This window comes from Salmonella sp. SAL04214 (genome assembly GCF_046550615.1).
Taxonomy (GTDB): domain Bacteria; phylum Pseudomonadota; class Gammaproteobacteria; order Enterobacterales; family Enterobacteriaceae; genus Salmonella; species Salmonella enterica.
Genome location: NZ_JBGDXT010000010.1, coordinates 57,672 through 115,342, shown reverse-complemented (window position 1 = coordinate 115,342; position 57,671 = coordinate 57,672). Strand labels below are relative to the sequence as shown.

At 52.9% G+C, this 57,671-nt stretch carries 53 protein-coding genes and 7 tRNA genes (2 of these 60 cut by a window edge); 17 read left to right on the top strand and 43 right to left on the bottom strand.

The features are described 5' to 3' along the window. Positions 1 to 1,139 carry the 5' portion of an anaerobic C4-dicarboxylate transporter DcuC gene (dcuC, locus tag ACLJQD_RS17150; protein ID WP_000958619.1) on the bottom strand. Its footprint begins 247 nt before the window's first position, so only the first 1,139 of its 1,386 coding nucleotides appear in the window; the start codon lies at positions 1,137 to 1,139; its stop codon lies beyond the left edge, outside the window. A 378-nt stretch (positions 1,140 to 1,517) separates the two neighbouring features. Here dcuC and pagP point away from each other — a divergent pair, with 378 nt between their 5' ends. Further along, positions 1,518 to 2,090 carry a lipid IV(A) palmitoyltransferase PagP gene (pagP, locus tag ACLJQD_RS17145; RefSeq protein WP_001623090.1) on the top strand — a complete coding sequence of 191 codons (573 nt, stop codon included), beginning with the start codon at positions 1,518 to 1,520 and terminating at the stop codon, positions 2,088 to 2,090. A 187-nt stretch (positions 2,091 to 2,277) separates the two neighbouring features. Continuing rightward, entirely contained in the window at positions 2,278 to 2,487 is a 210-nt protein-coding gene (cspE, locus tag ACLJQD_RS17140) for a transcription antiterminator/RNA stability regulator CspE (protein ID WP_000034826.1), read from the top strand. A gap of 57 nt (positions 2,488 to 2,544) precedes the next feature. Here the strand turns inward: cspE and crcB are convergent, their stop codons facing one another. After that, positions 2,545 to 2,928: a fluoride efflux transporter CrcB gene (gene crcB, locus ACLJQD_RS17135; RefSeq protein WP_000939753.1), complete on the bottom strand. Its 384-nt coding sequence runs from the start codon at positions 2,926 to 2,928 to the stop codon at positions 2,545 to 2,547. A 90-nt stretch (positions 2,929 to 3,018) separates the two neighbouring features. On the opposite strand from crcB, the gene ACLJQD_RS17130 reads away from it, so the two are divergent. Together ACLJQD_RS17130 and tatE are read left to right on the top strand one after the other, a co-directional pair. Next, entirely contained in the window at positions 3,019 to 3,807 is a 789-nt protein-coding gene (locus ACLJQD_RS17130; protein ID WP_017441658.1) for a deaminated glutathione amidase, read from the top strand. Between the two features lie 128 nt (positions 3,808 to 3,935). Continuing rightward, the gene (gene tatE, locus ACLJQD_RS17125) at positions 3,936 to 4,139 is read left to right on the top strand and encodes a twin-arginine translocase subunit TatE (RefSeq protein ID WP_000503938.1); all 204 of its coding nucleotides are present in this window, start codon (positions 3,936 to 3,938) and stop codon (positions 4,137 to 4,139) included. A gap of 85 nt (positions 4,140 to 4,224) precedes the next feature. Here tatE and lipA read toward each other — a convergent pair whose 3' ends face one another. The 11 genes from lipA to ACLJQD_RS17070 form a co-directional block, all read right to left on the bottom strand. Continuing rightward, positions 4,225 to 5,190: a lipoyl synthase gene (gene lipA / locus ACLJQD_RS17120; RefSeq protein ID WP_000042640.1), complete on the bottom strand. Its 966-nt coding sequence runs from the start codon at positions 5,188 to 5,190 to the stop codon at positions 4,225 to 4,227. A gap of 205 nt (positions 5,191 to 5,395) precedes the next feature. Further along, positions 5,396 to 6,349 (bottom strand): YbeF family transcriptional regulator, encoded by a 954-nt coding sequence (locus tag ACLJQD_RS17115; protein WP_017441659.1) that lies wholly within the window; start codon positions 6,347 to 6,349, stop codon positions 5,396 to 5,398. Between the two features lie 301 nt (positions 6,350 to 6,650). Then, the gene (lipB, locus tag ACLJQD_RS17110; RefSeq protein ID WP_000284009.1) at positions 6,651 to 7,292 is read right to left on the bottom strand and encodes a lipoyl(octanoyl) transferase LipB; all 642 of its coding nucleotides are present in this window, start codon (positions 7,290 to 7,292) and stop codon (positions 6,651 to 6,653) included. Between the two features lie 100 nt (positions 7,293 to 7,392). Further along, entirely contained in the window at positions 7,393 to 7,656 is a 264-nt protein-coding gene (gene ybeD / locus ACLJQD_RS17105) for a DUF493 family protein YbeD (protein WP_000850547.1), read from the bottom strand. 107 nt (positions 7,657 to 7,763) lie between these two features. Then, positions 7,764 to 8,975: a D-alanyl-D-alanine carboxypeptidase DacA gene (dacA, locus tag ACLJQD_RS17100; protein ID WP_000858711.1), complete on the bottom strand. Its 1,212-nt coding sequence runs from the start codon at positions 8,973 to 8,975 to the stop codon at positions 7,764 to 7,766. A 139-nt stretch (positions 8,976 to 9,114) separates the two neighbouring features. After that, a complete protein-coding gene (gene rlpA, locus ACLJQD_RS17095) occupies positions 9,115 to 10,248 on the bottom strand; it encodes an endolytic peptidoglycan transglycosylase RlpA (RefSeq protein ID WP_017441660.1) in 1,134 nt (377 codons plus the stop codon). Positions 10,249 to 10,258: 10 nt separating this feature from the next. Further along, positions 10,259 to 11,371, bottom strand: a complete 1,113-nt coding sequence (gene mrdB / locus ACLJQD_RS17090) for a peptidoglycan glycosyltransferase MrdB (RefSeq protein WP_000131713.1) — start codon at positions 11,369 to 11,371, stop codon at positions 10,259 to 10,261. A gap of 2 nt (positions 11,372 to 11,373) precedes the next feature. Then, positions 11,374 to 13,275, bottom strand: coding sequence for a peptidoglycan DD-transpeptidase MrdA (gene mrdA, locus ACLJQD_RS17085; protein WP_000828700.1), 1,902 nt, complete (start codon positions 13,273 to 13,275; stop codon positions 11,374 to 11,376). A gap of 30 nt (positions 13,276 to 13,305) precedes the next feature. Further along, entirely contained in the window at positions 13,306 to 13,773 is a 468-nt protein-coding gene (gene rlmH, locus ACLJQD_RS17080; protein WP_410967627.1) for a 23S rRNA (pseudouridine(1915)-N(3))-methyltransferase RlmH, read from the bottom strand. 3 nt (positions 13,774 to 13,776) lie between these two features. Next, the gene (gene rsfS, locus ACLJQD_RS17075; RefSeq protein WP_001161670.1) at positions 13,777 to 14,094 is read right to left on the bottom strand and encodes a ribosome silencing factor; all 318 of its coding nucleotides are present in this window, start codon (positions 14,092 to 14,094) and stop codon (positions 13,777 to 13,779) included. 328 nt (positions 14,095 to 14,422) lie between these two features. Continuing rightward, positions 14,423 to 15,031, bottom strand: a complete 609-nt coding sequence (locus ACLJQD_RS17070; protein WP_001241922.1) for an adenosylcobalamin/alpha-ribazole phosphatase — start codon at positions 15,029 to 15,031, stop codon at positions 14,423 to 14,425. A gap of 96 nt (positions 15,032 to 15,127) precedes the next feature. Between ACLJQD_RS17070 and cobD the strand changes: the two genes are divergently transcribed. Next, entirely contained in the window at positions 15,128 to 16,222 is a 1,095-nt protein-coding gene (gene cobD, locus ACLJQD_RS17065) for a threonine-phosphate decarboxylase CobD (RefSeq protein ID WP_017441661.1), read from the top strand. On the opposite strand, the gene nadD is transcribed toward cobD, so the two are convergent. Genes nadD through leuS form a run of 4 tightly spaced genes read right to left on the bottom strand, consistent with a single transcriptional unit; the run spans position 16,197 to position 21,058 of the window. Further along, positions 16,197 to 16,838, bottom strand: a complete 642-nt coding sequence (nadD, locus tag ACLJQD_RS17060) for a nicotinate-nucleotide adenylyltransferase (RefSeq protein ID WP_001518902.1) — start codon at positions 16,836 to 16,838, stop codon at positions 16,197 to 16,199. The genes cobD and nadD overlap by 26 nt on opposite strands. Before the next feature lies 1 nt (position 16,839). Further along, on the bottom strand, positions 16,840 to 17,871 hold the full coding sequence (gene holA, locus ACLJQD_RS17055) for a DNA polymerase III subunit delta (protein ID WP_000620491.1): 1,032 nt from the start codon (positions 17,869 to 17,871) through the stop codon (positions 16,840 to 16,842). Next, complete coding sequence (gene lptE, locus ACLJQD_RS17050; protein ID WP_017441662.1) at positions 17,871 to 18,461, bottom strand: LPS assembly lipoprotein LptE; 591 nt, start codon at positions 18,459 to 18,461, stop codon at positions 17,871 to 17,873. The genes holA and lptE overlap by 1 nt, the downstream gene beginning before the upstream one ends. A gap of 14 nt (positions 18,462 to 18,475) precedes the next feature. Beyond that, entirely contained in the window at positions 18,476 to 21,058 is a 2,583-nt protein-coding gene (leuS, locus tag ACLJQD_RS17045) for a leucine--tRNA ligase (RefSeq protein ID WP_001157917.1), read from the bottom strand. A gap of 236 nt (positions 21,059 to 21,294) precedes the next feature. Here leuS and ACLJQD_RS17040 point away from each other — a divergent pair, with 236 nt between their 5' ends. The 5 genes from ACLJQD_RS17040 to ACLJQD_RS17020 all read left to right on the top strand — a co-directional run bounded on the left by ACLJQD_RS17040 (position 21,295) and on the right by ACLJQD_RS17020 (position 26,390). After that, entirely contained in the window at positions 21,295 to 21,636 is a 342-nt protein-coding gene (locus ACLJQD_RS17040) for a UxaA family hydrolase (protein ID WP_001574029.1), read from the top strand. Between the two features lie 16 nt (positions 21,637 to 21,652). Continuing rightward, positions 21,653 to 22,825 carry a UxaA family hydrolase gene (locus ACLJQD_RS17035; protein WP_023242766.1) on the top strand — a complete coding sequence of 391 codons (1,173 nt, stop codon included), beginning with the start codon at positions 21,653 to 21,655 and terminating at the stop codon, positions 22,823 to 22,825. Between the two features lie 49 nt (positions 22,826 to 22,874). Next, positions 22,875 to 23,828, top strand: a complete 954-nt coding sequence (locus ACLJQD_RS17030; RefSeq protein WP_000694477.1) for a 2-keto-3-deoxygluconate permease — start codon at positions 22,875 to 22,877, stop codon at positions 23,826 to 23,828. A gap of 67 nt (positions 23,829 to 23,895) precedes the next feature. Then, positions 23,896 to 25,824, top strand: coding sequence for a sigma-54 interaction domain-containing protein (locus ACLJQD_RS17025; protein WP_017441664.1), 1,929 nt, complete (start codon positions 23,896 to 23,898; stop codon positions 25,822 to 25,824). 92 nt (positions 25,825 to 25,916) lie between these two features. Next, complete coding sequence (locus tag ACLJQD_RS17020; protein WP_001044885.1) at positions 25,917 to 26,390, top strand: zinc ribbon-containing protein; 474 nt, start codon at positions 25,917 to 25,919, stop codon at positions 26,388 to 26,390. Between the two features lie 38 nt (positions 26,391 to 26,428). On the opposite strand, the gene ACLJQD_RS17015 is transcribed toward ACLJQD_RS17020, so the two are convergent. Continuing rightward, positions 26,429 to 27,424 carry a tetratricopeptide repeat protein gene (locus ACLJQD_RS17015; protein WP_001016627.1) on the bottom strand — a complete coding sequence of 332 codons (996 nt, stop codon included), beginning with the start codon at positions 27,422 to 27,424 and terminating at the stop codon, positions 26,429 to 26,431. 124 nt (positions 27,425 to 27,548) lie between these two features. Between ACLJQD_RS17015 and ACLJQD_RS17010 the strand changes: the two genes are divergently transcribed. Genes ACLJQD_RS17010 through ACLJQD_RS16995 form a run of 4 tightly spaced genes read left to right on the top strand, consistent with a single transcriptional unit; the run spans position 27,549 to position 31,853 of the window. Continuing rightward, positions 27,549 to 28,256, top strand: a complete 708-nt coding sequence (locus ACLJQD_RS17010) for a DUF1266 domain-containing protein (RefSeq protein WP_001534204.1) — start codon at positions 27,549 to 27,551, stop codon at positions 28,254 to 28,256. Further along, complete coding sequence (locus ACLJQD_RS17005) at positions 28,253 to 29,686, top strand: J domain-containing protein (RefSeq protein ID WP_017441665.1); 1,434 nt, start codon at positions 28,253 to 28,255, stop codon at positions 29,684 to 29,686. Before ACLJQD_RS17010 ends, ACLJQD_RS17005 begins: the two co-directional genes overlap by 4 nt. Before the next feature lie 11 nt (positions 29,687 to 29,697). After that, positions 29,698 to 30,393: a DUF1266 domain-containing protein gene (locus ACLJQD_RS17000; protein ID WP_000356624.1), complete on the top strand. Its 696-nt coding sequence runs from the start codon at positions 29,698 to 29,700 to the stop codon at positions 30,391 to 30,393. Then, positions 30,390 to 31,853: a J domain-containing protein gene (locus tag ACLJQD_RS16995; protein WP_017441666.1), complete on the top strand. Its 1,464-nt coding sequence runs from the start codon at positions 30,390 to 30,392 to the stop codon at positions 31,851 to 31,853. The genes ACLJQD_RS17000 and ACLJQD_RS16995 overlap by 4 nt, the downstream gene beginning before the upstream one ends. Positions 31,854 to 31,874: 21 nt before the next feature. Here the strand turns inward: ACLJQD_RS16995 and hscC are convergent, their stop codons facing one another. From hscC to miaB, 12 genes are all read right to left on the bottom strand, one after another. Continuing rightward, the gene (gene hscC, locus ACLJQD_RS16990) at positions 31,875 to 33,554 is read right to left on the bottom strand and encodes a molecular chaperone HscC (RefSeq protein WP_000368026.1); all 1,680 of its coding nucleotides are present in this window, start codon (positions 33,552 to 33,554) and stop codon (positions 31,875 to 31,877) included. A gap of 75 nt (positions 33,555 to 33,629) precedes the next feature. Beyond that, positions 33,630 to 34,868, bottom strand: a complete 1,239-nt coding sequence (locus tag ACLJQD_RS16985; protein WP_017441667.1) for a hypothetical protein — start codon at positions 34,866 to 34,868, stop codon at positions 33,630 to 33,632. Between the two features lie 19 nt (positions 34,869 to 34,887). Beyond that, on the bottom strand, positions 34,888 to 35,835 hold the full coding sequence (gene rihA, locus ACLJQD_RS16980) for a pyrimidine-specific ribonucleoside hydrolase RihA (RefSeq protein ID WP_017441668.1): 948 nt from the start codon (positions 35,833 to 35,835) through the stop codon (positions 34,888 to 34,890). A 116-nt stretch (positions 35,836 to 35,951) separates the two neighbouring features. Continuing rightward, complete coding sequence (gene gltL, locus ACLJQD_RS16975; RefSeq protein ID WP_000631369.1) at positions 35,952 to 36,677, bottom strand: glutamate/aspartate ABC transporter ATP-binding protein GltL; 726 nt, start codon at positions 36,675 to 36,677, stop codon at positions 35,952 to 35,954. Beyond that, positions 36,677 to 37,351 (bottom strand): glutamate/aspartate ABC transporter permease GltK, encoded by a 675-nt coding sequence (gene gltK, locus ACLJQD_RS16970; RefSeq protein ID WP_000272799.1) that lies wholly within the window; start codon positions 37,349 to 37,351, stop codon positions 36,677 to 36,679. The genes gltL and gltK overlap by 1 nt, the downstream gene beginning before the upstream one ends. Then, the gene (gene gltJ / locus ACLJQD_RS16965) at positions 37,351 to 38,091 is read right to left on the bottom strand and encodes a glutamate/aspartate ABC transporter permease GltJ (RefSeq protein WP_000020930.1); all 741 of its coding nucleotides are present in this window, start codon (positions 38,089 to 38,091) and stop codon (positions 37,351 to 37,353) included. The genes gltK and gltJ overlap by 1 nt, the downstream gene beginning before the upstream one ends. A 159-nt stretch (positions 38,092 to 38,250) precedes the next feature. Beyond that, positions 38,251 to 39,159 carry an amino acid ABC transporter substrate-binding protein gene (locus ACLJQD_RS16960; RefSeq protein ID WP_001518176.1) on the bottom strand — a complete coding sequence of 303 codons (909 nt, stop codon included), beginning with the start codon at positions 39,157 to 39,159 and terminating at the stop codon, positions 38,251 to 38,253. A 354-nt stretch (positions 39,160 to 39,513) separates the two neighbouring features. Then, the gene (lnt, locus tag ACLJQD_RS16955; protein WP_000853075.1) at positions 39,514 to 41,052 is read right to left on the bottom strand and encodes an apolipoprotein N-acyltransferase; all 1,539 of its coding nucleotides are present in this window, start codon (positions 41,050 to 41,052) and stop codon (positions 39,514 to 39,516) included. A gap of 19 nt (positions 41,053 to 41,071) precedes the next feature. After that, the gene (corC, locus tag ACLJQD_RS16950; RefSeq protein ID WP_001278615.1) at positions 41,072 to 41,950 is read right to left on the bottom strand and encodes a CNNM family magnesium/cobalt transport protein CorC; all 879 of its coding nucleotides are present in this window, start codon (positions 41,948 to 41,950) and stop codon (positions 41,072 to 41,074) included. 157 nt (positions 41,951 to 42,107) lie between these two features. Then, complete coding sequence (ybeY, locus tag ACLJQD_RS16945; RefSeq protein WP_000084477.1) at positions 42,108 to 42,581, bottom strand: rRNA maturation RNase YbeY; 474 nt, start codon at positions 42,579 to 42,581, stop codon at positions 42,108 to 42,110. Continuing rightward, entirely contained in the window at positions 42,578 to 43,624 is a 1,047-nt protein-coding gene (locus ACLJQD_RS16940) for a PhoH family protein (protein WP_001018045.1), read from the bottom strand. The genes ybeY and ACLJQD_RS16940 overlap by 4 nt, the downstream gene beginning before the upstream one ends. 204 nt (positions 43,625 to 43,828) lie before the next feature. Next, positions 43,829 to 45,253, bottom strand: coding sequence for a tRNA (N6-isopentenyl adenosine(37)-C2)-methylthiotransferase MiaB (gene miaB, locus ACLJQD_RS16935; protein WP_001519200.1), 1,425 nt, complete (start codon positions 45,251 to 45,253; stop codon positions 43,829 to 43,831). A gap of 143 nt (positions 45,254 to 45,396) precedes the next feature. Between miaB and ubiF the strand changes: the two genes are divergently transcribed. Beyond that, the gene (gene ubiF, locus ACLJQD_RS16930) at positions 45,397 to 46,572 is read left to right on the top strand and encodes a 3-demethoxyubiquinol 3-hydroxylase (protein ID WP_017441669.1); all 1,176 of its coding nucleotides are present in this window, start codon (positions 45,397 to 45,399) and stop codon (positions 46,570 to 46,572) included. Between the two features lie 66 nt (positions 46,573 to 46,638). Here the strand turns inward: ubiF and ACLJQD_RS16925 are convergent, their stop codons facing one another. The 13 genes from ACLJQD_RS16925 to nagB form a co-directional block, all read right to left on the bottom strand. After that, positions 46,639 to 47,214, bottom strand: coding sequence for a hypothetical protein (locus tag ACLJQD_RS16925; protein ID WP_017441670.1), 576 nt, complete (start codon positions 47,212 to 47,214; stop codon positions 46,639 to 46,641). A gap of 135 nt (positions 47,215 to 47,349) precedes the next feature. After that, positions 47,350 to 47,424 (bottom strand) — tRNA-Gln (locus ACLJQD_RS16920). Positions 47,425 to 47,467: 43 nt separating this feature from the next. Next, a tRNA-Gln gene (locus ACLJQD_RS16915) sits at positions 47,468 to 47,542 on the bottom strand. Positions 47,543 to 47,588: 46 nt separating this feature from the next. After that, positions 47,589 to 47,665, bottom strand: a tRNA-Met gene (locus ACLJQD_RS16910). Between the two features lie 15 nt (positions 47,666 to 47,680). Continuing rightward, a tRNA-Gln gene (locus tag ACLJQD_RS16905) sits at positions 47,681 to 47,755 on the bottom strand. A 35-nt stretch (positions 47,756 to 47,790) separates the two neighbouring features. Further along, a tRNA-Gln gene (locus ACLJQD_RS16900) sits at positions 47,791 to 47,865 on the bottom strand. A 23-nt stretch (positions 47,866 to 47,888) separates the two neighbouring features. Further along, positions 47,889 to 47,973 (bottom strand) — tRNA-Leu (locus ACLJQD_RS16895). A gap of 8 nt (positions 47,974 to 47,981) precedes the next feature. Then, positions 47,982 to 48,058: transfer RNA gene (locus ACLJQD_RS16890), tRNA-Met, on the bottom strand. Positions 48,059 to 48,279: 221 nt separating this feature from the next. Next, positions 48,280 to 49,944 carry an asparagine synthase B gene (gene asnB / locus ACLJQD_RS16885; RefSeq protein ID WP_017441671.1) on the bottom strand — a complete coding sequence of 555 codons (1,665 nt, stop codon included), beginning with the start codon at positions 49,942 to 49,944 and terminating at the stop codon, positions 48,280 to 48,282. Positions 49,945 to 50,233: 289 nt separating this feature from the next. Beyond that, positions 50,234 to 50,986, bottom strand: coding sequence for a ribonucleotide monophosphatase NagD (gene nagD, locus ACLJQD_RS16880; protein ID WP_000153143.1), 753 nt, complete (start codon positions 50,984 to 50,986; stop codon positions 50,234 to 50,236). 46 nt (positions 50,987 to 51,032) lie between these two features. Beyond that, on the bottom strand, positions 51,033 to 52,253 hold the full coding sequence (gene nagC, locus ACLJQD_RS16875) for a DNA-binding transcriptional regulator NagC (RefSeq protein WP_000187578.1): 1,221 nt from the start codon (positions 52,251 to 52,253) through the stop codon (positions 51,033 to 51,035). Positions 52,254 to 52,257: 4 nt separating this feature from the next. Beyond that, a complete protein-coding gene (nagA, locus tag ACLJQD_RS16870; protein WP_000271186.1) occupies positions 52,258 to 53,412 on the bottom strand; it encodes an N-acetylglucosamine-6-phosphate deacetylase in 1,155 nt (384 codons plus the stop codon). A gap of 59 nt (positions 53,413 to 53,471) precedes the next feature. Then, positions 53,472 to 54,272 (bottom strand): glucosamine-6-phosphate deaminase, encoded by an 801-nt coding sequence (gene nagB, locus ACLJQD_RS16865; protein WP_001237059.1) that lies wholly within the window; start codon positions 54,270 to 54,272, stop codon positions 53,472 to 53,474. Between the two features lie 326 nt (positions 54,273 to 54,598). On the opposite strand from nagB, the gene nagE reads away from it, so the two are divergent. Beyond that, complete coding sequence (gene nagE, locus ACLJQD_RS16860; protein ID WP_001023069.1) at positions 54,599 to 56,551, top strand: PTS N-acetyl glucosamine transporter subunit IIABC; 1,953 nt, start codon at positions 54,599 to 54,601, stop codon at positions 56,549 to 56,551. Positions 56,552 to 56,761: 210 nt separating this feature from the next. Next, positions 56,762 to 57,671 carry the 5' portion of a glutamine--tRNA ligase gene (gene glnS / locus ACLJQD_RS16855; protein WP_001287181.1) on the top strand. It continues 758 nt past the right edge of the window, so 910 of the gene's 1,668 nt are visible here — the first part of the coding sequence; it begins with the start codon at positions 56,762 to 56,764; its stop codon lies off the right edge, out of view.

The window sequence follows — 57,671 nt, the reverse complement described above, 5'->3', positions numbered from 1 at the left end:
GGGATCATCTCAACAAAGGCGTAAAAAGGCGCATTGCCTGAACCGGTGGTCATCGCGGCCAGCATGGTTAAAATCACTAAGACCAGCATCAGAATAATGCTGGCGGAGCCAAAAGAAGTGGCAATCGAGATCAGACTTTGGATAAAGCCAATGGTGCTCAGCCCCTGGGCGAAAACGCCCGCCGCGACCAACAGCATCACAACGCCGGCAAACGCATCCGCCATGCCGCGATAAGCCACTTCCAGGCCGGAAAACACATTTTGCGTGTTGAAACCGCGCACGAATTCCAGCACGGCGGCCAGCAGCATACAGATCACCAGAATGGTAATAATGTGCAACTGCGGCCCCCATTTACCGTCAAAAATCAGTACGCCGATAATGGGCGTGAACGGCAAAAGGGCATAAAACGCCGGGGCCGTGGTTGTAATCTCCGCCACGTCCAGCATCTCATGTGAAATGTTCTCTTTTTTATCCAGATAGCGTTGCCAGAAAAAATGCGCAATCGCCATACCGATAATGGCGGCGATGGAAATCGGCAACGTGGTTTTGAACGCGAAATCGATTAACGGCATCTCCGCCGCTTTTGCGGCTAAAACCACATCGCCAGACGTTGGCGAGAGGATAATAGCGGCTGGCGAGGCGCAAATAGCCGCCGCCGCGCCGCGGCTAATGCCGACGTTGACCATCACCGGGAAGAGAGTAGCCATGAGCAGTACGCCAAGCCCCGTCGCGGAAGAGACGGCCAGCGACATCAGGCAGGCGACAAAATAGGCGGCAATCATCAACAGGTAGGGCGAGTTTATGTACTGTAAAGGTTTCGACGCCAGCTTCACGACCATATCATTTGCGCCGATATGCGTCATATAGGCGGCAAAGCCGCACAGCATCATGATCATCATGCCAAGATCGCCGCCGCGACTCATAAGCAAAATTTTGATGTATTCAACAATATCTGTTGCGGTATAGCCGGTACTGGTTTCGCTGGCAGGTAATACCTTATGCCCCATCAGTGCGCTGATAATAAGCAGAACCAGACCGCCGACAAATAAAACGCCAGTGGCGGAATATCCCTTAATGATGTAGCGCGCTACACCCACAATAACGACGACTCCGATAAGGAGCTCTATAACTGTTAGCATTGTTTCCCCTGTCTTATCGACACCCAGAGTAAAAATAAGAGCCACAAAAGTGGTATAAAAATGTACCGAATAAAGGATGGCGCCTTACTGATTAAAATCACGGCGCGGTTATTTTTTCATGTCATCGCTAAAGATGAAATATGCTTATACGAATTTTCTGTAGCGCTATAAGTATTAATTTATTGTTATTTTATTGTTTTATTTGTTGTGCTTTGTTTTGTGTTTTTTGTGAAAGCTTATTAAGGAGCGCGCGACGGTTCTGAGTGCTAAATCAAACGCCGTTAACCCGATACTTTCTCAGATTATTCTCTGTTTATAGTTTGTTAAGATTTTATTCAGGTTAATGTTGTTATTATCACGGTCGAATTTTTGAACGGTATGGCTGTTGTGATGATTATCAGAAAGTATTTTCTTATTATTGCTCTCCTTGTTATGCCATGGCTGGCTATTCCTTCAGTCTCTGCGGCGGATAAAGGGTGGTTTAACACGTTTACCGATAACGTCGCAGAAACGTGGCGACAGCCTGAGCATTATGATTTGTATGTCCCCGCCATTACCTGGCATGCGCGCTTTGCCTACGATAAAGAGAAAACGGATCGCTATAACGAGCGGCCGTGGGGCGTTGGTTTTGGTCAGTCGCGCTGGGACGACAAAGGCAACTGGCATGGCCTCTATATGATGGCCTTTAAAGATTCATTTAACAAATGGGAACCCATAGGCGGTTATGGCTGGGAAAAAACCTGGCGACCGCTGGAAGACGATAATTTTCGTCTGGGACTGGGCTTTACCGCAGGCGTTACCGCGCGCGACAACTGGAATTATATTCCCATCCCTGTGCTGTTGCCTTTAGCGTCGATAGGTTATGGGCCCGCTACCTTTCAGATGACCTACATTCCGGGTTCGTATAACAACGGAAACGTCTATTTCGCCTGGATGCGTTTCCAGTTTTGACGGGGAAGGGCATGCTTCAGTTGTGAATTAAAAAGTCTTAAAAAACAATAAGTAGCTAGAGTTAGCTAAAAATTAACGCGATATTTATCACTTTTTCGCAAAGTTCGACTGGACAAAATGCATCACAATTGTTGTACTGGTATCCGACACAGCATTTGTGTCTATTTTTCATGTAAAGGTAATTTTGATGTCTAAGATTAAAGGTAACGTTAAGTGGTTTAATGAATCCAAAGGATTCGGTTTCATTACTCCGGAAGATGGCAGCAAAGACGTGTTCGTACACTTCTCTGCAATCCAGACCAATGGTTTTAAAACTCTGGCTGAAGGTCAGCGCGTAGAGTTCGAAATCACTAACGGTGCCAAAGGCCCTTCCGCTGCAAACGTAACTGCTCTGTAAGCATACGTCCGACAGCAAGATTTCAAAACCCGCCCTTTCGGCGGGTTTTTTTTGTGCTTAACGCGCCGCTGCGGCGGAAAATAGCCAGAATGCCAGCGCCGTCATGGCAAACGAACCCAACAGGTTAATCAGCACATTCAGCAGCGCCCAGCCAAAGCGCCCCTCTTGCAGCAAGAATACCACTTCAGCAGAAAAAGTAGAAAAGGTCGTCAGGCCGCCGCAAAAGCCGGTCGTAATGAGCACTTTCCACATCGGATCGATATGTGTCATGCGGTTAAACCAGGCGAACCCCATGCCGATAATAAACGCGCCAAGCAAATTTGCTGTTAGCGTACCGATGGGAATCGCCTGATGAAGCGGATTAAAACGCATACTTAGCATCCACCGGGCTACGCTCCCCGTTCCACCGCCGATAAAAACTGCTAAAAGAAGCTGTAACACTGCCGAATCCTTTATTTAATTGCTATACAAGAGGAGTGTAACGCCGAACACGCATAATTGGCGAGTCCTGACAGAGGTGTGGGAGGGGATATGTTCGTTGCAGCCGGGCAGTTTGTGGTGAGTTCTGTATGGGAAAAGAATGCGCAAGTTTGCGTTTCGTTAATGGCTCAGGCGGAGGACCGCGGCGTATCGCTTCTGGTGCTGCCTGAGGGGATATTAGCGCGAGATGACATCGACCTTGACCTGCCGATTCGCGCCGCGCAGCCGCTGGATGGCGCGTTTATGACGCGGCTTCAGGAAGAAAGCGCTGATAATAATATGACGACGATATTCACTATCCTTGTCCCGTCAACGCCTGGACGGGCGGTTAATATGCTGGTGGCGCTACGGGCGGGTCACATTGTCGCGCGTTACGCGAAGCTGCATCTCTATGATGCGTTTTCGATGCAAGAATCCCAAAGTATTGATGCCGGAACCGTTATCGCGCCTGTGCTGGACGTGGAGGGGGTTAAGGTGGGGCTTATGACCTGTTATGACCTGCGCTTTCCTGACATGGCGTTAGCGCTGGCTTTACAGGGGGCTGACGTATTGGCGCTGCCGACGGGCTGGGTTCGCGGCCCGTTGAAAGAGCAGCAGTGGTCGACGCTGCTGGCGGCGAGAGCGCTGGATACCACCTGCTATATGATTGCGGCCGGGGAGTGTGGTAATCGTAATATTGGTCAAAGTCGTATTATCGATCCGTTGGGGGTAACGATAGCCGCGGCAGCCGATCGTCCGGCGCTGATCGTCGCGGAAATATTCAGAGAACGAATAGACCAGGTGCGGGAGCAACTTCCTCTTTTGCAGCAACGACGATTTGCGCCACCGCAATTATTATGATGTTTTTTTACGCAAAGCTTGATTCACCTTGTTACAGATTGCTATTGTGTGCGCGCGTCGAAAGACCGTTAATATTCTCAGGTTAATCCGGCGCGTTACGCAGCCTGTTTTTAGTGAAGAAGGTATCTATGGGTGAGATTAGTATTACCAAACTGCTGGTGGTTGCCGCACTGGTTGTTCTGCTGTTTGGTACCAAGAAGTTACGTACGCTGGGCGGAGACCTGGGCACGGCGATTAAAGGATTCAAGAAAGCAATGAACGATGAAGACGCGGGCGTTAAGAAAGACGTCGACGGTAGCGTTCAGGCTGAAAAACTCTCGCATAAAGAGTAATAGCGCAATGCGCTTGCTCCGCAGAGTAAAAAAACCGGCGAGTTGCCGGTTTTTTTTGCCTGAAATGTAAGCGTCTATTACACGATCATTTCACTTCCATGCCTTTGGCCTGGAGATCAGCATGGTACGAAGAACGTACAAAGGGGCCACAGGCGGCATGGGTAAAGCCCATCGCCAGGGCTTCCGCTTTCATCTCGTCAAACTCTTCCGGGCTGACATAACGCTGTACCGGCAGGTGATGGCGGCTTGGCTGTAGATACTGACCAAGCGTCAGCATGGTAACGCCATGACGGCGTAAGTCGCGCATAACCTCAATGATTTCCGCATTGGTTTCGCCTAAGCCCACCATCAGACCCGATTTTGTCGGAATTTCCGGGTGCGCTTCTTTGAAGCGTTCCAGTAATTTCAGCGACCAGTTGTAATCGGCGCCCGGACGAACCTGGCGGTAAATACGCGGCACGTTTTCCAGGTTGTGGTTAAACACATCCGGCGGCGTCGCGTTAAGGATATCCAGCGCGCGATCCATACGTCCACGGAAGTCTGGCACCAGCGTCTCTATTTTTATCTCCGGGCTTTTGGCACGGATGGCAGTGATGCAGTCAGCAAAATGCTGGGCGCCGCCGTCACGCAGATCGTCACGGTCGACAGAGGTGATGACCACATAGCGTAGCGCCATGTCGGCGATCGTTTGCGCCAGTTTCTGCGGCTCTTCCGCATCCGGCGCAACGGGGCGGCCATGGGCGACATCACAGAACGGACAGCGGCGAGTGCAAATGGCGCCAAGGATCATAAACGTAGCGGTACCGTGGTTGAAACATTCAGCCAGGTTTGGGCAAGACGCTTCCTCGCAGACAGAATGCAGGCCATTTTTGCGCATTGCGGCTTTGATGCCCTGGATACGGGTAGAATCCGCCGGAAGTTTTATTTTCATCCATTCCGGTTTACGTAGTAGAGCGTCGCGCTCTGTGACCACATTTTTAACCGGGATAAGAGCCATCTTATCGGCATCGCGGTATTTTACACCGCGTTCCATCACAATGGGTTTACTCATAGCGTGCGTGTTCCAGTTGCGAATAACGAAGGAAAGCGTTTCAATTCAAGGGAAAGTTGTATTTATCAACTATTTTTGAATTTGTGACACGCAGTATATCATTGATAAGGGCCATAAAGCAGCCTGACAGCCCGGCAAAATGTAAAATAGTTGTTGTTTTGTGCTGTTTGCCCATATCTTCCGTGACCTGAATGCAACATTTTTGTCAGAACGCCTCACGAATGATATCAATGACGTTCTCCAGCACCGGATCGCGCAGACTCAGTTTATTGTAATGCAGCGAGAACTCGACCTGTTCACTATTCACCGGCGCGTAGGGAAGGCGCTCAAGCGGCCAGCAGCGGCTAAATAAGTCGTAGAAGCGGGTGGGCATCAGTCCCAGCAGATCGCTGCTGGCGATCAGCGAGGCAATGGTAAAAATATTGTAGCTGCTAAAACTGATTTGCTGATCGGGAAATGTCTCCTGCAGTCGCTGGCGCAGCAGGGAAAGATGTTGTCCCTCCAGCATCAGAAAGGTGTGATCCGCGCTGTTCAGTCTCTCTTCAGTAATGGCGTTCGCCAGACACGGGTGATGCTGGCGGCAGACAATCTCAAGCGTATCGCTAAACAGGACGTGATGCTGGATGCTCCGGTTGTTATAGCTATGGGTATTGATAATGAGATCGGTCTGAAACTGACTAAGCTGGCTTTCGGCATCGTCTATCGGAATGTTGCGCAGCAAAAGCTGAGGATAACGCGGCCTGATGGCCTGGTAAATAATCGGCATCACTAGCGCGCCGACCGAAGGCGTCGTGCCAATTGTAATGGTGCGTTGCTTATCATAGCTGCCCGTAAGATCCAGGGCGCCAAGAATAGATTCCAGCCCCTGGCTGATGTATTCGTGCAGATGCGTAGCATACGTCGTGGGCGTTACGCCCTGGCCTTTGCGAATAAACAGCGGATCGGGAAATATAGTCCTTAATTTTTGAATGGACTGGCTAATGGCTGACGGCGTCAGGTTAAGAATTTTCGCTGCATTGACGATCCCTTTATGGACATATACGGCCTCGAAAATCGTCAACAGATTGAGGTCAATATTTCTCAGTGTTCTGAAAATTTGCGGTTTGTCCTGTAGGTGTTGATCGGCCGGTTGTCTTTCTGCCTGATTATTATCACTCACGCTCTGGCTCCGAATTCATTCGTATTATGAATAATAGATGAAATAGTATATTTTGCATTTATGGGTTGGTTTTAAAATTACTCTTATGAATGTATTTTTAGTCATTTCAATAAGATAAGTAACAGCAAGGCCGGGATTTTGTTCACGGAAAATTCCTCATCATGAGGACTGAAGAGGCCATGCCGCCTGGCGGCTACAGCAGGGATATAACGAAAATATAGAAAGCGGGGGGAGAAGTAAAGCATTCAAATCATATATGATTAATGACCCATAAATTTCTTGGGCCATTATATTTTACGCATTAAGCAGCAATATATTCATACGGTGGATTATTTAGCAGAGCTAAAATATTCGCCAGCAAGCGGGGCGCAATATTATCCGTGGTAGCGTCTTCCTTCCACTGCGTTATTTTAGCCATTTCCATGCCGGCATAACCACACGGGTTGATGCGTAGGAAAGGAGAAAGATCCATGTTAACGTTTAGCGCTAAACCGTGGAATGAGCAGCCGCGACGGATACGTAAACCCAGCGAGCAGATTTTCTTTTCACCCACATAGACGCCCGGCGCATCGGCGCGCGGATGCGCCTCAATACCAATTTCAGCCAGCGTATTCACCACGGTCTGTTCAAGTAGGGTGACTAAATCACGCACGCCCAGTTTACGTCGTTTCAGGTTAAGTAAAACGTACATTACCTGTTGGCCCGGACCATGATAGGTCACCTGTCCTCCACGATCGCTCTGCACAACGGGAATATCGCCAGGCATCAATATATGTTCCGCTTTACCGGCCTGGCCCTGGGTAAACACCGGGTAATGCTCAACCAACCAGATTTCATCATGGCTGTTTTCATCGCGCATATCGGTAAAGTTATGCATGGCCTGAGAGATAGCTTCATAGGGCTGAAGGCCGAGCTGGCGGACAAGGATTTTATCCTGATACAAAACGGCATCTCCGTAGAGAATGAAAAAAAGAGAGGAAAGTATATCACAGCGGGGGAGGCGGGGAGTTACCCGGATAAGACCGGGTAACCGTCAGGATGTATTACAATACCATTCGCACGATATCAATATTGCCCAGTTCTTCGTACAGCGTTTCAACCTGTTCAATATGGGTGGCATTAATGGTGATAGAGACCGAGTGGTAGTTGCCTTTGCTGCTCGGTTTTACCGTCGGAGAGTAATCACCAGGCGCATGGCGCTGTACCACTTCAACCACCTGATCAACCAGCTCAGGTAACGCCTGCCCCATTACTTTGTAAGTAAATGGCGTAGGGAATTCAAGCAGTTCGTTAAGTTTGGTTTTCATGTCAGCTCCGGCATTACGTAAAAAAATAACAACTCCCGCCACAGGGCGGGAGTTTTACTGATGCATAGTATATGGGGACGAAAATTACACTTTCAAGCGTTCAATTTTTATCCAAACCAGTGATGGAACATTAATTTAATGTAATCAATGATTTTACCGAAGAAGTTCCCTTCCGGGATCTCTTGCAGTACGACCAGCGGACGCTGCTCGATGGTTTTACCGTCCAGCTGGAAGTTGATGGTGCCGACCACCTGGTTTTTCTGCAGCGGCGCGTGCAGTTCTGCGGTATTCAGTACATAGCTCGCTTTCAAATCTTTCATGCGACCGCGAGGGATCGTCAGGTAAACGTCTTTATCGACGCCCAGCGAGGCGCGATCGGTATTACCAAACCAGGCGGGTTCAGAAGCGAACTCTTTACCAGCCTTCAGCGGATTAACGGTTTCAAAGAAACGGAAGCCCCACGTCAGCAGTTTTTTGCTTTCTGTTTCACGGCCTTTATAGGTCCGTCCGCCCATCACGGCGGAAATCAATCGCATCTGGCCTTCGGTTGCGGAAGCGACCAGATTATAGCCCGCTTTGCTGGTATGGCCGGTTTTGATGCCGTCCACATTCAGGCTGTTATCCCACAGCAGACCGTTACGGTTTAACTGGCGAATGCCGTTAAAGGTGAACTCTTTTTCTTTATAAACGGCATATTCGTTAGGCACATCGCGAATTAACGCCTGACCAATCAGCGCCATATCGCGAGCTGAACTGTATTGTCCGTCGGCGTCCAGGCCGTGTACGGTCTGGAAGTGGGTATTTTTCAGCCCCAACGCGTTCACATAGCTGTTCATCAGCCCGACGAAAGCATCCTGGCTACCGGCGGCGAAATCAGCCATCGCCACACAGGCGTCATTGCCGGATTGCAGATTGATGCCGCGTATCAACTGAGAGACCGGTACCTGCATTCCCGGCTTGAGGAACATCAGCGAGGAGCCTTTAAATACCGGATTGCCGGTGGCCCAGGCATCATTACCGACGGTAACCAGGTCGGTTTCTTTAAATTTACCCGCTTTCATTGCCTGTCCGATGACGTAACTGGTCATCATCTTCGTCAGACTCGCCGGGTCGCGACGTTCGTCGGCGTTTTGTTCCGCCAGAACTTTACCGGAGTTGTAGTCGATCAGGATGTAGGATTCCGCATCGATCTGCGGAACGCCCGGGATCATAGTTTTGATATTCAGGTCATCGGCATGTGCGGTTGAGATAAACGCGGCACAAAGCGCCGTGGTGAGCGCCATGCGCTGCATAAAACGAGCGGAAAAAGTGGTCTTCATGGTCTGAACTACGACGTCCGTGATGAAATTAAAAAAAGAGCCCTACTATAGCAAAAGCATAACTGGCAGGCATCTGACTTTCCGCGTGACTTTGTTAATGTCATTTACAGAAATTGACAGTACAGATACCTGCGATCGGTTACTGCGCGCTGGCGATAAAGGACTGTAATTGTGCTTCTGTTTGCAAACGTTGCTGTAACGCGCTGGCTTCGGCTTTACTGGCAAAAGGCCCCAGTTGAATACGCCAGACCGCGCCGTTTTGTATTACGCGTCCTGGTACGCTGAACTGCTGGCTTAAACGCTGTTGGTACTGCTGCGCGCGCGTTTGATCGCTGACGGCGCCGACCTGGACGACGAAACGACCGCTCGCCGCGGCGGCAGGCGCGCTCACCGGGGTAGATACCGGGGCTGCGGCGGCAGGCGCGCTTACCGGCGTCGCAGTCGCTGGAGCCGTCACCGGCGCGGAAACCGGCGCTGTCTGTGGTGTCGGCGTCGGTTCATTACTCTCCAGCACGCCAGGCGCCAGCGTAGTCGGCGCGCCGAGGAAGCCGCTACTGCTCACCGGCGCACCGGTGGTATCGTCACTTTTCAACGTGGAATTACTGACCGGAAGAACGTCGCCTTGCGGTTGCGCAGGCGCTGAAGAGGCGCTTCCCATTCCGCCGCTTAAATCAGGGCGCGGGGGCAGAGCGTAGGTCTGTTTCGCCACCGTCGTACAGGCCATCCCCGGGCCGGAGAGCGAACCATCCGGCGCCACGATAATGGGGTCAATCCGTACTTTAGTATTATTCGAGGTATTCAGACGATCCGCCGCCGCGCGGGACAGGGAGATGACCCGATCGGTGCCATAGGGGCCGCGATCGTTAATACGCACGACGATCATGCGACCGTTGGCCAGGTTGGTGATTCGCGCATAGCTGGGGATAGGCAGTGTCGGATGGGCGGCGGTAAGCTGCATCGGATCGAACATCTCCCCGGAGGCGGTTAAATTACTGCCGGGTTCCGCATCATAAATAGCGGCCAGGCCAGCCTGGCTAAAGCGGGACGGGTCCTGAACGATTTTATAACTTTTACCGTCACGCTGATAATCCTGGTTTGCGGTCGGATTCAGAGGTTCATAACGCGGTTCCGCTCCGCTGATTTCCACAGTCGGACCATTACATACCGCAGGTTGCGGCGCGACGGTGGTTTGCTGCTGACCGCCGTCATTAGTACATGCCGCGAGTAGTACTATCCCTGCCGCGACGCAGATTACAGGCAACTGCTTACGCATTGCGCACCCCTTATACGCTTTTCGACAACATTTTTCTGTGGGTGTGGATCGACATCACAATCCCGAACCCGGCCATCAGCACAATCAGTGCGGAGCCCCCGTAGCTGACCAGGGGTAAAGGTACTCCAACCACAGGCAGAATACCGCTCACCATACCAATATTTACGAAGACATAAACGAATAATATTAACATTAATCCGCCAGCCATCACGCGACCAAATGTAGTTTGCGCTCTGGCGGCAATCCACAAGCCGCGCATTATTAGCAAAATATAGAGCGCGAGCAGAATCAGGATGCCCACCAGACCGAGCTCTTCCGCCAGTACCGCGAAGATAAAGTCGGTATGGCGTTCGGGTAAAAACTCCAGCTGCGACTGGGTGCCGTGGAGCCAGCCTTTACCGCGCAGGCCGCCTGAGCCAATGGCGATTTTAGACTGAATAATATGATAGCCCGCGCCCAGCGGATCGGTCTCCGGATCAAGGAGCATCATGACGCGCTGGCGTTGGTAATCGTGCATCAGGAAAAACCACAAAATAGGAATAAATGCAGCGATCAATACAATGGCGACCCCAATTAAGCGCCAGCTCAGACCAGACAAAAATAGGACAAAGAGACCGGAAAGGGCGACCAGAATAGACGTCCCCAGGTCCGGCTGGGCGGCGACCAGCAGGGTAGGCATAAAGATTAATACCAGGGCGATGGCGGTATTTTTCAGCGAGGGCGGGCAGACGTCGCGGTTAATAAAGCGGGCGACCATCAGCGGCACGGCGATTTTGGCTATTTCCGAAGGCTGAAAGCGAACGATTCCCAGATCGAGCCAGCGCTGCGCGCCTTTGGATATTGCGCCGAAGGCATCAACGGCGACCAGCAAAATGATACAAATGATATAGAGATAGGGCGCCCAGCCTTCATACACGCGCGGCGGGATCTGCGCCATCACCACCATGACCACCAGCCCCATCGCAATCTGACCGATTTTACGCTCCATCATGCCGATGTCCTGGCCGCTGGCGCTCCAGATGACCAACGCGCTGTAAACCAGTAACGCCAGCAGAATAAGTAACATCGTGGGATCGATATGAATTTTATCCCAGAAGGTTTTTTTGTTCGGATTATCCGTCATGATTATTGGTCCTCCGCCGCTGCAACCACCGGGTTTTCCGCAGGCAAATGGGTGTTGTTGTCGCCCAGCATGATGTGATCAAGGATTTGGCGCATGATCGTGCCTACTGCCGGGCCTGCGCCGCCGTTTTCAAGGATGATCGCGACGGCGACCTGGGGATTGTTATACGGCGCAAAGGCGGTCATCAATTTATGGTCGCGCAGGCGCTCGGCGATTTTATGCGCATTGTACGTTTCGTTGGCCTTCAGGCCAAAGACCTGCGCGGTGCCCGACTTCGCCGCGATTTTATAGGGCGCGCTGGCAAAATATTTATGCGCCGTGCCGTTAGGGCGGTTGGCGACGCCATACATGCCATCTTTCGCAATTTCCCAGTAGCCGGAGTGAATATCGCCCACCGGCGGCTCATGCGGCTGTACCCACGGCACCTGTTTACCGTTTTCCGCGGTGCTCATTAACAGGTGCGGGACTTTAACTACACCGTCGTTAATAAGGATCATCAGCGCCTTACTCATCTGAATTGGCGTCGCTGTCCAGTAACCCTGGCCGATGCCCACCGGAATCGTATCGCCCTGATACCACGGTTTTTTAAAGCGTTTCTGTTTCCACTCGCGGGTCGGCATATTACCAGAGCGCTCTTCTGCGAGATCAATTCCGGTATAGTGACCATAGCCGAACTTACCCATCCATTCCGACAGGCGATCGATCCCCATGTCATAGGCCACCTGATAGAAGAAGGTATCTGCCGACTCTTCAAGGGATTTGGTGATATTCAGATGCCCGTGGCCCCATTTTTTCCAGTCGCGGTAGCGTTTCTCAGACCCCGGCAACTGCCACCAGCCAGGGTCGAAAAGACTGGTGTTACGGGTGATGACGCCAGCGCTTAACGCCGATACGGCGACGTAAGGCTTAACGGTAGAAGCGGGTGGGTAGACACCCTGAGTCGCGCGGTTCACTAATGGCGTGTTCGGGTCGTTAAGCAGCCCGGAGTAATCTTTGCTGGAGATGCCGTCCACGAAAAGGTTAGGGTCGTAACTTGGCATGGAGACCAGCGATAGCACGCCGCCGGTACGCGGATCGGTGACAATCACCGCCGCGCGACTGCCTGCCAGCAGCGTTTCAATATACTGCTGGAGCTTGAGATCCAGCGTCAGGTAGATATCGTGTCCGGCCTGCGGCGGCACCTCTTTAAGCTGGCGAATAACGCGGCCGCGGTTGTTGACTTCAACCTCTTCATAACCGGTTTGCCCATGCAGAATATCTTCATAGTAGCGCTCAATGCCCAGCTTGCCGATGTCATGAGTGGCGGCGTAGTTCGCCAGTTTGTTTTCTCTGTCGAGACGCTCGACGTCTTTATCATTGATTTTCGATACGTAGCCGATAACGTGGGTCAGCGCCGATCCGTATGGATAATAGCGGCGTTTATAGCCTTTGACTTCGACGCCCGGAAAACGGTACTGGTTGACAGCAAAGCGCGCGACCTGAACTTCCGTCAGGTTTGTTTTCACCGGAATAGAAGTAAAGCGATGGGATCGGGCGCGCTCTTTTTTAAAGGCGGCGATATCGTCGTCGTTTAAATCGACCACACTGCGTAGCGCATCCAGCGTTTGCTGAACGTTATCCACCTTTTCCGGCATCATTTCAATCTGATAGATAGTGCGGTTCAGCGCAAGGGGAATGCCGTTACGGTCGTAGATTATCCCGCGGCTTGGCGCAATTGGCACCAGCTTGATACGGTTTTCGTTCGAGCGGGTCTGGTAATCGGTAAAACGGAGAATTTGCAGATTATACAAATTGGCGATCAGTACGCCGGTCAGCAGCAAAATACCCAAAAAGGCGACCAGCGCCCGACGCACAAACAGTGCGGACTCAGCCGTATAGTCACGAAAAGAATTTTGTCGTTTCATCCGCTGCTTAATCTTCTCAAGACTTCACGATCACTCACGGTGATAAGGGTGGTTGGTTGTGATGCTCCACGCCCGGTACAAACTCTCCGCAACCAGAACCCGAACCAGCGGGTGAGGGAGCGTTAACGCCGAGAGCGACCAGCTCTGTTCCGCTGCCGCTTTGCAGGCGGCAGATAATCCTTCCGGGCCGCCAATCAGCAAACTGACGTCGCGCCCGTCCTGTTTCCAGCGCTCCAGCTCGTTGGCTAACTGCGGCGTATCCCACGGCTTGCCTGGAATATCCAGGGTAACAATGCGATTCTTACCGGCGGCGGCCAGCATCTGCTCGCCCTCTTTGTCGAGAATGCGTTTGATATCCGCGTTCTTGCCGCGTTTGCCCGCAGGGATTTCGATCAGCTCAAAGGGCATATCTTTCGGAAAACGACGCAGATATTCCGTAAATCCCGTTTGAACCCAGTCGGGCATCTTCGTGCCGACAGCGACAAGTTGCAGCTTCACGCATTAACTCCAGAGTTTTTCCAGTTCATACAGGCGGCGACTTTCTTCCTGCATGACATGCACAATCACATCGCCCAGATCGACGACAATCCAGTCAGCCGCATTTTCGCCTTCGACGCCCAACGGCAGCATACCGGCCGCGCGCGACGACTGCACCACGTGGTCGGCAATAGACATAACGTGACGGCTGGAGGTGCCGGTACAAATAATCATACAGTCGGTGATACTGGATTTACCCTGAACATCTAAGGCGATGATGTCCTGACCTTTCAGGTCATCAATTTTGTCGATAACAAAATCCTGGAGTGCTTTACCCTGCAAGTTTTCCCCCTGGGTGAATAATTGCGTTATAACGATAGAAAAAAGGCCAACAGGCTGGACCGGTAAGGCGTTGCGAGTTAACGCTAACCTTCCGGCGGGACGCCGTGTAGTATACCTGAATCAGCGGCGATACCGGGACTTATGTCGCCGGATCGGCGTTTAAAACCAGATTATCATCCCATCCCACGTCACAGAAAGCATCGCCATTTTTGTAAAACAATTTCTGCAAAGCTCTGCAAGGTGAAAAAAGCCTGGCTGCGGAGAATAACAGCCTGTCGGGGGCTGTCAATGGGCGAAACCGCTGCGGCGAGAAAAAACGGAAAATTCATCACTCAGGCCGCCAGACGGCACGACTATTTAATACTTTCAGGGTGGCGAACCCTTCGCATATGTCGATTGCGCTCCAGCATCCCTGTTCTACCCGGAAATGCCATAGCGAGGCGGCGGGCATTGCGAGCAGACGGGCAATCAACAGGCTGAGTACGCCCTGATGGCTGACGATCAGCAGGTTCTGGCAATCGCTGAACGCGTCGAGTCGCGAGATAAAGCGCTCTACGCGCCGGGTAAAAGCCTGAAAACCCTCGCCATTGGTCGGAACCGCATTCTGCCAGTCCGTACACCAGGCGGCATAGCTTTCGGCATCTTCATGGGTGAGGTCGCGGTGATGGCGCATTTCCCAGTCGCCGAAGTACATCTCATTAAGCTCAGGTAAGATGTGTTGCGGCACATCCCGGCCCTCCAGTACGAGCCGGGCGGTATGGCGCGCGCGCTCCAGCTCGCTGCATAACACCCGGTCAAATGGCGCGTGGCGCAATAAAGTATGTAGCGTTTTCGCCTGGCCAATCCCTTTTTCCGTTAACGGCGTGGGAGCATGTCCGCTATACAACCCGGCGACATTGGCCTCGGTTTCGCCATGACGCACCAGCCACAATCGCATGGTATTCCTCATGAGGTTAAATGCGCAAAACATGATAATGCCCCTGATTGCGCAACGTTTTTTTCACTAAAATAGCGTTTTTTGGCCGGAGGCATAATGGCGTTATTCAACAGCGCGCATGGCGGTAATATTCGGGAAGCCGCGACGGTGTTGGGCATCTCGCCTGACCAGTTACTGGATTTTAGCGCAAACATTAATCCGCTGGGTATGCCTGTCAGCGTGAAACGCGCGCTTATCGACAATCTGGACTGCATTGAGCGCTACCCGGACGCCGATTATTTTCATTTGCACCAGGCGCTGGCGCGTCATCATCAGGTGCCGGCATCGTGGATACTGGCGGGAAATGGCGAGACGGAGTCAATCTTTACCGTGGCGAGCGGTCTTAAACCGCGTCGTGCAATGATTGTCACGCCAGGTTTCGCGGAGTATGGCCGGGCGCTGGCGCAAAGTGGCTGTGAAATTCGTCGCTGGTCTCTACGCGAAGCGGATGGCTGGCAGCTTACCGATGCCATTCTCGAGGCGTTGACGCCCGATCTGGACTGCCTGTTTCTGTGTACGCCCAATAATCCTACCGGCCTGCTGCCGGAGCGGCAGTTATTACAGGCCATTGTCGATCGCTGCAAGTCGCTGAACATTAACCTGATCCTGGATGAAGCGTTTATCGATTTTATTCCGCATGAGACGGGCTTTATTCCTGCTCTTAAAGATAATCCGCATATCTGGGTGCTGCGTTCGCTGACCAAATTTTATGCCATTCCCGGCCTGCGGTTGGGATATCTCGTCAATAGCGATGACGCGGCGGTGGCGCGGATGCGTCGCCAACAAATGCCGTGGTCGGTTAACGCGCTGGCGGCGCTTGCCGGTGAGGTAGCGTTACAGGATAGCGCCTGGCAACAGGCGACCTGGCATTGGTTACGGGAGGAGGGCGCCCGGTTTTATCAGGCGCTTTGTCAGCTCCCCCTGCTGACGGTCTATCCCGGGCGGGCAAACTATCTGTTGTTACGCTGTGAGCGAGAGGATATTGACCTGCAGCGGCGGTTGCTGACGCAGCGGATTTTAATTCGTAGCTGCGCTAACTACCCGGGGCTGGACAGCCGCTATTATCGTGTGGCGATACGCAGCGCTGCGCAAAACGAGCGTCTGCTGGCGGCGCTGCGCAATGTGCTTACCGGTATAACCCCTGCTGATTGATGTAGTTCAGCACGTTTTCCGGCAACAGATCGTCGCAGGATTCGCCTTTTTCCAGCCGTTCGCGGATGAGGGTTGCGGAGATATTGAGCCAGGGCGTTTCCGCCAGGTAAATTTTACCGGCTGGCAACTGGTGTAGATCGTCCGGCGTATGGGTCAGATGTTGTTCCAGCCACTGCTGGTGTTGCGCCTGCGTCATTTCAAGGGGATAGCCCGGACGACGACAAACGATCAGGTGAGTGTTATCAAGGATGGTGTCGTAATCATGCCAGGTGGGGAAGTTAAGCAGCGAGTCCTGGCCGATAATAAACGCCAGCGGCGCTTCGGGACCCTGTTCTTCGCGCCATGCTTTCAGCGTTTGCGCAGTGTAAGAGGGCGCGTTTCGCTGTAGCTCGCGTTCATCCAGCGTAAAAAGCGGCTTATCGGCGATAGCCAGCTCCAGCATATATTTACGCTGCGCGCTGGAGGCTTCCGGCTGGGGGCGATGCGGCGGCACATTGTTAGGCATAATAATCACCCGCGATAAGCCGATCAGATTCGCCAGCGTCTCAACAGGTTTAAGATGTCCATAATGCACTGGATCAAAGGTGCCGCCGAATAAAGCCTGTAACGATTTCATATCACCCATCAATAAATACGTCTGCCAGCGCCTTATGGCAGAGCAGGAGCGACAGCCCTTCAAGATCTGCCCATACCGACTGACCATAATCCTGTTTGAGCGTAATTTCTGTACGCGTCAGTAACTGCACGGCCTGGCGAAGCTGCGCAGGATGGAGACGCTGCAACGCGTCGCCGATCATGGGGCGACGGTTTTGCCAGACCCGGTGTTTATCAAACAGCGCGCGTAACGGCGTATGCGCGGACTGACGTTTGAGATTTACCAGTAGCAGCAGCTCTCGCTGGAGGGTGCGCAGCAGAATAACCGGTTCGCTGCCTTCAAGGCGTAGCTGTTGCAGGATATGCAGCGCGCGTTTGCTTTTCCCCATCAGTAACGCATCCACCCAGTGGAAAGGGGTAAAGTGGGCGGCGTCATTGACGGCCTGCTCCACGCGAGGAAGCGTTAACTTACCGTCAGGCCAAAGCAGCGACAGTCGTTCCAGCGCCTGCGCCAGCGCCAACAGATTGCCCTCATAGCAATAGCACAGCAGTTGGTTCGCGGCGTCATCCAGTTGCAAATTCTGTGCTTTCGCTCTGGCGGCCACCCAGCGGGGAAGCTGCGCCTGCTCCGGCGTCTGACAACTGACCTGAACGCTACGGTCTGCCAGTGCGGTATACCAGGCGGCGTTTTCCTGCGCTTTGGTGAGCTTGTTTCCGCGTACTATTAATAACAGGTCGTCATGCAGCAGCTCGCTCAGCGTGGCGAGTTGCTCATTCATTGCCGCGTTAGGCCCGTTTTCCGGCAGTTGCAGCACCAGCGTTTGACGGCTGGCGAACAGGCTCATCGCCTGGCAGAGTGAGAAAAGCGATCCCCAGTCGGTACTGGGATCGAGAGTAAAAGCGTGGTGCTCTTCGAAGCCTTGCGACGCAGCCGCCAGACGAATAGCGTCCTGACTTTCCTGCAGCAGCAGCGGATCGTTGCCCAATAGCAGATATGCCGCACGCAGCCCTTCGTTGAGCTGCGCGCGGAGTTGTTCAGGATACAACCTGATCATTAGTTACTCAGCGTAGTGGAGACGCGTGCTGGCGTAGAGGCGGGCGCCGCCATCTCATTGTCGGCGGTAGCCTCCTCTTTCGTCGCCTGAATATCCGCCGCGCGGACGCTGGTCAGCTTACGAATCAGCTGTTCAGCGGCTTTGTCGTACATCTCCTGAACGATCATGGCCTGCTCGTTATCCTTCGCCAACGCCATCTGCGGGTTATCGAAGAACGAACGGTACACTTTCGTGCTGATAGGATAGATGTCATGGCCCGGAATCAATACCGAGGCATTGACGGTCATCACCATCTGATATTCCGCCGTCTGGCCGTCCTGGAACACTGACGCCGTATCCTGCGAAATAGTCACCGTTCCAAGCCGCAGAGACGGAACGTCTTTGCGCGTTGTGTCTTTATCAAGCAGGTTTACGTTATTCAGCCGTAACTGATTACGTACCGCACGACTTAGCGGACCGTTCGGATCGCCGGAATCGAGGATCATCGTTTTCATTGAAGCCGGAACCTGCGTAGTGCTACGCAGATGCCAGCCGCATCCGGCGGTGACCAGCACCGCCAGAGATAACAACAGTGTTACCAGATATCGCACGCTTCCTCCCGCGCTTAGCCAACAACCAGATTGAGGAGTTTACCCGGAACGTAAATCACTTTACGCACGGTAACGCCATCAAGATATTTTGCCACCAGATGTTCCTGGCCTGCACGTTCACGCACCTGTTCTTCGGTGGCATTCACCGCAACGGTGATCTTACCGCGAACTTTACCGTTAACCTGCACGACAACCAGCGTGGTGTTTTCCACCATTGCCTGCTCGTCGGCAACCGGCCACGGCGCGTTGTCGATATCGCCTTCGCCACCCAGTTCCTGCCACAAGGTAAAGCAGACGTGCGGGGTGAACGGGTTAAGCATACGCACGACGGCCTGCAGCGCTTCCTGAAGCAGTGCGCGGTCTTGTTCGCCTTCCTGCGGGGCTTTCGCCAGTTTGTTCATCAACTCCATGATCGCCGCAATGGCGGTGTTGAACGTCTGACGGCGGCCGATATCATCGGTCACTTTGGCAATGGTTTTATGCACATCGCGACGCAGCGCTTTTTGATCTTCGCTCAGCGCATCGACGTTCAGCGCCGCGACAGGACCTTTAGCGGTGTGTTCGTAAACCAGCTTCCAGACGCGTTTAATAAAGCGGTTTGCGCCTTCTACGCCGGACTCCTGCCATTCCAGAGTCATATCCGCCGGAGAAGCGAACATCATAAACAGGCGTACCGTGTCCGCGCCATAACGTTCAACCATTACCTGCGGGTCGATACCGTTATTTTTCGACTTGGACATTTTACTCATGCCAGTGTAGACCAGCTCATGACCCGCTGCGTCTTTTGCTTTGACGATGCGGCCTTTTTCATCGCGCTCGACGATAGCGTCAACTGGCGAAACCCAGTTACGTTCGCCGTTCTCGCCGACATAATAGAACGCATCCGCCAGCACCATGCCCTGACACAGCAACTGCTTAGCCGGCTCGTCAGAGGTGACCATGCCCGCATCGCGCATCAGCTTATGGAAGAAGCGGAAGTAGAGCAGGTGCATGATGGCATGTTCAATACCGCCGATGTAGATGTCGACCGGCAGCCAGTAGTTTGCCGCTTTCGAATCCAGCATTCCTTCCTGATACTGCGGGCAGGTGTAACGCGCGTAGTACCATGACGATTCCATAAAGGTGTCGAAGGTGTCGGTTTCACGCAGCGCCGGCATACCGTTAACGGTGGTTTTCGCCCACTCAGGATCGGCTTTAATCGGGCTGGTGATGCCGTCCATGACGACGTCTTCCGGCAAAATAACCGGTAGTTGATCTTCCGGCGTCGGCAGCACGGTGCCGTCTTCCAGGGTGACCATCGGGATCGGCGCGCCCCAGTAACGCTGACGGGAAACGCCCCAGTCACGCAGACGGTAGTTCACTTTACGTTCGCCGACGCCTTTTTCCGCCAGTTTATCGGCAATGGCGTTAAACGCCGCTTCAAAGGCCAGGCCGTCGAACTCGCCGGAGTTAAACAGCACGCCTTTTTCGGTCAACGCCTGTTCGGAAAGATCCGGCTCGGAACCGTCAGCGGCCAGAATTACCGGCTTGATGGTCAAACCATATTTGGAGGCAAATTCGTAGTCGCGCTGATCGTGACCCGGAACGGCCATCACCGCGCCAGTGCCGTACTCCATCAGGACAAAGTTTGCCGCCCAGACCGGGATCTCTTCGCCAGTTAACGGATGAATCGCTTTATAGCCGGTGTCGACGCCTTTTTTCTCCATGGTCGCCATTTCGGCTTCGGCCACTTTGGTGTTACGGCATTCGTCGATGAACGCCGCCAGCTCGGCGTTGTTCGCCGCCGCTTTTTGCGCCAGCGGATGACCGGCGGCCACCGCCAGGTAAGTGGCGCCCATAAAGGTATCCGGACGGGTGGTATAGACGGTCAGGGTGTTATCGTAACCCTTCACATCGAAGGTGATTTCCACGCCTTCAGAGCGACCAATCCAGTTGCGCTGCATCGTTTTTACGGTATCAGGCCAGTGGTCCAGCTTATCCAGATCGCGCAACAGCTCGTCTGCGTAAGCGGTGATTTTGATAAACCACTGTGGGATCTCTTTACGCTCAACTTTGGTGTCGCAACGCCAGCAGCAGCCGTCGATCACCTGTTCGTTGGCGAGAACGGTCTGATCGTTCGGGCACCAGTTAACGGCAGAAGTCTTCTTGTACACCAGGCCTTTTTTATACAGCTCGGTGAAGAATTTCTGTTCCCAACGGTAGTATTCCGGGGTGCAGGTCGCGATTTCACGGCTCCAGTCATAGCCAAAACCCAGCGTTTTGAGCTGGTTTTTCATGTACGCGATGTTGTCGTACGTCCACGGCGCCGGCGCGGTGTTGTTCTTCACCGCCGCGCCTTCCGCCGGCAGGCCGAAGGCGTCCCAGCCGATTGGCTGCAGCACGTTTTTGCCCAGCATACGCTGGTAGCGGGCAACCACGTCGCCGATGGTGTAGTTACGTACGTGGCCCATGTGTAGTCGGCCAGAAGGATAGGGAAGCATCGACAGGCAGTAATACTTCTCTTTGCTCTCGTCTTCGGTCACTTCAAATGTGCGCTTCTCATCCCAGTGAAGCTGTACTTTGGATTCTATCTCTTCCGGGCGGTATTGCTCTTGCATGGCAGCCAGTAGTCCTGTTTTCGATACAGCTACAAATGTAGCTTTAGAGGTGGTGTTTAGATCCGCATAGCATAGCCCAAACACGCACGTCAAAACAGGGGGTAGAACATTTGTCGCGCCAGGTGTTCATGAGGAGGTGACGCAAAATGCGACACGACTGAGGCAAATTACCGCAGTTCCTGTCATCGCCAGATCGGCCTGTAAAAATAAAGTCATATAAACCATGCAGTTAAAAAATGGCACGCCTTTTGATTAGGGAAGACAGGACTAAAGCAAAGGAGTTAATCGTGAAAAAAAATGCAGTGGTGATTCACCCTCAGGATTGCGTCGCGACGGCTATTACGGCGCTCAAGGCCGGCGAAACCGCCACAATGTTCATTGGCGAACGCGAGATAAGCGTTGTGTTACATCAGGATGTGCCATTTGGCCACAAATTCGCCATCTGCGATGTGCCTTTTCATGGCGAAGTTTATAAATATGGCGAATCCATTGGCCGCGCCACTCAGGAAATAAAAAGTGGCGACTATGTGCACGTCCACAATGTGGAAAGCGAACGCGGACGTGGTGACTGGAAATAATATAAAACAAGGGAAAATGATTATGAGCAATGAGACTTTTTTGGGTTTCCGCCGCCCTGACGGCCGTTTTGGCATCCGTAATTATGTACTGATTTTACCTACCAGCGTTTGTGCGAATAAAGTTGCCCAGGATATTGCCCGGCAGGTAAAAGGCGCGACATGGGTGAATAACGATTTTGGCTGCTGCCAGGTGGCAGGCGATGCGCGTCTGACGGAAAAGACATTGATTAATGTGGCGAATAATCCCAACGTCGGCGCTATTGTGGTTGTGGGCTTAGGCTGTGAAGGCGCGGAGCCGCTACGCATCGCAGAGGAGATTACCGCATTTGGCAAACCGACCTCCTGCATCACCATTCAGGAAGAGGGCGGCACGCTTAAATGTCAGGCCAGGGGGATTTCGCTGGCCCGCGACTATGCGCAACAACTCTCCATGCAAAAACCGCAGCAAGCACCGGTTAGCGAGCTGCTGCTGGCGATGGAGTGCGGCGGGTCAGATACGACATCGGGGCTGGCGTCTAACCCTTCCTGCGGGGTCGCCTCGGATAAGCTGATACGCTGTGGCGGAAGCTCAATTCTTTCTGAAACGACGGAATTTATTGGCGCCGAGCATGTGATGGCGAAACGCGCGGTGACGCCGGAGGTTGGTCAACAGCTTATTGATTTAGTGGTCGGCTGCGAGGCGCGAGCAAAAGCGCTGGGCGAGGATATTCGCGGGGGACAGCCGACGCCGGGCAATATTAAAGGCGGGTTGACTACCATTGAAGAAAAATCGTTAGGCTGTATGCATAAAGCGGGTCATGCGCCGCTACAGGGCGTACTGGAATATGCCGATAACCCAACGCATCCTGGCCTGTGGATTATGGATACCCCGGGGCAGGATATTGAATCTATTTCCGGCATGGTGGCGGGTGGAGCGCAGATCGTTATTTTTACTACCGGTCGCGGAACGCCTGCCGGTAACCCAATAGCGCCGGTAATAAAAATTACGGGTAATAAAGCAACGTGGGAAATGATGCAGGACAATATTGATATTGATGTGTCCGCCATTATGTCTGGCGAGGCTTCTATTACACAAATGGGCGAGGAAATTTATCAGGAAATTTTACGCGTCGCGAACGGGAAAACGACTAAATCAGAAGATTTAGGTCATAACGAATTCTCTATTTATAAGATCGCGCCGACGTTCTGATACCAAATCGGGCAGCACAAGCTGTCCGGTTATCTCCTGGGAATAAGCTATGAAAATTAAAAAAACACTGGAACGTTTTCCTGGTGGTATGATGGTTGTACCGCTGATCATCGGCGCATTGTTTAAAACTTTTGCGCCGGAGGCGCTGGAAATAGGCGGTTTTGTCACCTCTATTTCGCATGGCGCAATGGCGATTTTAGGCATGTTTTTAGTCTGTATGGGCGCAGATATCCAGTTTAAAGCCGCGCCGAAAGCGTTGAAAAAAGGCGCTGCGATCACCTTTGCGAAATTTGCCAGCGGCGTGATTATTGGCATTCTGGTCGGAAAATTTTGCGGCCCGGATGGGTTATTAGGTCTGTCGGCTTTAGCGATTATTTCGGCGATGACCAACTCGAACAGTGGGTTATATGCCGCGTTGGTGGGGGAGTACGGCGATGAAACCGACGGCGGCGCGATTGCGGTAATATCGTTGAACGATGGTCCCTTTTTCACCATGCTGGCGTTAGGGTCGGCAGGCATGGTGTCGATACCCTTTATGAATCTGGTGGCGGTTATTATTCCCATTATCATTGGCATGATTTTGGGCAATCTGGATGAGGACATGCGCAAGTTTCTTAAACAGGGCAGCGTGGTAACGATTCCCTTTTTTGCCTTTGGGTTAGGATACGGTATTGATTTCGCAAGACTTATCACGGCAGGTTCTTCAGGCATTTTACTGGGACTCATGACGGTGGCGATTGGCGGATTTTTTAATATTTTCGCCGATCGTCTGACGGGAGGCAGCGGCGTGGCAGGCGCGGCGGTATCCACCACCTCTGGCAACGCCGTCGCGACGCCAGCGGCAATCGCGCTGCTCGATCCGCATTTTACTGACCTGGCGTCGACGGCGGCGGCGCAGGTGGCGGCCTCGACGATTATTACCGCTCTGTGCGCCCCCTTCCTGACCGTATGGATAAAAAAACGCTACGATCGTAAACTGAACCCAGCCGCCGCAGGCGGTTAGCGTTTCGGCGGAAAATAAATCACGACGGGCGGTCTCGCCCGTTCATAAACCAACAGGATGGTGAGTGATGAATAAGACGAAAGATATAGCCGCATCTCCTCTCTGTTTTGTCTCTCCTTATCCGCAACTGGCAAAGGCTGCCGAGGCGCTGGTCGCGCAGTTGGATTACGCCGTCACTATTCATCAAACGACGCTTAATCGTATCCTGGATGAGCTACCTTTATTAGAGTCTCGTGGGCACCAGGTACTGATTAGTCGTGGCGGCTGTGCGGAAATATTAAAAAAGCACAGTAAATTACCGGTAGTCGAAATTAAAATGTCCGGCTACGACATTCTTGATGCGCTTATCCCTTTTAAAGGACAAAAAGGCACTGTCGGTATTGTCGGTTTTTCCAGTGTGATCAAAGGATGCGCGCGCGTAGCGGAACAGTTAAATATTAACTATAAAATTTTTACCTTACAGGGAAATGATAAAGAAACGATTTCTTGCCTGAAGCGGCAATTAGCGTCCACGCCATTAGATTGCATTGTTGGCGATACCGTTTGTCAGGATTATTTTTCACCGCTGGGCTCGCAATTCCGTTTACTTGATTCCAGCCCTGCCTCAATAACCGAAGCTCTGGAAGAAGCCCGCTCATTATATCTGGCTTTTCGCAGCCAATTACTCGAGCGTCATCATCTGCAGCTGATTCTCGATCAGTTTGATAAAGCTGTTATCACGCTTGATGATACCGGCGCGTTACTGCATTACAATAAATATGCGAGCCAACTTTTTAAAATTAACGCCTCCGGTGAAATTTATGACGCGTCTTTCCTGAAACAGGTATTGCTCCAGGAGCGGCATACATTACGCGAGGGAAAAACCGTCAGCGCGAAAGTCGTCGATACGCCGCAAGGCGCGATGGTGGTTAATCTGTATCCGGTATTTGCGGCCAGACAGTTAAGCCGGGTGGTGTTGACGATGCAAACCGTCTCCAGTTTACAGGGGGCGGAACATCATGTTCGCCGCCAGGAACTGTCTCGCCGCGGCTTGAGCGCCCGCTATCATTTCGACGATCTGCTTACCGAAAACCCGGAAATGCTGCGTCGTCTGGCGATCATTAAAAATTATGCCGGTACGGACGCGACTATCTTAATTAATGGCGAAAGCGGGACGGGGAAAGAGGTGTTGGCGCAAAGTATTCATAATGCCAGCCAACGCGTCAACGGCCCGTTTGTCGCCATTAACTGCGGCGCGATGGCCCCTCAGATTCTGGAGAGCGAACTCTTTGGCTATGTCGCCGGCGCATTTACCGGCGCGTCGCCGAAAGGCAAAATAGGCCTGTTTGAATTAGCGCATCACGGTACCATTTTTCTGGATGAGATTAGCGAACTGGATAAACCGCTACAGACGCGCTTATTACGGGTATTGCAGGAGCGGCAGATTATGCGGCTGGGCTCAGACCAGATGATACCTGTTGATATTCGCGTGATTGCGGCGACCAATCAGACGTTAACGAAGCTCATTGCGGACGGGACATTTCGCGAAGATCTTTACTATCGGCTTAACGTATTAAAAGTGACCACCATCCCGCTACGCAAACGTCCGGAGGATATCAAAGCCATCGGCCTGTCGCTGCTTACCAGTTTCAGCCAGCATTATAAACGCCCGGCACTAACGTTAACCCCGGCGCTGTGGCAAGAGCTTCAGCGCTTCGCCTGGCCCGGAAACGTCAGGCAGTTAAGCAATATTATCGAACGGCTGGTGCTCTCTATTGATCACTCCCCGGCAACGCTGGATGAGGGCCGCCTCTTGCTGGACGATCTGGAAGAGGGGAGCCGACGCGAGCCAACTACCTGCCACGACTGCCAGATGCTGGCTGGCGATTATAAAACGATTCGCCTGCGTATTTTGAGAAAATTATTAGAGGCGGAAAGGGATAATAAATCGTTAGTGGCGAAACGGTTAAATGTCGATCGTACCTCGCTGACGCGCTGGATACGCGAGTCGGCCTGACAAGAATTTACAGACTCTGTGGGCAGCCTTGCAAAGCGTAACGCAAATAACGTCTATTATTATAGGCAGTTAACGATCCAAGAGGTGAAGTGATGAACAAGGTTGCTCAATATTACCGTGAACTGGTGGCCTCATTAAGCGAGCGTTTACGCAATGGCGAGCGCGACATTGATGCGCTGGTGGAGCAGGCGCGCCAGCGCGTGATGCAAACAGGGGAGTTAACGCGAACCGAGGTGGACGAACTGACGCGCGCTGTCAGACGCGATCTGGAAGAGTTCGCCATGAGCTACGAAGAGAGCCAGGAAGATAGCGTCTTCTTGCGGGTGATTAAAGAGAGTCTCTGGCAGGAACTGGCGGATATTACCGACAAAACCCAGCTGGAATGGCGTGAAGTCTTCCAGGATTTGAATCACCACGGCGTGTATCACAGTGGCGAAGTGGTGGGGTTGGGGAATCTGGTGTGCGAGAAATGCCACTATCATCTGGCGGTTTACACGCCGGATGTGCTGCCGCTCTGCCCGAAGTGTGGGCACGATCAGTTCCAGCGCAGGCCGTTTGAGCCGTAAGGTTCATTATCGTGAGCGGACGGTTGCCGTCCGCCATGTTAAGCGTGCAGTTGGGCTTCCAGTTTGCGGATCTCTTCGTCGACGTTCCATTTGCCCGTGGGCTGTGCTTTTTTGAACCAGTAGAGCGCTTGTTGTAGGTCTTGTGCGGTACCGTATCCATCTCTGTACATGCATCCGAGGTTGTACCAGCCCGATGAATTGTTACATTCTGCTGATTTGTGGAACCATTCCAGTGCTAGCGAATAATTTTGCTCGACGCCATGACCGCATTTGTACATCCAGCCGATACTGTTATAGGCATCATCGTCACCCTGGTCTGCCGCTTTTCGAAACCAGTATATTGCCTGCTGGTAATCTTGTTTGATACCTTTTCCGATGTAATAACAATAGCCCATCTGATATTGCGAGTAGCTGCTCTCTTGTAGCGCGCTCTTCTTGTACCAAAGGGCGGCAAGGGATAAATTTTTCCGACATCCTTTCCCATTGCCATACATATACGCCAGTCTTTCCTGGCTGGCGCAATGGCCTTGTAATGCTGCCTGTTTAAACCAGTAGAGTGCCTGTGTATCATTTTGCTCTACGCCAGTTCCTGAATGATACATTCTCCCGAGATTATATTGCGCAAGGTTGTGGCTCTGTTCTGCTCCTTTGCGATACCAGGCAACGGCCTGGGCATAATCTGGAGCCATCCCGGTTTCTCCTTCCTGAACCCAGCCTAATGTGTTGAAAGCGTGTCGGTGTCCTTGCTGTGCGGCTTTTTCTGACCAGAATAAAGCCAGCGTATTATCTTTCATGTCGGTAGGCGTGTCTTTGTATCGTAAGCCGAGCCAATATTGCGCCTCGCAATGCCCTTGCTCGGCCGCCTGCTGTAGCCAATAAAAAGAGAGCTTATCCTCTTCGCTGCCATCTATACGTTCGTCATTATATAAACGGCCTAATATATATTGAGCTTCACTATTTCCTGACTGCGCCAGTTCGGTTAATTGTGCTAAAGATACGTTGTCGCAGGGATGACTGGTTATGGAATGATTCATTTTTTAATTTATCCCGCCATTGTTTTTTAGATTAATAATATATTGCGATTTGTCTTTGTTGTACTCTATTTTAGTTTTCAATTGCGTTTTTATTTGTGGTGTGAATATATTTTGGCGATTTATTATGGATAAAGAATCACAATATTTACTCTTTGCACTTTCCTCGCCGATGGAAGTATTGAACGAGGACTGTTTACCTTCACATTCGTCACCGAAAATGTATTTAGGTGTAAAACGTTTCGATCTTGAATCGTCGTGGGGTATTGAAAATCGCGATGAACTGCTTCAGACCATTTCCCGCATGACGGATGACGGTCATGCCACACAACTGGAATGGCTATATCGCCGCTGGTTTAGGTATGCGCCGCAGGAGTGGCAGGAGTATACCGACGCGCTGGATGAGGGAGATCGCATTTATGCCCGATTCGTCGCTGATACCGCCGTGTGTTGCGGCGAAGGTGGTATTCGTAGCTGGGATTATGTGCGGATGGGGTTTCTCTGCCGCATGGGCGTGCTCAATGAATGGCTGACGGAAGAGGAGAGCCTGTGGCTGCAGTCGCGGATACAGCTTCGTGCGCTCAGCTATTATTCCGGCTGGTTGCAATATTTCAGCGCTTATTACACCGGGCGTTTGTACTGGCAGTTACGGAATGGCGATAACCTACCGTTGCTACGCGAGACATTCGCCCGTAAGGAGTTTGATGACGCGGGGCGACGTATGATGAATAAGCTGATCGCCGGGAAGGACAGTTTTTACGCCACGCTGCCGTGGCGCTACCTGCCCCATTACCCTGAATGCCCGGACACGCTTCAGGAGGTGAGCGATCTATGAAAACCTGTTGGCAAGTCCTTGGCATTGAGGCCACCACGGATACCGACGCCATTCGTCAGGCTTATCTGGCGCTGCTGCCGTCATTTCATCCGGAAACCGATCCGCAGGGTTTTAAGCAATTGCGAGAAGCCTATGAGAATGCATTGCAGGGGACAACATCGCCCGCCATTACGGTGGTTGATGAGGATCCCGATACCCCGTGGGTGAATTATCTCAGGGAGATATTCGGTGATTTGCTGGCGGATGGCGAACGGCGATTTCAGCCGCAGGCATGGCAGGAGTTTATCCAACAGATCAATAAATTATCGATTTCACAGGTCGAAAAATCGCGCTGGTGGCTGTGCGCTATCGCGATGAAGACCTTTCCTGTTTCGTACTCGTGTCTGAAACTGCTGTCAGATCGCCTGGCCTGGGAACAGGGGAGTGATAATCGAGATGTCGATGCCGAGGAGGTGGAGGATCTTTTGTTTGAAATCCGCCGTGGCGACCTGTTTGATTATTCGCTATTGCTGCATTTGCCAGTGGCGGTACAAAACCAGACCATTGCTTTTTATGATGCCCTGGACAACACCTTTTTCGAGCATCCTCTCTATTTCGCCCAACTTATGGCCCAGCACGGCCCGTGGATTATCCCGGACAATCTACGCTTTCAACGACGCTTGTTACGCTGGTTCAGCACCCTGCATCTTGGCGTCGCGGAGCTGCTGCCCGTCGCCCTGACATGGCAGGAAGCCGAACCCGATAGCCAGACGCCGGGTTATTACTACTTAGCCCAGCGCGTATTCTGCGGTGAAGGCGATAGCCTGCTGCCAGAACTTTACGCGCAGTGGTGGGCGCATCCTTCTACCCAGCTTGACGATCTGTTGCTGCGTTGGTGCCGTCAGCATCGACCGGACTTTTTCCCGCTGCTGGTGATGGCGGTTGAGACGCGCGAGCAGGTCGATATCGATGGCGAACCGCTGCTGTATATTCCCGGCTCCAGCGCCCGTTCCTGCTTGCTGTGGGCCGAGGCGCTGCACAGCGGCGCATTATCGCCGCTAAGCGAAAGTTTTATTGCGCGGCGTTTGAATTATGGCGCGCCAGCGGTGAGTGAGGCGCATAGCCAGCATCCATACTGGCTGTTGTATCAGGTGGCGGATAGCCTGGCGTGCGCCGAGGAGCCGTCAGCGGCATTGTTACAGAGTCTGGTAACGAAGCTTGATGCGCCGGATATCTGTCCGCTGGAAGCGCTGGTTATTCGCGGGTTGCTGGGGCGGGCTGCGGCTGTCGCCACACCGTGTGAAGCTGTAGTCGCAGATGAAGAACCGGTGACGACGGTGACTTCGCCGAGTACGGAGGAATCTGGCGGCGGCTTTGGCCTCTGGCAGGTGATTAAAATCATTTTATTTATTGGCGTTGTCGGCCATGTATTACGCCAGTTTATGCATTAGGGATATCGAATATGGACAAGGAAGAACAATATTTACTTTTTGCGCTCTCCACGCCGATGGAGGTGCTATATATCGGCAATGAGCCTTCGCATACCTCTCCAGCAATGTATACCGGAATTCCTGCTGTCGATCTCTCCGATTCATGGGGGATTGATAACCGTGAAGATCTTATTCAAACCATCTATCGGATGACGGACGATGGTCATGCGGCAGATTTGGCTCCCTTTTATATCCGCTGGTTTACGCTATCTCCTCGCCAATGGCGCGAATTTACCGCGCAGTTTGGCGAGCAGGGCCAGATTTATGCGCGATTTGTTGCCGAAACCGCACTATGCTGCGGTCGCGGCGGCATTAAAGCCTGGGACTATGTGCGTATGGGGTTTTTATGCCGGATGGGGGTGTTGAATCAATGGCTGACGGAAGAGGAAAGCCTGTGGCTGCAATCGCGTATCTATGCGCGGGCGTACTATTTTTACGACGGTTGGACGCAATATTTTGCCGCCTATTCGTTGGGTCGGCTGTACTGGCAGGCTAAAGGGGACACCATACAGGCATATTTCGCTCACCTAAAGTACGACGCTTCAGGCGCGCGGATGTTTAATGAACTGGCCTCTACGACAGAGAGTTATTATGCGCAGCTACCGTGGCGTCCGCTCAACGAACAACCGACATGCCCGGAAACGCTTAAAGGAGTGAGCGATTTATGAATATCTGTTGGGAAATCCTGGGCATTGAACCTACCACCGATCTGGAATGTATCCGTCAGGCTTATCTTGCCCTGTTGCCCTCATTCCACCCTGAGAGCGATCCGCAGGGTTTTAAGCGATTGCGCCAGGCCTATGAAGAAGCGCAGCACTGGGCCGCCTCGCCTGCGGAGGACGCAAAAACGGAAGAGGTGAGCGACGAACATGAAATACTGGTGGCGTTCAGAGAATTGCTGGCATCAGAGCGCGATCGCTTTCAGCCCTCGGCATGGCAGAAATTTATTCAGCAATTGAACCAGTGTTCAATGGATGAGATAGATAAGCTGCGCTGGCAGTTGTGCGACATCGCCATGAAAACGGAAACGATCTCGCTGTCTTGCCTGGCATTGTTGGCGCAGCGTCTGAACTGGCAGCCGCAGGAAGCGGACGATGATGCTGAGGGAGAAGAGCTGGAAGCATTTCTGGAGACCGTAAAGCGGGGCGATGCGTTTGATCTGCTAAGTCTGGCCAAATTGCCTCTTGTTGTTCAAGACCAAACTGACGCCTACTTTTTTAAGCTTGAGCGTATCTGGCGCTTTTATCCCGAACATTTTGCCGACGCTCTACAGGTTCAGGGAGCCTGGATAATTCCCGATGATAAACAGCTGCATCGTAAACTATTACACTGGTTTAGCGCCGAGCAGTGGGGCATGGCCGAACTGGTCGATATTGCTCGTCGCTGGCAGGCCGCGGAGCCGGATAACGAAGATGCGCACTATTACCTTTGCAAACAGCGTTTGCTCTGCGGCGAAGGAGAAAGCCTGTTGGCCGATCTTTGCGATTTCTGGCAGCGTTACCCCTCCACGCAGGCGGACGACCTGTTGCTGGGCTGGTGCCGCCAGCACCGGCCTGATTTCTTCCCGCTGGCGGTGATGGCGGTCGAAGCGCGCTGTATGGCGGATGCCGAATATGTGCCCGGTGAAAGTGCGCGCACGCGTTTACTGTGGGCCGACATTTTGCACAGCGGTAGGTTATCACCGCTGGGGCGTTCATTTGTTGACTCCCTGTTTTATAAGCGAAAAGCGATGGCGTGGGCAAATTCACGGCTGAGTACCCAGGGGGAACCCGAAACGCCGCTGTTGGATCTGTACCGGACGGCGGAGCAGGTGGTGCTGGAAGCGTTTCCCAAAGAAAAGCCCTTTTTTCGCCTGCTGATCCGGCTGGAGGAGGGGCAAGCCTGTCCGCTGGAGGCGCTGATAACGCAGGCATTGTCATCTAAAATCGCCATGAAGCCAGGCGATATTCGCGACAAAAAGGAGCTGGCGGAAGAGCTCAGGCTGGCGGCTGAGAAAAAATTGTCTTCTGAAGCGAAAACCGAAGCCCCCCGTCAGGCGGAATCTGGCGGGGTGATGAAAATCATGAAGATTGTCGGTTTGATCGCGTTGATTGTCTGCGCGTTAAATCGATTCTTCCATTTTTTCTGAACAGGGGCAGTGAAAGCGCCGTTACGGCGCTTTCGGCTCGTCAATACCCAGATATTCACAGGCGCGACGGCGCACGTCATCGACGCGCTGCATATCATTAGACAGCAGGGCCGCGTCGAAATCGGTAATAATCTCCCCCAGCATTTCGCGCTCATCGCCTAACGCGCGTGACCACTGCTCCTCTAACTGTGCTTTAAACGTCCGGTTAATCAGCATATCGCGGGGATAAATTTTCAGCGCCTGCAGGCGCTCGCGGCTGGCGTCGATTTGCTGCGTCGTCAGTGAGGTGGCATTGTGACTGATGATTCTGGATTCACTCTTGCCGTCTTCCAGCAGCACGTCAACTTCCAGCAGACCATTAATATCGTAGCTAAAACGAATATCAATGGCCTGAATGTGCCCGTTCGGCTTCAGCATGACGTCAAAAGAATCAATCAGGATATTATTTTTCACCTTATGGCTTTCGCCCTGGTATACCCTGACGCAAATAGAGTCCTGCTCAGGGTGCATGGTGGAGTACGTTTCCACTTTTGACACCGGAACGGTGGTATTGCGTTCAATGATGGGCGAGAAAATACCAGGCACTCCCTGTCGGTTGACTTCCACGCCCAGCGAGTAGGGGCAGATATCCGTGAGGATCACCTCTTCAACGTCTTCATGGCGCAGGCGACAGGCGGCCTGAGTTGCGGCGCCAAGCGCCACGATGGTGCTGGGATCGTAACTTTGATAGGGCAATTTACCGAATAAGCGCACCGCGATGCGTTGCACCAGCGGCATTTGTGACGCGCCGCCGACCAGCACCAGGCTGTCAATTTGCTCCGGTTTGAGTCGGGAATCGCGCAGCGCCTGCTCAATGGGCGTGCGCAGCCGGTTGAGCAACGGTAGCCACAGGGCTTCCAGCTCATCGTCATAAAACGTGCTTTCCAGCGCGCGCTCCTGATAAAGCCAGCTCATGCGCAGCGGGGAGCCGCTGGCGCATTTTGCGGCTTCAACACAGGCATACAGCGCAGCCAGATCGCTATCCGTCAGCGCTGATTTATCGAGGTTCCAGCGTTTCAGCACTTCATCAAGTAACAAATGCGTGAAATCTTCGCCGCCGAGGTAGTTATCGCCAGCGGAGGCGTGAACTTCGATAATCGGCGTAGCGTATTCCAGAACGGTCACATCAAAGGTTCCGCCCCCCAGATCGAAAACCAGCGAACGGCTGTTTTGCTGCGTATGCAGGCCATAAGCCATTGCCGCCGCCGTGGGTTCATTGATCAAACGCACAGCGTTTAACCCCGCAAGCTCAGCGGCAAGGCGTGTATGCTTACGCTGCTCATCGCTGAAATAAGCCGGAACCGAGATCACGACGTCCTTGATTGGCTGCTGAAGGTAGTCTTCCGCATCTTCTTTCAGCGAGCGTAAAACCAGCGAAGATAATTCCGGCGCATTAAACGACTCTTCACCCAAATGCCAGTGAGTATTACTGCCCATTGCACGTTTAAATAAGGCAGCGGTTTTATCTGGATGAGATGTTTTACGAGCTGCGGCAGGTTTTCCCACCAGGATTTGCTTATTTTCATCCATACTAATTATGGATGGTGTTAAATATTCACCAAATTTATTAGGTATTAATTGTGCGGCTCCGTCTTGCCAGACGGCGATTAAACTATTGGTGGTACCGAGATCGATACCAATCGCTAACGTTGCATTATCCATTGCGTTTAATTTATCGGGAAAGAGAGTTTATAGAATAAAGAACACCACCCTCTGGCGTGGTGATCTTTATCAATGTCACGCCTGGCGAAAGTATTCATCCATAATATTCGTTAACTCCGGGCGCTCGCCGTCATCATTGATGGCGAAATCGAGGAAAAAAGCATCGGCCTGTGGCGTGCGTTTCTGGGCCAGTAAACGAAACGCCAGCGGGTAGTGGCAAGCATAACCGGGTGCGCGAGTCAGAAAACGGACAAAATCAATCAACAAGGGAGAATGGGTATAAAACAGCGCGCGTAACAGTACGGCGGGAAATCCCTCTTCGGTGATCCCTTGCGCCATGATTTTGTTGAGGCCGGCCTCGCTCAGATCGCCTGCGGCAATAATATCTGCGCAGGCCGCAAGATCGGGATAATGCGTTGCGCAGTTAGCCAATGCGTTCGGCCAGTTGACGCGGGTATAACGTCCGTCATGGCGAGTAAAGTAATCCTCCCAAAGGGATGGCGGTAGTTTTTCGTACTGTATTTTCAGGGGGATGCGGCGCTGAAACTGGGCTGCTTCCAGGCGCTCGCCGTCATAAAATCGCAGGTATTGCTGCCGCGTTTCGTAGCATGTCATCGCCACCGGCTGGCTGATGACCCAGGTTTTCACGGGCCGGCCTTCCAGCGCGGCGGCGGTGGCTTTATGGTGACCATCAAGCAGGACGCAAAGCCAGCTGTCATTCATATACCAGGCCAGCGCGTGGCTCTCTGGCTTATCGCGGTAATACCCGGCGCGTTGTGGGTTAAATCGCGATGGGGGCTGGCCTGGCAGTAAAAAACAGGGTTCGCCGGACTGGTAGTGATAGTCCACGTCAGCAATCCACTGCCCTGTGGTCGCGGGATTCGGTTGTTTTTCGTTACCCACCGCCCAGAAAAAATGTCCGTTGCCATCTGTGGGATAAAGTTCGCGTTCTTCCAGCCGGTAATAACCATCGGCAAAGAGTGAAAACAGCGGCGTCAGGGCGGTAAATGCTTCGTTCAACCCGACTCCTGGCTGATTCCACTCGGCAAGTGAGGATAAAAACTGCGCGGCGCCTTCATCATCATTGCTAAAACCGGCATAAACAAATTCTGCACAAGTTGGGCACCAGGCTTCAGTGTAAAAACGAATCAGCGGCGAGCCATGCCAGGAGAGCGTATGAATACCGGCGTAAGAGTCGGGATCGTGGATAACGCTGGGACGAAGCAATGCTTTTCCGTTACGTACTGAAAACGTTATATGGGCTACATCGTGCTGTAGCAGGCTGATTTCAGGTCTATTGTTACGCCAAAACATCGCTGTTCATCCCTGGATTCTACTTTGCGCTTTGTGCGTAGTATTGCAGCCGCTCCGCCAGCAAATCGACAAATCCCTGGCGGTCTACATCGACCATCACCGTCGCATTCGGCTTATTCCCCGTCAGGAAATAATAATCCACCACCGTCATCCCCTGGGTGTATTTCCCCTGGGTTTCCACGCCAACCCAACGCTCAACGGTGGTGAAAATCTCGGGTTTCAGCAGCCAGGCGATGGTGCACGGGTCGTGCAGCGGCGCGCCGACAAATCCCCATTTTTCGTCTTTGTGGTACTCCATAAAGAAGTCCAGCAGTTCGGCGACGATGGTGGAAATCGGGTTACCGATGGCGCGAAAGCGTTCGATATCGGCGGCGTGAATCTGTGCCTTATGGGTGACGTCCAGCCCGGCCATCGCCACCGGAATGCCTGACTGGAAGACAATTTCTGCCGCTTCCGGGTCGACGTAAATATTAAATTCCGCAGCGGGCGTCCAGTTACCCAGCGTCATCGCGCCGCCCATGATCACAATGCGGGCGATTTTCGTATGCAGTTCCGGATGGCTATTCAGCAGCAGCGCCACGTTGGTCTGTGGGCCAGTGGAGACGATGGTGACTGGCTGTGAGCTCTCGCGCAGTGTTTTTGCCATCAGCTCAACGGCAGTGCCGTTTTGCGGGACGAATGACGGCTCGGGCAGCGCCGGGCCGTCAAGACCGCTTTCGCCGTGAACGTTATCGGCGATAATCAGTTCGCGCATGAGAGGTTTCACCGCGCCGCCCGCCACCGGAATATCCGGGCGTTTGAGCAGCGTCAGCATTCGCAGCACGTTGCGCAGGGTCTTCTCCGGCGTCTGGTTGCCGGCGGAAGAGGTGATCGCTTTCACTTCCAGTTCAGGGGAGGCGAGGGCGAGAACGAGGGCGATCGCGTCATCATGACCCGGATCGCAATCAATAATAATGGGCAGTGCCATAGCGGTTCCTTGTAAGCGGTACTTTGTGACAAGGGTAACGCCCGGCTGGATACGTTTCGAGAAGCGAAGCGGTAAAGCGTGAGATAGCGCGCACTCTGACGTGCGCGCCGGGAAGATTAGTGCAGGATTTTTGCAAGGAAGTCTTTTGCGCGATCGGAACTGGGGTTAGCGAAGAACTCCTCTTTTGGCGAATCTTCGACGATTTTACCTTCATCCATAAAGATCACCCGGTTAGCCACTTTACGGGCAAAGCCCATTTCGTGCGTCACCACCATCATGGTCATCCCTTCGTTCGCCAGCTCGACCATCACGTCCAGCACCTCGTTGATCATTTCCGGATCGAGCGCGGAAGTCGGTTCATCGAATAACATGGCAATGGGGTCCATGCACAGCGCACGGGCGATGGCGACACGCTGCTGCTGACCGCCGGAAAGCTGCGCCGGGAACTTGTTGGCATGCGCAGACAGGCCAACGCGCTCCAGCAGCTTCAGGCCTTTATCGCGGGCGGCGGCCTTATCGCGTTTCAGTACTTTCACCTGCGCCAGCGTCAGGTTTTCGATGATCGACAGGTGGGGAAACAGCTCGAAGTGCTGGAATACCATGCCCACGCGGGAACGCAGTTTCGCCAGATCGGTTTTTTTGTCGTTCACAATAATGCCGTTAACGGTAATTTCGCCTTTTTGCACCGGTTCCAGACCATTGACGGTCTTAATCAGCGTGGATTTACCGGAACCCGATGGCCCGCAGACTACCACCACCTCACCTTTTTTCACTTCTGTTGAACAATCGGTCAGCACCTGAAAGTGACCATACCATTTTGAAACATTTTTCAGGGTAATCATTAAACTGTCCTTTTCTTCAAATAGCTGACCAGCAACGACGCGCTCAGGCTGATAACAAAATAAACGGCGCCGGCGAACAGAATCATTTCGACCTGAGTTCCGTCACGCTCGCCGATAGTCGACGCGGTGCGGAAGAAGTCCGCCAGGCTGAGTACATAAACTAAAGAGGTGTCCTGAAATAGCACGATGCCCTGCGTAAGCAACAGCGGCACCATCGCCCGAAACGCCTGCGGCAGAATAATGAGCTTCATCGACTGCCAGTGGGTCATCCCCAGCGCCAGCGCGGCGCTGGACTGCCCGCGGGAAATACTTTGAATACCGGCGCGAATAATCTCGGAATAGTAGGCCGCTTCAAACATAGAGAATGCCACCATCGCGGAGATCAGGCGGATATCGGTTTTCGGCGATAGTCCCAGCACGTTTTGCAGAAAGCCGGGTACAATCAGATAGAACCACAGCAAGACCATCACCAACGGGATGGAACGGAAAACGTTAACATACGCTTTAGCAAACCAGGCGATAGGGGCAAAGCTTGAGAGGCGCATGACGGCCAGAATGGTTCCCCAGACTATCCCCACGACAACGGCGGTGACGGTGATCTTCAGCGTGATGACCAACCCGGCCAGCAGGTAAGGCAGTGAGGGGATAATCGAACTCCAGTCAAATTCGTACATTATTTGCTCCCCACGTTGCCCGGCAGGCGGACTTTGCGTTCAACCAGGCTCATGACCAGCATGATAACGGCGTTAATCAGCACATAGGCCAGCGTAATGGCGGTGAAGGATTCCCAGGCGTGCGCCGAGTAATCCAACAGTTTGCCTGCCTGCGCTGCCATATCCACCAGACCGATGGTTGACGCGATGGCCGAGTTTTTCACCAGGTTCATCATCTCTGACGTCATTGGCGGCACGATAACGCGATAGGCATTCGGCAGCAGGACATAGCGATAAGCCTGCGGCAGCGTTAGCCCCATCGCCAGCGCCGCGTTCTTCTGCCCGCGAGGCAAAGACTGAATCGCAGCGCGTACCTGTTCGCAAACACGGGCGGCGGTAAACAGTCCCAGACAGATCATTGAGGAGAGGAAAAACTGAATATTGGGATCGAGTTCCGCCTTAAACCACATGCCAAGATCTTCCGGCAACAGTTCAGGCACCACCAGGTACCAGGTGAAGAATTGCACGATCAGCGGCACGTTACGGAACAGTTCTACGTACAATGTGCCCAGTCCGGAGAGGAAACGGTTGGGAACGGTACGTAAAATGCCGAAAATAGATCCTACCAGGAAAGCGATAATCCAGGCGGTAATCGAAAGGGCTACGGTGACCTGAAAACCACTCCATAGCCAGCCGAGATAGGTGGTATTGCCGAAGGGGGCTTCCTGTAAAAAAATACCCCAGTTCCAGTCTATTGACATACATCTACTCCGAAAAAAAAGGGTAGCAGCGCTACCCTCGAAGATTGTTGCCCGGCGATTTGCGGCTTCAGGCCCGATGGGGAACGACCATCAGGCTTATAGTCTGTCCGTGCTGAGCGACAATCGAGAGGACAGGAGTCCCGTCCCATTTAGTTTTAGTTAGTTAAGCGCTTTATCATTCGGTGCTTTGAACAGGGCTTTCATCTCGTCAGACAACTCGAAATTCATGTTCAGGTTTTTCGGTGGGATCGGATTTTTAAACCACTTATCAAACCACTTTTCCGCTTCGCCGGAGGTTTGCGCCTGGGCGATGGTATCGTCCATCAGCTTTTTAAACTCAGGGTCGTTTTTACGCAGCATACAGCCGTAGGCTTCCTGGGACTGCGGTTTACCGACAATCTCCCAGTTATCCGGTTTCTTGGCTTTGGCGCGCTCGCCGGCCAGCAGCGCGTCATCCATCATAAAGGCGACGGCGCGACCGCTTTCCAGGGTGCGGAACGAGTCACCGTGGTCTTTCGCGCTAATAATACGCATTCCCATCTTTTGCTCTTCGTTAAGCTTATGCAGCAGAATTTCAGAGGTCGTCCCGGAGGTGACGACGACCGCTTTGCCTTTCAGATCCGGGAAATCTTTAATATCGCCGCCTTTTTTAGTCAGCAGTCGCGTCCCGACGACGAAAATCGTATCGGAGAAGGCGGCCTGTTTCTGGCGCTCAAGGTTGTTAGTCGTTGAACCACATTCAAAATCGAAGGTTCCGTTTTGCAATAGTGGAATACGGTTTTGCGAGGTGATCGGGATCAGCTTCACCTGCAGATCGGGCTTGTTAAGTTTCTTTTTTACCGCTTCCACAATGGCGTTGGAGTAGTCCTGGGAATAGCCGACCACTTTCTGCTGGTTGTCGTAATAAGAAAAGGGCACAGAAGATTCGCGATGCCCGACGACGATCACGCCATTTTTAGCGATCTTGTCCAGGGTGCTACCAGCGGCAGGCGCGCCATCTTCTGCGTGCGCAAGGCCCGCAGACAGTCCCATGACCAGCATTGCTGTGGTTAGCTTACGTAATTGCATATCCAACTCCTTTATCATCTGCGCCGTCGACGCATTGATAGCTATTGTGATGTTGTTATTGCCTGCAACTTGCGCGTGCAGTGTTATGTGTGTTTGTTAACATTTAGTGTGGCTTGTTGTAAATATTTTGCTGCGATATTGTTTATTTTTGCGAAGTGCGCCGCACCGTTCAGAGGCAAAAATCCTACATTGCACCGTTCAGGTGCTACCGATGATCGATTTTGGTGCGACCAGGTTGCACAAGCAGCCAGAACAGGTTTGCCATGTTTAACAAAGCAATAGACGTGCCAGAATGGGGGATAAAGGAGAATTTTCAGGCCGGATAAATGAAGCGCTATCCGGCCTGGGGAGAGATTATTTCCGTCGTTGTCTCAGGCTCATCACTACCGCGCCAAAAGCAAACAGCGCGGTCAGTACCCATAGCGGCCAGTTGCCGGTACGAGCATAGGGAGTTAACCCCGTGGTTGGCGTGACATTGGTGGTCAGTACCTGGCGTGTGAACTGCGGGATCATCGCCTGAATTTCGCCCTGCGGGCCAATCACCGCCGTAATACCGTTATTAGTACTGCGCAGCAACGGACGCGCCAGTTCCAGCGAACGCATCCGCGCCATCTGGAAATGTTGCCACGGGCCAATGGACTTACCAAACCAGGCGTCGTTAGAAATCGTCAGCAGATAGTCGGTGTCCGGGCGGAAGTTATCCCGCACCTGTTCGCCAAGAATAATTTCATAACAGATTGCCGCCGTCAGCTTATAGTCGTGCGCATGTAACTGCGGCTGGATATAAGGGCCGCGGCTAAAGGAGGACATGGGCAGATCGAAGAACGGCGCCAGCGGACGCAGGATAGATTCCAGCGGAACGAACTCGCCAAAGGGTACAAGGTGATTTTTATTGTAGCGATTGGGCGAGTCATAACTGTATGGATTATCCTTGCCCAACGTAATAATCGTATTGTAGGTGTCGTATCGATTCTGTTTATTGAGACGCGCATCGACAATACCGGTGATCAGCGTGCTATTTTTTTCGCGTAACATCTCGTCCAGCGAACGAAGGAAAGGCTGCTGATTGATTTCGAGATCCGGAATCGCCGACTCAGGCCAGATAATAATCTGTGATTTGCCTAACTCTGGGCGGGTTTCGTTGAGATAAATTTTTAGCGTATTCAGTAGCTGGTTTTCGTCCCACTTCAGCGACTGCGGGATATCGCCCTGCACCAGCGATACCTGGGTCGCTTTGGCCGGTTCCAGCGTAAACCACTGGATATAACGTAGCGGAAAGGGCAAAGCAAACAGAATCACGGCGACAGCCAGCGGACGCCAGTTCCGCGTCGCCAGTGCCAGCGCTAACAGGCCGCTGACCATCATCAGCAGGAAGTTGATCGCTTCGACGCCCATTACCGGCGCCAGGCCTTTTAGCGGGCCATCGACCTGACTATAGCCAAATTGCAGCCAGGGGAAGCCGGTCAGCACCCAGCCGCGTAAAAATTCGGTGATTTGCCATACTGCAGGCGCGGCGATAGCGACGCGCAGCCAGTTGGTTTTTGGCCACAGGCGCGACAAAATCCCGGCAAACAGTCCGGTATACAGCGAGAGATAAGCTGCAAGCAGCACCACCAGAAAAACGTTAACCGGACCCGGCATGCCGCCAAACTGCGCGATACTGACATAAACCCAGTTAATCCCGCTACCGAAAAGTCCGAGTCCCCAGCAATAGCCGATGGCGGCAGACTGGAGCGGGCGGCGATTAAACGTTAAGGCCTGCAGCCCGATAAGCGACACTATCGCTGCGGGCCAGACGTCATACGGAGAGAAAGCCAGTGTTCCGCAGGCGCCGAATAATAACGCCAGCAGCAGGCGAATACGCTGGCGTTCAATTAACGAGGCAAATGCCATTTTTAGTCCACTATTGCTGTTATTCGTCCAGTTTTGGCTGGGGCGAGTCATCCGGGATCCTGACATGCACCTGAATAATACGACGACTATCGGCCATCGCCACTTTGAACTGGTAACCATCAATGTCAATGGTTTCGCCGCGGGCCGGTAAATGGCCGAACGCCTGCATCACCAGTCCGCCGATGGTATCAACTTCTTCATCGCTGAAGTGGGTGCCGAAAGCGTCATTGAAGTCTTCAATCGACGCCAGCGCGCGAATCGTCCAGGTATGGCGGCTAAGCTGACGGAAGTCGATATCGTCTTCTTCGTCATACTCATCTTCAATTTCACCGACAATCAGTTCGAGGATGTCTTCGATAGTTACCAGGCCGGAAACGCCGCCAAACTCATCGATAACGATGGCCATATGGTAGCGCTGGGAGCGGAATTCCTTGAGCATACGGTCAACCCGTTTGCTTTCCGGTACGACAACCGCGGTGCGTAACACTTTGTCCATGCTGAAGGCTTCGGCATCGCTGCGCATAAACGGCAGCAAATCTTTGGCCATCAGAATCCCTTCAATGTGATCTTTATCTTCGCTGATCACCGGAAAACGCGAGTGGGCGGACTCGATGATAACATCGAGACATTCGTCCAGCGTCTGGTTGCGTTTCAGGGTAATCATCTGGGAGCGCGGGATCATAATATCGCGAACGCGCTGGTCGGCGATGTCCATTACGCCTTCGAGCATATCGCGCGTATCTTCATCGATAAGCTCGTTCTGCCCGGAATCACGGATCAGCGCCAGCAACTCATCGCGGTTTTTAGGTTCACCGTGGAAAAGCTGGCTGAGTAGCAGGGAAAAAAATCCCTTTTTACTGTTTACTGTGTCACTACTGTGTGAATTGTCGTCGCTCATGGCGTCGTATGGGTTCTCATGTTAGTTAATACAAAGCTCGTCATGCGTATACTCAGCTGTGACGGCATGTTTTGCCTGATGGCGCTACGCTTATCAGGGCTACAAAAGGCATGAATGTAGGCCGGATAAGGCGCAAGCGCCGCCATCCGGCAAGCTACTATTCTGCAATCTTCTCGGCAATGTACGGATCCTCATAGCCCATAGCAAGCATAATCTCCGTTTCGAGAGACTCCATCTCTTCCGCTTCGTCATCGTCGATATGATCGTAACCCAGCAAATGCAGGCTACCGTGCACGACCATGTGCGCCCAGTGCGCCTCCAGCGGCTTGCTCTGTTCCTGCGCTTCCTGCTCCACGACCTGACGGCAAATAATCAGATCGCCCAGTAGCGGCATTTCAATGCCGGGGGGCGCTTCAAACGGGAAGGAGAGAACATTAGTGGGTTTATCTTTCCCGCGGTACGTCAAATTAAGGTCGTGGCTTTCGGCCTCATCCACCAGACGGATTGTGACTTCCGCCTCTTCCTGAAACTGCGGAATAACGCCGTCCAGCCAGCGTTGAAACTGAGCTTCATCCGGCAGGCCCGCGTGGTTTTCACAGGCCAACTGTAAATCGAGGATCACCTGGCTCATTTCTGTTCCTGCTCCTGGGCTTCACGCTTACGCTCTGCCGCCAACGCCGCTTTGCGTTTTTGTTCTGCCTCTTCCCAGGCTTCATAGGCGTTAACAATGCGGGCAACGACCGGATGGCGCACCACGTCTTCGCTGTGGAAGAAGTTAAAGCTGATTTCATCGACTTCCGCCAGCACTTCAATAGCATGACGCAAGCCGGATTTGGTGTTGCGTGGCAGGTCAATCTGCGTCACGTCGCCGGTGATCACCGCTTTCGAGTTAAAGCCGATACGCGTCAGGAACATCTTCATCTGTTCGATAGTGGTGTTCTGGCTTTCATCCAGAATGATAAAGGCGTCGTTTAATGTGCGTCCGCGCATATAGGCCAGCGGCGCGACTTCAATCACATTGCGCTCAATCAGCTTCTCGACTTTTTCAAAGCCGAGCATTTCGAACAGCGCGTCATACAGCGGACGCAGGTACGGGTCCACTTTCTGACTTAAATCGCCTGGCAGGAAGCCCAGTTTTTCGCCCGCTTCCACCGCCGGACGGGTCAGCAGAATACGGCGAATCTCCTGGCGCTCCAGGGCGTCTACCGCAGCGGCGACCGCAAGATAAGTTTTACCGGTACCCGCCGGGCCGACGCCAAAGGTAATATCATGATCGAGAATATTGGCGATGTACTGCGCTTGGTTCGGGGTACGCGGTTTAATCACGCCGCGCTTGGTTTTGATATTGATCGCTTTGCCATAGTCAGGCACGCTTTCCGCGCTCTGTTCCAGCACCCGCGCTTCTTTGATCGCCAGATGAATTTGTTCCGGTTCGATATCCTGAGTCTGGCCGCGCATCGGTGCGGTATCGACATACAGACTTCGCAAAATATCTGTCGCCGCGGTCACGCAAATCGGACGACCGGTCAGTTTAAAGTGATTGTCACGGCGGTTGATTTCAATACCGAGACGACGTTCGAGCTGTTTAATATTGTCATCAAACGGCCCGCAAAGGCTCAACAGACGGGCGTTGTCTGCGGGCTCAAGGGTAATTTCGCGAGTGTCTATATTCAAACTGTTCCTCTTGTATCTGTATCGCCGGACGCTGAACATTTACCGGCATCTAAGGAAATTATTCACGCCATAGGGAAAAGGCGCAAGCATTGCAATGAAGATGGGGATGAAGAGAGAAAATTGCAAGGCCCGTCGGGCGACAGGCCATGAACAGGAGGCCCGACAGGCGCAGCGCCATCGGGCATTATTGCCTTTCCTGCAGGATTAAGGCTGGTAGAATCCTACACCCAGCTCATTTTCTTTACGGGTACGGGCAATGACGGACTCCGGCGTTTCGGCGACGCGCAGACCCATTTCATCTTCGGTACGCACCACTTTTCCGCGCAGGGAGTTCGGATAGACGTCAGTAATTTCCACATCGACAAACTTACCAATCATCTCCGGCGTGCCTTCAAAGTTCACCACCCGATTGTTTTCGGTACGGCCAGACAGTTCCATAATGTTTTTACGCGACGTGCCTTCCACCAGAATGCGCTGTGTCGTACCGAGCATACGGCGGCTCCATGCCATCGCCTGCTGATTGATACGCTCTTGCAGAATATACAGACGCTGCTTTTTCTCTTCTTCCGGTACGTCATCAACCATATCGGCAGCCGGCGTTCCCGGACGCGCAGAGAAGATAAAGCTGTAGCTCATATCAAAGTTGACGTCAGCGATAAGCTTCATGGTTTTTTCGAAATCATCGGTAGTTTCGCCTGGGAAACCGACGATAAAGTCAGAGCTTATCTGAATGTCCGGCCGCGCCGCGCGCAGTTTACGGATGATTGCTTTATATTCCAGCGCAGTGTGGGTGCGCCCCATCAGATTCAACACGCGATCGGAACCGCTCTGTACCGGCAGATGCAGGAAACTGACCAGCTCCGGCGTATCGCGGTACACCTCGATAATATCGTCGGTGAACTCAATCGGATGGCTGGTGGTAAAGCGAATACGGTCAATGCCGTCGATGGCGGCAACCAGACGCAGCAGATCGGCAAAGGTGCCGGTGGTGCCGTCGTAGTTTTCTCCGCGCCAGGCGTTAACGTTCTGGCCCAGCAGGTTGACCTCACGCACGCCCTGCGCCGCTAACTGGGCGATTTCGAACAGGATATCGTCTGAGGGACGGCTGACTTCTTCACCGCGGGTATACGGCACCACGCAGTAAGTACAATATTTATTGCAGCCTTCCATGATAGAAACGAAAGCGGTCGGGCCTTCTGCGCGCGGTTCCGGCAAACGATCGAACTTCTCGATTTCCGGGAAGCTGATATCGACCACCGGGCTGCGGTCGCCACGCACGGAGTTAATCATCTCCGGCAGGCGGTGTAAGGTTTGCGGACCAAAAATAATGTCGACGTAATGGGCGCGTTGACGAATGTGCTCGCCTTCCTGGGAAGCCACGCAGCCGCCGACGCCGATAATCAGATCGGGATTTTTCTCTTTTAACAGTCTCCAGCGACCTAATTGATGGAAGACTTTTTCCTGAGCCTTCTCGCGGATTGAGCAGGTATTCAACAGCAGCACATCCGCCTCTTCCGCCACGTCGGTCAGTTGATAGCCGTGGGTGGCGTCCAGCAGATCGGCCATCTTCGATGAATCGTACTCGTTCATCTGACAGCCCCAGGTTTTAATATGGAGTTTTTTAGTCATCGACTTGCTCTTGCGAAATAGTGGCTGAAAAGCAGGGCGCATAGTGTAATGCTTTGGCGCGGTTGTGACCAGTATGACTGACGTCAGTCCTAATGGGTAAAAAATCCTGTAAACTTGTCTAAAACGTAACAGGATGAATGACCATGACAAATCAACCAACGGAAATTGCCATTGTCGGCGGGGGAATGGTCGGCGGCGCGCTGGCGCTGGGTCTGGCGCAGCAAGGGTTTACGGTAATGGTAATAGAACATGCCGCGCCTGCGCCGTTTGTGGCTGACAGCCAGCCTGACGTGCGGATTTCGGCCATTAGCGCGGCATCCGTGGCGCTGCTCAAGGGGCTGGGCGTGTGGGAGGCGGTGCAGGGGATGCGTAGCCATCCTTATCGGCGACTGGAGACCTGGGAGTGGGAAAACGCCCATGTGGTGTTCGACGCCGCTGAACTCAAGCTGCCGCTGTTAGGCTATATGGTAGAGAACAACGTCCTGCAACAGGCGCTGTGGCAGGCGCTGGAAGCGCACCCCGGCGCGACGCTGCGCGTTCCGGCTTCACTGGCGGCATTGCACCGCCGCCGCGATGGTTATGCGCTGGAACTGGCCGACGGCGAACGTATCACGCCGAAGTTAGTGATTGGCGCCGACGGCGCGAATTCGCAGGTTCGGCAAATGGCGGGAATTGGCATTCATGCCTGGCAATATGCGCAGTCGTGTATGCTTATTACCGTCAAGTGTGAAAATTCGCCAGGCGACAGCACCTGGCAGCAGTTTACGCCAACGGGGCCGCGCGCTTTTTTACCGCTGTTCGACGATTGGGCGTCGCTGGTGTGGTATGACGCTCCGGCACGTATTCGCCAGCTGCAGGGTTTATCGATGACGCAATTGCAGGTGGAAATTAACCAGCATTTTCCGGCGCGTCTGGGGGCGGTGATGCCTGTCGCGGCGGGCGCGTTTCCGCTAACCCGTCGTCACGCGTTGCAGTATGTACAACCGGGGCTGGCGCTGGTAGGCGACGCGGCGCATACCATTCATCCGCTGGCCGGGCAGGGCGTCAACCTGGGGTATCGGGATGTTGATGCGTTGATTGATGTGCTGGCGAGTGCCCGTAGCTGTGGCGAGTCCTGGGCCAGCCATTCGGTGTTGAAACGCTATCAGACGCGGCGCATGGCAGATAATTTTATGATGCAAAGTGGAATGGATCTGTTTTATGCCGGGTTCAGCAATGAATTGCCGCCGCTGCGTATTTTACGCAATATGGGGCTGATGGCGGCGCAGCGCGCAGGCGTGCTAAAACGTCAGGCGCTGAAGTATGCGTTGGGGTTGTAACCCGCTGAATGCCTTACCCGGTTTGTAAAAACGCTCAATTACAGGTCGGGTAAGCGTATTGACATCTTACTTTACTGCAAATAAAGCACATAAACCTAATCTCCCTTTAAAATCAATTTCATACCAAGGTGATGCCATTTCAATTATGCATACGTTGTATTGGCAACGTACTACTTTATGTAGCATCAGTAATGTGGAACTCATTGATTTTACAAGAATCGCCAGAGTGATTAATGCGGCGAGAATCCGATACCACGTCAGTGTTGCATGTTGGACATCAAACCACAGAATATAAAAAGTGATGATGTGAAGAATGACTTTGCTGGACAGGGCGCGAATATAGAATCCGCGCAGCGCCGTTTTCGAGGAAAACGCGACATTAATCAGCGCGCTTTGTTTTTCTTGCACAGGGATCCCTGGCAGATACACTATCCATTCCGCACTATTCTGGCGCAACATGACCGCCTTTTTCTGGTGCAGTATATGTAGCCTCATTGACACTGCCACGGGGTAAACCAGACCCAAAATAATCAACCAGGCGGCGCTGGCCGTGATATCAATGAAGGTGAAAGCGCAGAGCAAGACGACCATAAAAAATGTTAATGGCCGCAAAAAGAGATACCAACAAAACTGGTAATTCATTGTGAGGTTACCGAACGCTCCCTGTAAGGCTTTATCATAGCGTTTTACTGATAGCAGGGCATTAAGGGGGAAACCTCTTTCGGAATTTATAAACGCAGAAAAGCAAAAAGCTCGCCGAAGCGAGCTTTTTAAAGGTGGCTGGGGTACGAGGATTCGAACCTCGGAATGCCGGAATCAGAATCCGGTGCCTTACCGCTTGGCGATACCCCAATTGTCGTACTTCTTGCGCTCATTAGCAGAGCGTCTTTAAAACTGGCTGGGGTACGAGGATTCGAACCTCGGAATGCCGGAATCAGAATCCGGTGCCTTACCGCTTGGCGATACCCCAACAAATTATTTTCGAACCGGTCGAATACATCGACACGTTCTGAATATGGTGGCTACGACGGGATTCGAACCTGTGACCCCATCATTATGAGTGATGTGCTCTAACCAACTGAGCTACGTAGCCAGATGATTTCTTCGATGGCTGGGGTACCTGGATTCGAACCAGGGAATGCCGGTATCAAAAACCGGTGCCTTACCGCTTGGCGATACCCCAATACCGTCGCGGTGAACCGCAAACTCGAAGAAATATGGCTGGGGTACCTGGATTCGAACCAGGGAATGCCGGTATCAAAAACCGGTGCCTTACCGCTTGGCGATACCCCATCCGTACAACGCTTATCGGTGAATGGTGCGGGAGGCGAGACTTGAACTCGCACACCTTGCGGCGCCAGAACCTAAATCTGGTGCGTCTACCAATTTCGCCACTCCCGCAAAAAAGATGGTGGCTACGACGGGATTCGAACCTGTGACCCCATCATTATGAGTGATGTGCTCTAACCAACTGAGCTACGTAGCCATCTTTTTTCGCGTTACCTTATCGGCGTTGCGGGGCGCATTATGCGTATTGAGCCTTGAAGCGTCAACCTCTTTTTCATCGAAAAACGTCGGAAAGTGTCTGTTTGGTTAGGTTGCGAACAGCGTGGCGCAATATTCGGCAATTATTGGTTATTAATCGTTTTTCCGAAAGTGGTTTGCTATAAAAAAAGAGCCCCTAAGGGCTCTTTCGTCATCGTTAATTTACTGGTACGCCGACTGATGCACGCCGACCGCGCGGCCTGACGGGTCATCCATCGTTTTGAATGCTTCATCCCACTCAATGGCTTTGGCGGAAGAACAGGCCACGGACGGGCCGCCGGGTACGCATTCCGCCGCGCTTGGCACCGGGAACAGCTCTTCAAAAATTTCGCGGTACAGATACGCCTCTTTAGACGACGGCGTGTTGTATGGAAAGCGGAAGCGGGCGGTTTCCAGTTGTTGATCGGAAATCTGTTTCGCCGCCACTTCTTTCAGCGTATCGATCCAGCTGTAGCCTACGCCGTCAGAGAACTGCTCTTTCTGACGCCACGCCACGCTTGCTGGCAGATAAGACTCGAAGCACTCGCGCAGCACGTGTTTTTCCATCTTGCCGTTACCGCACATTTTATCCTGTGGGTTGATACGCATCGCCACGTCGAGGAATTTTTTATCCAGGAACGGTACGCGCGCTTCCACGCCCCAGGCGGACATCGCTTTGTTGGCGCGGGCGCAGTCATACATATGCAGCGCCTGTAGCTTACGGACCGTCTCTTCATGTAACTCTTTGGCGTTCGGCGCTTTATGGAAGTACAGGTAGCCGCCAAACACCTCATCGGAACCTTCGCCGGAGAGCACCATTTTGATGCCCATCGCTTTGATCTTACGCGACATCAGATACATCGGCGTTGAGGCGCGGATAGTGGTCACGTCATAGGTTTCAATGTGATAGATAACATCACGAATGGCATCAAGGCCTTCCTGCACGGTGAAGTGAATTTCATGGTGCACGGTGCCGAGGTGGCTAGCCACTTCCTGGGCCGCCTTCAGGTCAGGCGAACCTTCCAGACCGACCGCAAAAGAGTGCAACTGTGGCCACCAGGCTTCGGAGCGCTCCTGATCTTCGACGCGACGGGCGGCGAATTTTTTGGTGATTGCCGAGATAATCGACGAGTCCAGACCGCCGGAGAGCAGCACGCCGTAAGGGACGTCGGACATCAGGTGGCTTTTCACGGATTCTTCCAGCGCCTGGCGCAGCGCGTTTTTGTCGGTAACGTTGTCTTTTACCGCATCGTAATCGAACCAGTCGCGCTGATAGTACTGACGAATTTCGCCGTCTTTGCTCCACAGGTAGCTGCCCGCCGGGAACTCTTTAATGGTGCGGCAGACCGGGGTCAGCGCTTTCATTTCTGACGCTACGTAGAAGTTGCCGAATTCGTCATAGCCCATATAGAGCGGAATAATACCGATATGGTCACGACCAATCAGATAAGCGTCTTTTTCGCTGTCATACAGGGCGAAGGCGAACATCCCCTGTAAATCGTCAAGGAAATCCGGCCCTTTTTCCTGATACAGCGCGAGGATAACTTCGCAGTCGGAGCCTGTCTGGAACGCGTAACGATCGCCATACTCCGCGCGTAACGTCTGATGGTTATAAATTTCACCGTTCACCGCCAGCACGTGGGTTTTCCTGGCGTTATACAGGGGCTGGGCGCCGGCGTTAACATCAACAATCGACAAGCGTTCATGTGCGAGAATCGCGTTATCGCAAGCGTAGATGCCGGACCAGTCCGGGCCGCGATGGCGCATCAGGCGTGACAGCTCAAGGGCTTTTTTACGCAGTTCCGCTGCATCTGTTTTGATATCGAATACGCCGAAAATAGAACACATAGCCTTCTCCGTTAATCTGTTGCGTCGTACTTTTTGTGTTTGCTTGACTAAAAAATGCCGCAAAGGCGTGGAAGGCGCAAGGGGATTACGGTCTGAAAAATGAAAAATGCAATCGTCATTGTTGATTAGTGAAAAATGATTACGTATTGCGCGGATTTATTGATGGATCTTCAGTTTTATCGTGGTTTAATTGAATTATGTTTTTCCTGATGGCGTTTCGCTTATCAGACCTACAATGTTGTTCGAACCGTAGGCCTGAAAGCGGCGCGTCATCAGGCAGGGGACAGGTTTAGATAACGTCGATCTCGGCGACGGAAGGGTAAATCCAGCTTGGGCGGAACGGCATACTGTCAATATCATTGATTGTTGATACGCCTGAAAGCACCAGAATGGTCTCCAGACCGGCCTGGAACCCCGCCAGAATGTCGGTGCGCAGGTTATCGCCGACAATAACGGTCTCTTCCGAGTGCGCCTGCATTTTGTTCAACGCCGCGCGGATGATCCACGGGCTGGGTTTGCCGACATAAAACGGCTTCCGGCCGGAAATTTTTTCAATGCCTGCGCACAGCGCGCCGCAGGCCGGATAAAAGCCGCGACCGTGGGTATCCGGGTTGGTGGCGATAAAGCGCGCGCCATTGGCGACGAAAAATGCCGCTTTATGCATCATGTCCCAGTTGTAGGAGCGGGTCTCTCCAACGATGACAAAATCAGGGTTCACATCGGTAATAGTAAAACCCGCTTTATAGAGCTCGTGAATGAGCGCGCCTTCGCCCACGACATACGCTTTCTTACCTTCCTGACGGCGCAGAAAATCGGCTGTCGCCATTGCTGACGTATAAAACACGCTGTCCGGCACGTTAACGCCAGCGGTAGCAAAACGGTTCGCCAGATCCTGGCCGGTCTGCGACGGGTAATTGGTCAGCAGCACCAGCGGCAGACCTTTTTCCAGAATCCCCGTCAGAAATTCCGCCGCACCGGGTACGGCTACGTTGTCGTGCATCAGCACGCCGTCGATATCGCAGATTACATTCTTGATGGTCATGAACTACCCAGGGAATTTGTGAATAATCCGATACTATAAGAGCGCATCAACTTTCCAGCAAACGTTGCAGCAATGTTCCGTTGAGCATGGCGCGTTTAACTAAGGCAAATGCGCCGATAGCAGAACGGTGATCCAGCGTGGAGCGTACCACCGGCAAATTTTTGCGAAATGCCTTTAACGCCTGCGTATTGATACAGCTTTCGATAGCGGGCAACAGGACTTTATCGGCTTCAATGATCTCGCCGGCAATGACGATTTTTTGCGGATTAAACAGGTTGATAGCAATGGCGATCGTTTTGCCCAAATGGCGACCAACATGCTCAATGACTTCCGAGGCCAGGCTGTCGCCCCGGTTTGCCGCCTTACAGATGGTTTTAATCGTGCAGTCGTCAAGCGGAACACGGCTTTGATACCCTTGTTTAAGCAAATTCAGCACCCGTTGTTCAATCGCCGCATTGGCGGCAATGGTTTCCAGACAGCCGAAATTACCGCAGTGGCAGCGCTCGCCCAACGGCTCCACCTGAATATGCCCAATTTCGCCGACGTTGCCGTTACGGCCAATGAAGATGCGTCCGTTGGAGATAATCCCGGCGCCTGTACCACGATGAACGCGCACCAGAATCGAGTCCTCGCAATCCTGACTGGCGCCGAAGTAGTGTTCCGCCAGCGCCAGGCTACGGATATCGTGTCCCACGAAACAGGTAACGTGAAACCGTTTTTCCAGCGCTTCGACCAGTCCCCAGTTTTCAACCTGAATGTGCGGCATGTAACGAATCACGCCGCTTTCCGGATCGACAAGCCCTGGCAGGATCACCGAGATAGCGATCAATTCACGAATTTTACGCTGACAGCTATCAATAAAGACGGCGATGGTGTTGAGCAGCGCATGTTCCAGCGTCTCCTGGGTGCGCTCCGGCAGCGGATAATGCTCCTCAGCGACCACTTTACTGCTCAGATCGTAGAGCGTTAAAGTGGTGTCATGACGGCCCAGGCGAACGCCAATAGCGTGGAAGTTACGGGTTTCCGTGACGATAGAGATAGCGCGGCGGCCTCCGGTAGAGGCCTGCTGATCGACTTCTTTGATCAGCCCGCGTTCAATGAGTTGACGCGTAATTTTCGTTACGCTGGCGGGAGCAAGCTGGCTTTGCTCGGCAATTTGTATGCGCGAGATAGGACCATGCTGGTCAATCAGGCGGTAAACGGCCGCGCTGTTAAGCTGTTTTACGAGATCAACGTTACCTATCTGAGCTTGTCCGCCTGGTGTCATATTCTCACTTACTCAAGTCAACGACCTCGTCACCATTAACGATGGTCTTGATAATTTTAAAATCGTGGGTGAACGCGGTCAGGTTGGCGACTTTACCCGGCGCAATGCTACCGAGATGCTTATCAACGCCGATAGCGCGTGCCGGATAGAGCGTTGCCATGCGCAGCACTTCATCCAGCGCGATGCCGCAATGCGCGACCAGGTTGCGTACGCCTTCAATCATGGTTAAGGACGAACCGCTCAACGTACCGTTTTCATCCACACACAGTCCATTGCGGTAGTATATTGTTTTACCTGCGAAAATGAACTGCTCAATATTGGCCCCCGCCGGTGCGGTGGCGTCTGTCACCAGACAAAGTTTGTCGCCTTTAAGGCGTTTGGCATTGCGAATGTTGGCGTAGTCGACATGCAGACCATCGGCGATAACGCCGCAATAAATATCCGCTTCGTCCAGAACAGCGCCAGCAAGGCCCGGCTCACGCCCTGTAATGTACGGCATCGCATTAAACAGGTGAGTCGCAAAGGTAATCCCGGCGCGGAAGCCCGCTTTCGCCTCTTTTAACGTCGCGTTGGAGTGACCTGCGGAAACCACAATGCCCGCATTCGCCAGTTTAGCGATTACGTCAGCAGGCACCATTTCCGGCGCGAGTGTAACTTTGGTGATGACGTCGGCATTATCGCACAAGAAATCGACCAGCGCAGCGTCTGGTTTACGCACGAAATCAGGATTATGGGTGCCTTTTTTTACCAAATTAAGCCAGGGGCCTTCCAGGTGGAGACCCAGCGCCTGGTGCGGATGTTTTTCCAGGTATTCGCGCATGACGCGAATGCCCTGTTTCATCAATTCATCGCTGGTAGTGATAAGCGTTGGCAGAAAGTTAGTACAGCCCGATTTTTCATTGGCTTTCTGCATAATTTCCAGCGTTTCAACGCTGACGGCTTCTGCGGTATCGTTAAACTGCACGCCGCCGCAGCCGTTTAGCTGCACATCAATAAAACCGGGGGAGAGAATGGCCCCATTCAATGAGCGTTGTTCTATTCCCGGCGGCAGTTCGGCCATCGGACAAACGCGGTCAATCAGGCCATTAGCGACAACAAGCGCATGGTCATCAAGAATTTCGTGACCGGTAAAGATCCGGCCCTGGGTTAAAGCATACATTCCGACCCCCGATATCAAAAATTTACCGCCCCGCATTGACTGGCGGGGCGGAGACAACATTACAGACCTTTAATATTTTCTGCTTCTAATTCATTGAAATATTTCAATGTTTTAACTTTAAGTTCCATTGTGGACGGCTCATCGCATACCACAACCGCTTTCGGATGGAGTTGCAGGCAGCTAATGGTCCACATGTGGTTGACGTTGCCTTCAACCGCCGCCTGCAGCGCCTGGGCTTTCTGATGGCCCAGCACCAGAATCATCACTTCTTCCGCATCCAGCAGCGTGCCTACGCCTACCGTCAGCGCGTATTTCGGCACCTGGTTTACGTCGCCGTCAAAGAAGCGGGAGTTCGCTACGCGAGTATCATGGGTTAACGTTTTGATACGGGTACGGGAAGCCAGGGAAGACGCCGGTTCGTTAAAGGCGATGTGACCGTCGTTGCCGACGCCGCCCATAAACAGATGGATTTTACCGTAAGAACGAATTTTTTCTTCATATTGACGGCATTCTGCATCGATATCCGGTGCGTTACCGTTGAGAAGATTGATGTTTTCTGCTGGAATATCAACGTGATCGAAAAAGTTACGATGCATAAAGCTGTGGTAGCTTTCCGGGTGCTCTTTCGGCAGGCCAACATATTCGTCCATATTAAAGGTGACCACATGCTTAAAGCTGACCTCGCCCGCTTTGTGCATCTCAACCAGCGCTTTGTACGCCGTTAGCGGCGTGCCGCCGGTAGGCAGCCCAAGGACAAACGGACGATCGGCGGTCGGTTTGAACGCATTAATACGGTTAACGATATGGCGAGCGGCCCATTTGCCAACCTGTTCTGCGGTACTCAGGGGGATCAGTCTCATTCTTCACCTCAATAATCAATGTCAAAATTTGGCGGATCGTATTAAGCGTAACCTGGATATCCAGGGTTCGTGTTCAATCCGTCCTGATTTTTTGAATCATAAAATAAGTTTTCCGTGTTAGCCAGTGGATGGTGGGGATGATTACGATATTTAGTGATTATAATCACAAAAAACACCCGTTTAATTTGCGAGGCGAATTAATTTTTCACACACTCTGCAGAAGATGATCTCACCGTTCGATTACAGAACATCACGTTTTTAACGTTTGCAGCACAATAAAAAACGGCTTCAAAGAAGCCATATCGGCGTCTCGTAGGGGGAATAAGATGAATATTTTAGGTTTTTTCCAGCGGCTGGGTAGGGCGTTGCAGCTCCCTATCGCCGTGTTGCCGGTGGCAGCGTTGTTGCTGCGATTCGGCCAACCAGATTTGCTGAATATGCCGTTTATCGCGCAAGCGGGCGGGTCTATTTTCGATAACCTGGCGCTGGTTTTCGCTATCGGCGTGGCCTCCAGTTGGTCTAAAGATAGCGCGGGCGCGGCAGCGCTGGCGGGAGCCGTGGGTTACTTCGTCATGACCAAAGCGATGGTGACGATTAACCCGGAAATCAACATGGGCGTGCTGGCGGGGATTATTACCGGTCTGGTCGGCGGCGCGGTTTATAATCGCTGGTCTGGTATCAAACTGCCTGATTTTCTCAGTTTCTTCGGTGGAAAACGTTTTGTGCCGATCGCAACGGGCTTTTTCTGTCTGGTGCTGGCCGCTATTTTCGGTTACGTCTGGCCGCCGGTACAGCATGGCATCCATGCGGGCGGTGAATGGATCGTTTCCGCAGGCGCGCTGGGTTCCGGTATCTTTGGCTTCATCAACCGTCTGCTGATCCCCACCGGCCTGCATCAGGTACTGAACACCATCGCCTGGTTCCAGATTGGCGAATTCACCAATGCCGCAGGCACTGTATTCCACGGCGATATCAACCGCTTCTATGCTGGCGACGGCACGGCAGGGATGTTTATGTCCGGCTTCTTCCCGATCATGATGTTTGGTCTGCCGGGCGCCGCTCTGGCGATGTATTTCGCCGCGCCGAAAGAACGTCGTCCGATGGTGGGCGGTATGCTGCTGTCTGTCGCGATCACCGCGTTTCTGACCGGCGTAACCGAGCCGCTGGAATTCCTGTTTATGTTCCTGGCGCCGCTGCTGTACCTCCTGCACGCCATTTTGACCGGTATCAGCCTGTTCGTCGCGACGCTGCTGGGTATCCATGCGGGCTTCTCTTTCTCGGCAGGCGCGATCGACTATGTTCTGATGTATAACCTGCCAGCGGCCAGCAATAACGTCTGGATGTTGCTGGTGATGGGCGTTGTATTCTTTATCATCTACTTCCTGCTGTTCAGCGCGGTTATTCGTATGTTTAACCTGAAAACGCCGGGCCGCGAAGATAAAGTTGATGAGATGGTAACGGAAGAAGCCAACAGCAACACCGAAGAAGGGTTAACGCAACTGGCGACCAGCTATATTGCTGCGGTTGGCGGTACGGACAACCTGAAAGCGATCGATGCGTGTATTACCCGTCTGCGCCTGACCGTGAATGACTCTGCTCGCGTTAACGATGCGGCCTGCAAACGCCTCGGCGCTTCCGGCGTGGTGAAACTGAACAAACAGACCATTCAGGTTATTGTCGGCGCGAAAGCGGAATCGATTGGCGATGAAATGAAGAAAGTGGTGGCGCGGGGGCCGGTCGCGGCAGCATCTGCTGATGCGGCTCACGTTGCGACACCTGCTCCGGCGGCCAAACCCCAGGCGGTGCCGAATGCGGTGACTATCGCTGAACTGGTCTCTCCGATTACCGGTGAGGTAGTGGCGCTGGATCAGGTACCGGATGAAGCTTTCGCCAGCAAAGCGGTCGGCGACGGCGTGGCGGTGAAACCCACCGATAAAACCGTGGTTTCTCCGGCGGCGGGTACTATCGTGAAAATCTTCAACACTAACCACGCGTTCTGTCTGGAAACCGAAAAAGGCGCGGAGATCGTTGTCCATATGGGTATCGATACCGTCGCGCTGAACGGTCAGGGCTTCAAGCGTCTGGTAGAAGAGGGTGCGGAAGTCACGGCGGGTCAGCCGGTTCTGGAACTGGATCTGGACTTCCTGAATGCCAATGCGCGTTCCATGATAAGCCCGGTTGTTTGCAGCAACAGCGATGACTTCAGCGCTCTGGTCATCAAAGCGGATGGTCACGTGGTAGCGGGTCAAACGCCACTGTACGAGATCAAGAGCAAATAATCGCTTCCTGGCCGGATAAGGCGTAAGACGCCATCCGGCGATATCACAGAAAACATAAGCGGCAGAGGGGAACCTTCGCCGCTTTTTTTTACCGCAATTAGCCCCAATATTTTCTGCAAAGCCACTTTTTAAGTAACTAAAGGTTGTCAGTCTGTCCGGCTTATAAGATCATATGCCGTTATACGTTGTTTACGCTTTGAGGAATCCACGATGAGTGAGGCTGAAGCCCGCCCGACTAACTTTATTCGTCAGATTATTGATGAAGATCTGGCGAGTGGTAAACATACCACTGTCCATACCCGTTTTCCGCCGGAGCCGAATGGCTATCTGCACATCGGCCACGCGAAATCTATCTGCCTGAACTTTGGCATCGCGCAAGATTATCAGGGCCAGTGCAACCTGCGTTTCGATGACACCAACCCGGTAAAAGAAGATATCGAGTACGTTGATTCGATCAAAAACGACGTCGAGTGGTTAGGCTTTCACTGGTCTGGCGATATTCGCTACTCCTCCGATTACTTTGACCAACTGCACGCCTATGCGGTCGAGCTAATCAATAAAGGCCTGGCCTACGTTGATGAGCTGACGCCGGAGCAGATCCGTGAATACCGCGGTACGCTGACCGCGCCGGGTAAAAACAGCCCGTTCCGCGATCGCAGCGTGGAAGAGAACCTCGCGCTATTTGAAAAAATGCGTACCGGCGGTTTTGAAGAGGGTAAAGCCTGTCTGCGCGCTAAAATCGACATGGCGTCGCCGTTTATCGTGATGCGCGATCCGGTGCTGTATCGCATTAAATTCGCCGAGCATCATCAGACCGGCAACAAGTGGTGCATCTACCCGATGTACGACTTTACTCACTGCATCAGCGATGCGCTGGAAGGCATTACTCATTCTCTGTGTACGCTGGAGTTCCAGGATAACCGTCGTCTGTACGACTGGGTGCTGGACAACATCACCATTCCGGTTCACCCGCGCCAGTACGAATTCTCGCGCCTGAATCTGGAATACACCGTGATGTCCAAGCGTAAGCTGAACCTGCTGGTGACCGACAAACACGTCGAAGGCTGGGATGATCCGCGTATGCCGACTATTTCCGGTCTGCGCCGTCGCGGCTATACCG

Coding starts and splice junctions, on each gene's coding strand:
- ACLJQD_RS17130 (WP_017441658.1), top strand. CDS start 3,019: ATGTTCGTTGCAGCCGGGCAGTTTGTGGTGAGTTCTGTATGGGAAAAG.
- ACLJQD_RS16995 (WP_017441666.1), top strand. CDS start 30,390: ATGAATATCTGTTGGGAAATCCTGGGCATTGAACCTACCACCGATCTG.
- nagC (WP_000187578.1), bottom strand. CDS start 52,253: ATGACACCAGGCGGACAAGCTCAGATAGGTAACGTTGATCTCGTAAAA.
- ACLJQD_RS16925 (WP_017441670.1), bottom strand. CDS start 47,214: ATGAATTACCAGTTTTGTTGGTATCTCTTTTTGCGGCCATTAACATTT.
- nadD (WP_001518902.1), bottom strand. CDS start 16,838: ATGAAATCGTTACAGGCTTTATTCGGCGGCACCTTTGATCCAGTGCAT.
- cobD (WP_017441661.1), top strand. CDS start 15,128: ATGGCGTTATTCAACAGCGCGCATGGCGGTAATATTCGGGAAGCCGCG.
- dacA (WP_000858711.1), bottom strand. CDS start 8,975: ATGAAGACCACTTTTTCCGCTCGTTTTATGCAGCGCATGGCGCTCACC.
- rihA (WP_017441668.1), bottom strand. CDS start 35,835: ATGGCACTGCCCATTATTATTGATTGCGATCCGGGTCATGATGACGCG.
- ybeY (WP_000084477.1), bottom strand. CDS start 42,581: ATGAGCCAGGTGATCCTCGATTTACAGTTGGCCTGTGAAAACCACGCG.
- ubiF (WP_017441669.1), top strand. CDS start 45,397: ATGACAAATCAACCAACGGAAATTGCCATTGTCGGCGGGGGAATGGTC.
- nagA (WP_000271186.1), bottom strand. CDS start 53,412: ATGTATGCTTTAACCCAGGGCCGGATCTTTACCGGTCACGAAATTCTT.
- mrdA (WP_000828700.1), bottom strand. CDS start 13,275: ATGAAACGACAAAATTCTTTTCGTGACTATACGGCTGAGTCCGCACTG.
- ACLJQD_RS17015 (WP_001016627.1), bottom strand. CDS start 27,424: ATGAATCATTCCATAACCAGTCATCCCTGCGACAACGTATCTTTAGCA.
- nagD (WP_000153143.1), bottom strand. CDS start 50,986: ATGACCATCAAGAATGTAATCTGCGATATCGACGGCGTGCTGATGCAC.
- gltJ (WP_000020930.1), bottom strand. CDS start 38,091: ATGTCAATAGACTGGAACTGGGGTATTTTTTTACAGGAAGCCCCCTTC.
- ACLJQD_RS16985 (WP_017441667.1), bottom strand. CDS start 34,868: ATGTTTTGGCGTAACAATAGACCTGAAATCAGCCTGCTACAGCACGAT.
- ACLJQD_RS17000 (WP_000356624.1), top strand. CDS start 29,698: ATGGACAAGGAAGAACAATATTTACTTTTTGCGCTCTCCACGCCGATG.
- ACLJQD_RS17005 (WP_017441665.1), top strand. CDS start 28,253: ATGAAAACCTGTTGGCAAGTCCTTGGCATTGAGGCCACCACGGATACC.
- ybeD (WP_000850547.1), bottom strand. CDS start 7,656: ATGAAAACCAAACTTAACGAACTGCTTGAATTCCCTACGCCATTTACT.
- ACLJQD_RS17070 (WP_001241922.1), bottom strand. CDS start 15,031: ATGCGATTGTGGCTGGTGCGTCATGGCGAAACCGAGGCCAATGTCGCC.
- gltK (WP_000272799.1), bottom strand. CDS start 37,351: ATGTACGAATTTGACTGGAGTTCGATTATCCCCTCACTGCCTTACCTG.
- nagE (WP_001023069.1), top strand. CDS start 54,599: ATGAATATTTTAGGTTTTTTCCAGCGGCTGGGTAGGGCGTTGCAGCTC.
- cspE (WP_000034826.1), top strand. CDS start 2,278: ATGTCTAAGATTAAAGGTAACGTTAAGTGGTTTAATGAATCCAAAGGA.
- leuS (WP_001157917.1), bottom strand. CDS start 21,058: ATGCAAGAGCAATACCGCCCGGAAGAGATAGAATCCAAAGTACAGCTT.
- holA (WP_000620491.1), bottom strand. CDS start 17,871: ATGATCAGGTTGTATCCTGAACAACTCCGCGCGCAGCTCAACGAAGGG.
- ACLJQD_RS16960 (WP_001518176.1), bottom strand. CDS start 39,159: ATGCAATTACGTAAGCTAACCACAGCAATGCTGGTCATGGGACTGTCT.
- rlpA (WP_017441660.1), bottom strand. CDS start 10,248: ATGCGTAAGCAGTTGCCTGTAATCTGCGTCGCGGCAGGGATAGTACTA.
- ACLJQD_RS17030 (WP_000694477.1), top strand. CDS start 22,875: ATGAAAATTAAAAAAACACTGGAACGTTTTCCTGGTGGTATGATGGTT.
- ACLJQD_RS17040 (WP_001574029.1), top strand. CDS start 21,295: ATGGCACGCCTTTTGATTAGGGAAGACAGGACTAAAGCAAAGGAGTTA.
- ACLJQD_RS17035 (WP_023242766.1), top strand. CDS start 21,653: ATGATTATGAGCAATGAGACTTTTTTGGGTTTCCGCCGCCCTGACGGC.
- nagB (WP_001237059.1), bottom strand. CDS start 54,272: ATGAGACTGATCCCCCTGAGTACCGCAGAACAGGTTGGCAAATGGGCC.
- gltL (WP_000631369.1), bottom strand. CDS start 36,677: ATGATTACCCTGAAAAATGTTTCAAAATGGTATGGTCACTTTCAGGTG.
- asnB (WP_017441671.1), bottom strand. CDS start 49,944: ATGTGTTCTATTTTCGGCGTATTCGATATCAAAACAGATGCAGCGGAA.
- lnt (WP_000853075.1), bottom strand. CDS start 41,052: ATGGCATTTGCCTCGTTAATTGAACGCCAGCGTATTCGCCTGCTGCTG.
- ACLJQD_RS17010 (WP_001534204.1), top strand. CDS start 27,549: ATGGATAAAGAATCACAATATTTACTCTTTGCACTTTCCTCGCCGATG.
- miaB (WP_001519200.1), bottom strand. CDS start 45,253: ATGACTAAAAAACTCCATATTAAAACCTGGGGCTGTCAGATGAACGAG.
- corC (WP_001278615.1), bottom strand. CDS start 41,950: ATGAGCGACGACAATTCACACAGTAGTGACACAGTAAACAGTAAAAAG.
- lipA (WP_000042640.1), bottom strand. CDS start 5,190: ATGAGTAAACCCATTGTGATGGAACGCGGTGTAAAATACCGCGATGCC.
- hscC (WP_000368026.1), bottom strand. CDS start 33,554: ATGGATAATGCAACGTTAGCGATTGGTATCGATCTCGGTACCACCAAT.
- tatE (WP_000503938.1), top strand. CDS start 3,936: ATGGGTGAGATTAGTATTACCAAACTGCTGGTGGTTGCCGCACTGGTT.
- ACLJQD_RS17020 (WP_001044885.1), top strand. CDS start 25,917: ATGAACAAGGTTGCTCAATATTACCGTGAACTGGTGGCCTCATTAAGC.
- pagP (WP_001623090.1), top strand. CDS start 1,518: ATGGCTGTTGTGATGATTATCAGAAAGTATTTTCTTATTATTGCTCTC.
- ACLJQD_RS17025 (WP_017441664.1), top strand. CDS start 23,896: ATGAATAAGACGAAAGATATAGCCGCATCTCCTCTCTGTTTTGTCTCT.
- mrdB (WP_000131713.1), bottom strand. CDS start 11,371: ATGACGGATAATCCGAACAAAAAAACCTTCTGGGATAAAATTCATATC.